At 68.6% G+C, this 56,494-nt stretch carries 56 protein-coding genes (1 of these 56 cut by a window edge); 36 read left to right on the top strand and 20 right to left on the bottom strand.

Features of this window, described 5'->3' with window-relative positions:
- A protein-coding gene (locus tag ACWESM_RS23040; protein WP_452493599.1) for a dynamin family protein crosses the window boundary here: on the top strand, positions 1-1,045 show its 3' portion. 761 nt of this gene lie to the left of the window's left edge; 1,045 of the gene's 1,806 nt are visible here — the last part of the coding sequence; its start codon lies off the left edge, out of view; the stop codon is at positions 1,043-1,045.
- 18 nt (positions 1,046-1,063) lie between these two features.
- On the opposite strand, the gene ACWESM_RS23035 is transcribed toward ACWESM_RS23040, so the two are convergent.
- Positions 1,064-3,046 (bottom strand): glycoside hydrolase family 15 protein, encoded by a 1,983-nt coding sequence (locus ACWESM_RS23035; protein WP_356966419.1) that lies wholly within the window; start codon positions 3,044-3,046, stop codon positions 1,064-1,066.
- 110 nt (positions 3,047-3,156) lie between these two features.
- Between ACWESM_RS23035 and ACWESM_RS23030 the strand changes: the two genes are divergently transcribed.
- Complete coding sequence (locus tag ACWESM_RS23030) at positions 3,157-3,435, top strand: hypothetical protein (RefSeq protein ID WP_356966417.1); 279 nt, start codon at positions 3,157-3,159, stop codon at positions 3,433-3,435.
- An 80-nt stretch (positions 3,436-3,515) separates the two neighbouring features.
- Here the strand turns inward: ACWESM_RS23030 and ACWESM_RS23025 are convergent, their stop codons facing one another.
- Positions 3,516-4,571, bottom strand: coding sequence for a M48 family metallopeptidase (locus ACWESM_RS23025; RefSeq protein WP_452493598.1), 1,056 nt, complete (start codon positions 4,569-4,571; stop codon positions 3,516-3,518).
- A gap of 3 nt (positions 4,572-4,574) precedes the next feature.
- Here ACWESM_RS23025 and ACWESM_RS23020 point away from each other — a divergent pair, with 3 nt between their 5' ends.
- The 8 genes from ACWESM_RS23020 to ACWESM_RS22985 all read left to right on the top strand — a co-directional run bounded on the left by ACWESM_RS23020 (position 4,575) and on the right by ACWESM_RS22985 (position 13,228).
- A complete protein-coding gene (locus tag ACWESM_RS23020; protein ID WP_452493596.1) occupies positions 4,575-4,730 on the top strand; it encodes an Ms4533A family Cys-rich leader peptide in 156 nt (51 codons plus the stop codon).
- 206 nt (positions 4,731-4,936) lie between these two features.
- Entirely contained in the window at positions 4,937-5,983 is a 1,047-nt protein-coding gene (locus tag ACWESM_RS23015; RefSeq protein ID WP_355072386.1) for a sulfate ABC transporter substrate-binding protein, read from the top strand.
- 96 nt (positions 5,984-6,079) lie between these two features.
- Complete coding sequence (gene cysT / locus ACWESM_RS23010; RefSeq protein WP_379254765.1) at positions 6,080-6,913, top strand: sulfate ABC transporter permease subunit CysT; 834 nt, start codon at positions 6,080-6,082, stop codon at positions 6,911-6,913.
- A 67-nt stretch (positions 6,914-6,980) separates the two neighbouring features.
- Entirely contained in the window at positions 6,981-7,787 is an 807-nt protein-coding gene (cysW, locus tag ACWESM_RS23005; RefSeq protein ID WP_355072388.1) for a sulfate ABC transporter permease subunit CysW, read from the top strand.
- On the top strand, positions 7,784-8,779 hold the full coding sequence (locus tag ACWESM_RS23000; RefSeq protein ID WP_355072390.1) for a sulfate/molybdate ABC transporter ATP-binding protein: 996 nt from the start codon (positions 7,784-7,786) through the stop codon (positions 8,777-8,779). Before cysW ends, ACWESM_RS23000 begins: the two co-directional genes overlap by 4 nt.
- A 580-nt stretch (positions 8,780-9,359) precedes the next feature.
- Positions 9,360-10,466 (top strand): Hsp70 family protein, encoded by a 1,107-nt coding sequence (locus ACWESM_RS22995; RefSeq protein WP_356966408.1) that lies wholly within the window; start codon positions 9,360-9,362, stop codon positions 10,464-10,466.
- 153 nt (positions 10,467-10,619) lie between these two features.
- Positions 10,620-11,636, top strand: a complete 1,017-nt coding sequence (locus ACWESM_RS22990; protein WP_452493593.1) for an AurF N-oxygenase family protein — start codon at positions 10,620-10,622, stop codon at positions 11,634-11,636.
- A 5-nt stretch (positions 11,637-11,641) separates the two neighbouring features.
- Positions 11,642-13,228 (top strand): FAD-dependent oxidoreductase, encoded by a 1,587-nt coding sequence (locus ACWESM_RS22985; RefSeq protein WP_364432076.1) that lies wholly within the window; start codon positions 11,642-11,644, stop codon positions 13,226-13,228.
- Positions 13,229-13,290: 62 nt separating this feature from the next.
- Here the strand turns inward: ACWESM_RS22985 and ACWESM_RS22980 are convergent, their stop codons facing one another.
- Positions 13,291-14,052, bottom strand: a complete 762-nt coding sequence (locus ACWESM_RS22980; protein WP_364432079.1) for an SDR family NAD(P)-dependent oxidoreductase — start codon at positions 14,050-14,052, stop codon at positions 13,291-13,293.
- A 537-nt stretch (positions 14,053-14,589) separates the two neighbouring features.
- Here ACWESM_RS22980 and ACWESM_RS22975 point away from each other — a divergent pair.
- The gene (locus ACWESM_RS22975) at positions 14,590-16,728 is read left to right on the top strand and encodes an Hsp70 family protein (protein WP_452493590.1); all 2,139 of its coding nucleotides are present in this window, start codon (positions 14,590-14,592) and stop codon (positions 16,726-16,728) included.
- Between the two features lie 97 nt (positions 16,729-16,825).
- Positions 16,826-17,620, top strand: coding sequence for an HAD family hydrolase (locus ACWESM_RS22970; protein ID WP_355072400.1), 795 nt, complete (start codon positions 16,826-16,828; stop codon positions 17,618-17,620).
- A 98-nt stretch (positions 17,621-17,718) separates the two neighbouring features.
- Here ACWESM_RS22970 and ACWESM_RS22965 read toward each other — a convergent pair whose 3' ends face one another.
- The gene (locus ACWESM_RS22965) at positions 17,719-18,129 is read right to left on the bottom strand and encodes a VOC family protein (RefSeq protein ID WP_355072402.1); all 411 of its coding nucleotides are present in this window, start codon (positions 18,127-18,129) and stop codon (positions 17,719-17,721) included.
- A gap of 98 nt (positions 18,130-18,227) precedes the next feature.
- Between ACWESM_RS22965 and ACWESM_RS22960 the strand changes: the two genes are divergently transcribed.
- The gene (locus ACWESM_RS22960) at positions 18,228-19,196 is read left to right on the top strand and encodes a helix-turn-helix transcriptional regulator (RefSeq protein WP_397277329.1); all 969 of its coding nucleotides are present in this window, start codon (positions 18,228-18,230) and stop codon (positions 19,194-19,196) included.
- Positions 19,197-19,446: 250 nt separating this feature from the next.
- Here ACWESM_RS22960 and ACWESM_RS22955 read toward each other — a convergent pair whose 3' ends face one another.
- Together ACWESM_RS22955 and ACWESM_RS22950 are read right to left on the bottom strand one after the other, a co-directional pair.
- Complete coding sequence (locus ACWESM_RS22955; protein WP_452493587.1) at positions 19,447-20,130, bottom strand: SGNH/GDSL hydrolase family protein; 684 nt, start codon at positions 20,128-20,130, stop codon at positions 19,447-19,449.
- A gap of 8 nt (positions 20,131-20,138) precedes the next feature.
- Positions 20,139-21,551, bottom strand: coding sequence for an MFS transporter (locus tag ACWESM_RS22950; protein ID WP_379254715.1), 1,413 nt, complete (start codon positions 21,549-21,551; stop codon positions 20,139-20,141).
- A 100-nt stretch (positions 21,552-21,651) separates the two neighbouring features.
- Between ACWESM_RS22950 and ACWESM_RS22945 the strand changes: the two genes are divergently transcribed.
- Complete coding sequence (locus ACWESM_RS22945; protein WP_364432096.1) at positions 21,652-22,284, top strand: TetR/AcrR family transcriptional regulator; 633 nt, start codon at positions 21,652-21,654, stop codon at positions 22,282-22,284.
- Here the strand turns inward: ACWESM_RS22945 and ACWESM_RS22940 are convergent.
- From ACWESM_RS22940 to ACWESM_RS22910, 7 genes are all read right to left on the bottom strand, one after another.
- Entirely contained in the window at positions 22,281-22,967 is a 687-nt protein-coding gene (locus tag ACWESM_RS22940; RefSeq protein ID WP_355072412.1) for a hypothetical protein, read from the bottom strand. The genes ACWESM_RS22945 and ACWESM_RS22940 overlap by 4 nt on opposite strands.
- A gap of 67 nt (positions 22,968-23,034) precedes the next feature.
- Positions 23,035-23,889 (bottom strand): sirohydrochlorin chelatase, encoded by an 855-nt coding sequence (locus ACWESM_RS22935; RefSeq protein WP_364438856.1) that lies wholly within the window; start codon positions 23,887-23,889, stop codon positions 23,035-23,037.
- 1 nt (position 23,890) lies between these two features.
- Positions 23,891-25,186, bottom strand: coding sequence for a sulfate adenylyltransferase subunit 1 (locus ACWESM_RS22930; protein WP_355072416.1), 1,296 nt, complete (start codon positions 25,184-25,186; stop codon positions 23,891-23,893).
- A gap of 1 nt (position 25,187) precedes the next feature.
- Positions 25,188-26,120, bottom strand: coding sequence for a sulfate adenylyltransferase subunit CysD (gene cysD, locus ACWESM_RS22925; RefSeq protein ID WP_364438852.1), 933 nt, complete (start codon positions 26,118-26,120; stop codon positions 25,188-25,190).
- Positions 26,117-26,833 (bottom strand): phosphoadenylyl-sulfate reductase, encoded by a 717-nt coding sequence (locus ACWESM_RS22920; protein WP_452493584.1) that lies wholly within the window; start codon positions 26,831-26,833, stop codon positions 26,117-26,119. The genes cysD and ACWESM_RS22920 overlap by 4 nt, the downstream gene beginning before the upstream one ends.
- A gap of 20 nt (positions 26,834-26,853) precedes the next feature.
- Positions 26,854-28,668: a nitrite/sulfite reductase gene (locus ACWESM_RS22915; protein ID WP_364438848.1), complete on the bottom strand. Its 1,815-nt coding sequence runs from the start codon at positions 28,666-28,668 to the stop codon at positions 26,854-26,856.
- Positions 28,669-28,793: 125 nt separating this feature from the next.
- Entirely contained in the window at positions 28,794-28,886 is a 93-nt protein-coding gene (locus tag ACWESM_RS22910) for an Ms4527A family Cys-rich leader peptide (RefSeq protein WP_350356343.1), read from the bottom strand.
- A 213-nt stretch (positions 28,887-29,099) separates the two neighbouring features.
- Between ACWESM_RS22910 and ACWESM_RS22905 the strand changes: the two genes are divergently transcribed.
- From ACWESM_RS22905 to ACWESM_RS22895, 3 genes are all read left to right on the top strand, one after another.
- Complete coding sequence (locus ACWESM_RS22905; RefSeq protein ID WP_355072423.1) at positions 29,100-29,507, top strand: SgcJ/EcaC family oxidoreductase; 408 nt, start codon at positions 29,100-29,102, stop codon at positions 29,505-29,507.
- Between the two features lie 60 nt (positions 29,508-29,567).
- Positions 29,568-30,776, top strand: coding sequence for a radical SAM family heme chaperone HemW (gene hemW / locus ACWESM_RS22900; protein WP_452493583.1), 1,209 nt, complete (start codon positions 29,568-29,570; stop codon positions 30,774-30,776).
- A 105-nt stretch (positions 30,777-30,881) separates the two neighbouring features.
- Complete coding sequence (locus ACWESM_RS22895) at positions 30,882-31,091, top strand: hypothetical protein (protein ID WP_355072425.1); 210 nt, start codon at positions 30,882-30,884, stop codon at positions 31,089-31,091.
- A gap of 3 nt (positions 31,092-31,094) precedes the next feature.
- Here the strand turns inward: ACWESM_RS22895 and ACWESM_RS22890 are convergent, their stop codons facing one another.
- Positions 31,095-32,054: a helix-turn-helix domain-containing protein gene (locus tag ACWESM_RS22890; protein WP_364438840.1), complete on the bottom strand. Its 960-nt coding sequence runs from the start codon at positions 32,052-32,054 to the stop codon at positions 31,095-31,097.
- A gap of 189 nt (positions 32,055-32,243) precedes the next feature.
- On the opposite strand from ACWESM_RS22890, the gene ACWESM_RS22885 reads away from it, so the two are divergent.
- The 5 genes from ACWESM_RS22885 (at position 32,244) to ACWESM_RS22865 (ending at position 37,110) form a co-directional block, all read left to right on the top strand.
- On the top strand, positions 32,244-33,065 hold the full coding sequence (locus tag ACWESM_RS22885) for an alpha/beta fold hydrolase (protein WP_355072429.1): 822 nt from the start codon (positions 32,244-32,246) through the stop codon (positions 33,063-33,065).
- 14 nt (positions 33,066-33,079) lie between these two features.
- Positions 33,080-33,883, top strand: coding sequence for an alpha/beta fold hydrolase (locus tag ACWESM_RS22880; RefSeq protein WP_364438835.1), 804 nt, complete (start codon positions 33,080-33,082; stop codon positions 33,881-33,883).
- A gap of 163 nt (positions 33,884-34,046) precedes the next feature.
- Positions 34,047-35,078: a heat-inducible transcriptional repressor HrcA gene (gene hrcA / locus ACWESM_RS22875; protein ID WP_355072433.1), complete on the top strand. Its 1,032-nt coding sequence runs from the start codon at positions 34,047-34,049 to the stop codon at positions 35,076-35,078.
- 139 nt (positions 35,079-35,217) lie between these two features.
- Positions 35,218-36,369 (top strand): molecular chaperone DnaJ, encoded by a 1,152-nt coding sequence (gene dnaJ, locus ACWESM_RS22870; RefSeq protein WP_355072435.1) that lies wholly within the window; start codon positions 35,218-35,220, stop codon positions 36,367-36,369.
- Entirely contained in the window at positions 36,370-37,110 is a 741-nt protein-coding gene (locus ACWESM_RS22865; RefSeq protein WP_364438830.1) for a 16S rRNA (uracil(1498)-N(3))-methyltransferase, read from the top strand.
- Here the strand turns inward: ACWESM_RS22865 and ACWESM_RS22860 are convergent.
- Positions 37,022-38,308 (bottom strand): MFS transporter, encoded by a 1,287-nt coding sequence (locus ACWESM_RS22860; protein ID WP_452493580.1) that lies wholly within the window; start codon positions 38,306-38,308, stop codon positions 37,022-37,024. The two genes, ACWESM_RS22865 and ACWESM_RS22860, sit on opposite strands and share 89 nt — an antisense overlap.
- Before the next feature lie 100 nt (positions 38,309-38,408).
- Here ACWESM_RS22860 and ACWESM_RS22855 point away from each other — a divergent pair, with 100 nt between their 5' ends.
- From ACWESM_RS22855 to ACWESM_RS22825, 7 genes are all read left to right on the top strand, one after another.
- Positions 38,409-39,311: a LysR family transcriptional regulator gene (locus ACWESM_RS22855; protein ID WP_355072441.1), complete on the top strand. Its 903-nt coding sequence runs from the start codon at positions 38,409-38,411 to the stop codon at positions 39,309-39,311.
- A gap of 154 nt (positions 39,312-39,465) precedes the next feature.
- Positions 39,466-40,527 carry a PhoH family protein gene (locus ACWESM_RS22850; protein WP_195077925.1) on the top strand — a complete coding sequence of 354 codons (1,062 nt, stop codon included), beginning with the start codon at positions 39,466-39,468 and terminating at the stop codon, positions 40,525-40,527.
- Between the two features lie 62 nt (positions 40,528-40,589).
- Positions 40,590-41,144, top strand: a complete 555-nt coding sequence (gene ybeY / locus ACWESM_RS22845; protein ID WP_195077616.1) for an rRNA maturation RNase YbeY — start codon at positions 40,590-40,592, stop codon at positions 41,142-41,144.
- On the top strand, positions 41,141-42,505 hold the full coding sequence (locus ACWESM_RS22840; RefSeq protein ID WP_355072443.1) for a hemolysin family protein: 1,365 nt from the start codon (positions 41,141-41,143) through the stop codon (positions 42,503-42,505). Before ybeY ends, ACWESM_RS22840 begins: the two co-directional genes overlap by 4 nt.
- A complete protein-coding gene (locus tag ACWESM_RS22835) occupies positions 42,502-42,888 on the top strand; it encodes a cytidine deaminase (RefSeq protein WP_355072445.1) in 387 nt (128 codons plus the stop codon). The genes ACWESM_RS22840 and ACWESM_RS22835 overlap by 4 nt, the downstream gene beginning before the upstream one ends.
- Positions 42,881-43,798, top strand: coding sequence for a GTPase Era (gene era / locus ACWESM_RS22830; RefSeq protein WP_355072447.1), 918 nt, complete (start codon positions 42,881-42,883; stop codon positions 43,796-43,798). The genes ACWESM_RS22835 and era overlap by 8 nt, the downstream gene beginning before the upstream one ends.
- A 191-nt stretch (positions 43,799-43,989) precedes the next feature.
- Positions 43,990-45,555: a serine hydrolase domain-containing protein gene (locus tag ACWESM_RS22825; protein WP_452493578.1), complete on the top strand. Its 1,566-nt coding sequence runs from the start codon at positions 43,990-43,992 to the stop codon at positions 45,553-45,555.
- A gap of 153 nt (positions 45,556-45,708) precedes the next feature.
- Here ACWESM_RS22825 and ACWESM_RS22820 read toward each other — a convergent pair whose 3' ends face one another.
- From ACWESM_RS22820 to ACWESM_RS22800, 5 genes are all read right to left on the bottom strand, one after another.
- Positions 45,709-47,136: an amidase gene (locus ACWESM_RS22820; protein WP_452493576.1), complete on the bottom strand. Its 1,428-nt coding sequence runs from the start codon at positions 47,134-47,136 to the stop codon at positions 45,709-45,711.
- Between the two features lie 350 nt (positions 47,137-47,486).
- Positions 47,487-47,945, bottom strand: a complete 459-nt coding sequence (locus ACWESM_RS22815; RefSeq protein ID WP_355072453.1) for a hypothetical protein — start codon at positions 47,943-47,945, stop codon at positions 47,487-47,489.
- On the bottom strand, positions 47,945-48,451 hold the full coding sequence (locus tag ACWESM_RS22810) for a nucleotide exchange factor GrpE (protein ID WP_364438809.1): 507 nt from the start codon (positions 48,449-48,451) through the stop codon (positions 47,945-47,947). Before ACWESM_RS22810 ends, ACWESM_RS22815 begins: the two co-directional genes overlap by 1 nt.
- Positions 48,448-49,542 (bottom strand): tetratricopeptide repeat protein, encoded by a 1,095-nt coding sequence (locus tag ACWESM_RS22805; protein ID WP_356966357.1) that lies wholly within the window; start codon positions 49,540-49,542, stop codon positions 48,448-48,450. Before ACWESM_RS22805 ends, ACWESM_RS22810 begins: the two co-directional genes overlap by 4 nt.
- 3 nt (positions 49,543-49,545) lie before the next feature.
- Positions 49,546-51,063, bottom strand: a complete 1,518-nt coding sequence (locus ACWESM_RS22800; RefSeq protein ID WP_397277361.1) for an Hsp70 family protein — start codon at positions 51,061-51,063, stop codon at positions 49,546-49,548.
- A 638-nt stretch (positions 51,064-51,701) separates the two neighbouring features.
- Here ACWESM_RS22800 and ACWESM_RS22795 point away from each other — a divergent pair.
- The 7 genes from ACWESM_RS22795 (at position 51,702) to ACWESM_RS22765 (ending at position 55,804) form a co-directional block, all read left to right on the top strand.
- On the top strand, positions 51,702-52,478 hold the full coding sequence (locus ACWESM_RS22795) for an MSMEG_1198 family transcriptional regulator (RefSeq protein ID WP_397073175.1): 777 nt from the start codon (positions 51,702-51,704) through the stop codon (positions 52,476-52,478).
- A 226-nt stretch (positions 52,479-52,704) separates the two neighbouring features.
- The gene (locus tag ACWESM_RS22790; RefSeq protein ID WP_355072462.1) at positions 52,705-53,109 is read left to right on the top strand and encodes a hypothetical protein; all 405 of its coding nucleotides are present in this window, start codon (positions 52,705-52,707) and stop codon (positions 53,107-53,109) included.
- A gap of 161 nt (positions 53,110-53,270) precedes the next feature.
- Entirely contained in the window at positions 53,271-53,534 is a 264-nt protein-coding gene (locus ACWESM_RS22785) for a hypothetical protein (RefSeq protein ID WP_356966349.1), read from the top strand.
- 80 nt (positions 53,535-53,614) lie between these two features.
- Positions 53,615-54,481, top strand: a complete 867-nt coding sequence (locus ACWESM_RS22780) for an alpha/beta fold hydrolase (protein ID WP_355072466.1) — start codon at positions 53,615-53,617, stop codon at positions 54,479-54,481.
- Entirely contained in the window at positions 54,468-55,073 is a 606-nt protein-coding gene (locus ACWESM_RS22775; protein WP_452493573.1) for a TetR/AcrR family transcriptional regulator, read from the top strand. The genes ACWESM_RS22780 and ACWESM_RS22775 overlap by 14 nt, the downstream gene beginning before the upstream one ends.
- A gap of 120 nt (positions 55,074-55,193) precedes the next feature.
- Positions 55,194-55,607 (top strand): hypothetical protein, encoded by a 414-nt coding sequence (locus ACWESM_RS22770; RefSeq protein WP_355072470.1) that lies wholly within the window; start codon positions 55,194-55,196, stop codon positions 55,605-55,607.
- Positions 55,604-55,804, top strand: a complete 201-nt coding sequence (locus tag ACWESM_RS22765) for a DUF6186 family protein (RefSeq protein ID WP_355072472.1) — start codon at positions 55,604-55,606, stop codon at positions 55,802-55,804. The genes ACWESM_RS22770 and ACWESM_RS22765 overlap by 4 nt, the downstream gene beginning before the upstream one ends.
- The last annotated feature ends 690 nt before the right edge of the window (positions 55,805-56,494 follow it).

Raw genomic sequence — 56,494 nt, 5'->3', positions numbered from 1 at the left:
CGAATCCGGCGTGCCGCAGCTGATCGATCATCTGCGCGACTACGTGGTCGCCCGCGCGGACGCGGTGGCGCTGGAAGCCGCGGTCGGGGACATCCGCCTGGTCTGCGATCACCTCGCGCTGACCCTGCGCACCGAAGCCGAGGCGCTGCGCGACCCGCGACGCCGCGCCGAGATCACCGACCAGCTCGCCCGCGCGCGCGACGAGGCCGATCAGCTGCGCCAGCGCACCGCGAACTGGCAGGTCACGCTCGTCGACGGCGCGACCGAGCTGATGGCCGACATCGAGCACGATCTGCGCCACCGGCTGCGCAGCCTGATCCGCGACGCCGAGGCCGAGATCGCCCAGACAGATCCGGCGCGCCGCTGGAAGGATTTCGCCGCCGATCTGGACGCGCGCATCTGCGAGGCGGTCGAGGAGAACTTCGCCGTGGCGCACTACCGCTCGATGGAGTTGTCCGAGCAGGTGGCCGCCAAGTTCCCGGCCGACAACCGGACCCCACCGCTGCCGGACCTGCGCTTGTCCAACCCCGGGGAGGTGCTCGAGGCGGTGCAGCCGCTGGAGCCCCTCGAGAGCGCGAAAGCCGGGGTCACCCAGCAATTCCTGACCGGTCTGCGCGGTTCCTACGGCGGCATCCTGATGGTCGGTCTGGCCACAAGCCTCCTGGGCATGTCGCTGGTGAACTGGTACTCGGCGGGTGCGGGCGTGCTGCTGGGCGTGAACGCGCTGTGGGACGACCGCAAGAGCCGCAAGGTGCGCCGCCGGGCCGAGGCCAAGGTAGCGGTGGCCCGCCTGATGGACGACGTGATCTTCCAGGTCGGCAAGGAGTCGCGTAACCGCTTGCGCGCCGTGCAGCGAGTGCTGCGCGACCACTTCACCGACATCGCGACCGAGGTTTCGCGCGCCGCGGACGACGCGCTGCGCTCGGCCGAGGAGAACTACGGGAAGTACGGCGACCGCAGGCCGGAGCGGATCGCCGACCTCGAGGCGCGGCTCGGCAAACTGCACGCGCTGCGCGAGGAGGCCGACGGACTGGTTCCCGCGTAGACCGTTTCCCGGCGTGGGTCAGACCGGATGGCCCTGCGGGGTGTTCGCGGGCTGGAAGCGGCCCGCGTGCCGGGAGCTCTCGGCACGGATGACGTGGGTCACGGCGTTGATCAGCGCGAGGTGGGTGAACGCCTGGGGGAAGTTACCGAGGTGGCGGCCACTGCGCGGATCGATCTCCTCGGCGTACAACCGCAGGGGACTGGCGAAGCCGAGCAGTCGTTCGCACAGGTGCCGCGCCCGCTGGATCTCCCCGATCTCGACCAGCGCGGAGACCAGCCAGAACGAGCAGATGGTGAACGCTCCTTCCGTGCCGCTCAGGCCGTCGTCGGTGGTTTCGGTCCGGTACCGCAGCACCAAGCCGTTCTCGGTGAGCCGGTCGGCGATGGCCAGCACGGTCGCGCGCACGCGATCGTCCTCGGGCGGCAGGAAGCGGGTGAGCACCACCAGCAGCAGCGAGGCGTCCAGCGTGTCGCCGCCGTAGACCTGGGTGAACACGCCTTCTGAGGTGACGCCGTTGGCCAGGACGTCGGCCTTGATCTCCTCCGCGATCGCGTACCACTCTTCGGCGTGCTCGTACTGGCCGTGCAACTCGGCGAGCTTCGCGCCGCGGTCCAGCGCCACCCAGCACATCACCTTGGACGAGGTGAAGTGCTGCGGCTCACCGCGCACCTCCCAGATGCCCCGATCGGGCTCCTTCCAGTGCTCGATGGCGGCGTGCACTTGGCGGACCAGTAGCGGCCACAGCGTCTCCGGCACCTGCTGGCGCGACTTCACGTGCAGGTACACCGCGTCGAGCATGGTGCCCCAGATGTCGTGCTGATCCTGGCTGTAGGCATTGTTGCCGATGCGCACCGGACGGGACTGGTCGTAGCCGCCCAAGTGATCGAGGATGATCTCGTCGAGCTGCCGTTCGCCGCCGATGCCGTAGAGCACCTGCAGCGGGACGGGCTCCCCGTCCTCGCCGGTCGTCGCGTCGTTGAGAAAGGCGAAGAAGTCGTCGGCCTCCCGGTCAAGGCCGAGCGTGTACAGGCCCCACAGCGCGAAGCTGGCATCCCGCACCCAGCTGTAGCGGTAATCCCAATTGCGTTCTCCGCCAGGGGTTTCCGGCAGCGAGGTGGTGGCGGCGGCCATCAGGGCGCCGGTCGGAGCGTAGGTGAGGCCTTTGAGGGTGAGCGCGCTGCGCTGCAAGTAGTTGCGCCACGGGTGATCGGGGAACTTGCCGAGCGTGATCCACTGGCGCCAGCATTCGGTGGTCTGCCACATCTTCTCGGCGGCCTCGTCGAAGGTGCGCGGCGCGGGCAGTTCCGACCAGGTGAGCGCGACGAAGACCTCGTCGCCCTCTTTCATCCTGGTGCGGGCGCGCGCCTCGCGCCCCTCGAGTCCGAGACGCAGATCGGTGGTGAGCACCAGGCTCGGCCCGGCGCTGGGCTCGTCGCCGCGCACCGCGGTCGCCTCCTCGTACACCTTGCCGGTGTACTCCCACCGTGCGCTCGCCCGGTGGTAGTCGAACGCGGGCTCGCAGCTCACCTCCAGCTCCACGGTGCCGTTCACGCATTTCACCGTGCGCAGCAGCAGATGCTCGGCATCCCAGTCCATCGGGGTGCGCCGGTGGGTCTTGCTGCGCTGATCGTTGTTGTGCCAGGGGCCGAGCACCAGTGCGTCGCGCACGATCAGCCAGCCGGTGCCGGTCTGCCAGGTGGTCTCCAGGATCATCCCGCCGGGCAGGTAGCGGCGGGCGGCGGGCACGTTGACCCCGTACGGCCCGACCCGGAAGTGCCCCGCGCTGCGGTCGAGGAGCGCCCCGAAGATGCTCGGCGAATCCGGCCGCGGAACACACATCCATTCCACCGCGCCGTTGCTGGCGACCAGGCAACTCGTCTCGCAGTCGGACAGGAAGGCGTAGTCATCGATCGGCGGGTAGGCGCCGTGGCGGTGGGTTTCGGCCAAGTTCGTCGGCAGGCCGTCGGAGTCGTTGAGGGTGAGGTCATCGGAGGACGCCATACCCCATCTTCGGGCCGATGTACGCCCGTCGTCCACTGCGCGATTTCTCTGTCCGCCGATGTGGCCGACGGCCTCGTGGAACCGGCCGGCGTACCGACTAGGCTGGAGCCGTGCATCGCATCGCAGGTTGGTGGGACGGCTTCGAGCTGTGGGTGGCGGGACTGCCGTTCATCCCGCAGTTCCTCGTGGTGCTCGTGGGCATGGTCCCGATCAGCTTCGCCATCGCCTACGGGCTTGATCGCGTGCTGCGCGCTGTGCTGCGCGTCCTGGACCGCCGCTACGGCGCCCATTCCGCACCGGCCCGCCCCGCCCCGGCCGCTGCGGCGGCGGTGCTCGAACCCGGGCAGGCCGCCGCCGATCGCACTCCCGTGCAGAGCGGGGCGCGCTGATGCCTCGTTCGCGGGTTCAGCTCGCCCTCATCGCGCTGCTCGTGCTGATCGTCGTCGCCTGGTTGATCACCCGCTGACGGTCAGTTCCCGCCGCCGCGCCAGTCGCCGAACCGCTTGCCGAGCTTCGCGACGGTGTCGCCGACCTCGTGGGCGACCGTGCTCGCCGCCGCGCCGACATCCCGGCCCAGCGTGCGCACCGTACGGATGAGCGGATCGTCGGACTGGTCGAAGTTCGTGCGGTAGGTGCGGGCGGCGGCTTTCATCTCGTCGGTGATCCGGGTGGCGCGATCCTGGTCACGGCGCGGATAGTCGCCCGAGAGCACGCGGTCGTAGTCGCCGCTCTGGATCCAGCGGCGCAGTTCGGCCGCGCGCAGCACGGAGAACGGGTGGCTCTGTAACTCCAGGTTGAGCAGCTTCAGCACGCCGTCGCGCAGATCGCCGGACCGCTCGTAGTCGTCGGCCTGGGACAGGAACGCCCCGTGGTTCATCTCCTTCACCAAGGCGCCCCCGGCCGTCTTCATGTGCACGCGTACCGAAGCGTCGACATCCTGGCCGCACAGCAGCCCGGCCCGGTCGCCGGACAGCTCGGACTTGCGGCTCCACTCCATCAGGGCCGCGACGATGCCGCGCAGAGCCCACCCACCGACCGGCAACCAGCCGACGCTCGCCGAGACCCGCAGCAGGTGCATGAGCATCGTGCGGTACACCGCGTGGCCGGACAGCGCGTGCCCGAGTTCGTGGCCCACTACGAAACGCAGCTCCTGGGTGTCCATCAGTTCGAGCAACCCGGTGGTCAGCACGATGAACGGCCGGTCCATGCCGATGGTGAAGGCATTCACCTGTGGGCTCTGCAACACGAACAGCTCAGGCGTCGTGGGGGCGTCCAGGATTCGCACACAGTCCTCGCGCAGGTGGTGCAGGGTGCGGAATTGCCGCTCGTCCACCCGTACCGCGGTGGCCAGATACAGCAGTCGGTGCTGGCGTTCCTGCAGCAAACCCGACAATGTGCGCAGCACCACGTCGAACCCCGGCAGTGACCGCAGGGTAACCAGGGCGGTGCGGTCGGCCGGGTGCTCCCACGTGCGGGTGCTGATGTCGGGGAATGTCGTGCGGACGCGATCCGGACTGGTGGTCATAAGATGAAACCCCCCTCTTCCTGGGCTCTTCGATTCGAACTCCGCCTTGCGCTCTGCTACAGTCTGCCCGTGTCTTCGAGCGCAGTCCCGCAGGTCCGCCATGAATTGGCGTTGATTGCTGTCGGTGACCTCGCGGTCGCGGACGTCTACTGTCGCTGATCGCGACCGGGCACATCCGCGTCTCGTTTGTCAGCAGACCGGCGCGCTTCTTGCAGATGTGCTTTCGCTTCCCGACGGCCCGTTGTGGGCCGGTAGTCGCGCCGCTGCCGTATCGCTCGATCGGCGGGTCTGCTGAATCGATAAGTTTGTCGCCGCCACCGATGTGTTACCGGAGAACTGGCGGTCCGCACGAAAGGTCCACCCCGATGGCTCGCAAATCCTGGCTTTCGCCGCGCCGACGCTACAGCGCCGTTGCCCTAGCCGCCCTAGCGGCGGTCGCGCTGACCGCGTGCGGCGGCGGAGCCAGCGACACGGTCGGGGCGGGCGCTTCCGACGGCAGCGGCGGCACCCTGAACCTCTACGCCTACGCCGTGCCGAAGCCCGGTTTCGACAAGGTGATCCCCGAGTTCAACAAGACCGAGCAGGGCAAGAACGTCCAGATCCAGCAGTCCTACGGCGCCTCCGGCGACCAGTCCCGCAAGGTGAAGGACGGCGCCGAGGCCGACGTCGTGAACTTCTCGGTCGAGCCGGACATCACTCGCCTCGTCGACGCGGGCCTGGTGGACGCGAGCTGGAACGCCGACGCCACCAAGGGCATCCCGTTCGGCTCGGTGGTCGCGATCGTCGTGCGCAAGGGCAACCCGAAGGGCATCAAGGACTGGGACGACCTGCTGAAGCCGGGCGTCGAGGTGGTCACCCCGAACCCGTTCAGCTCCGGTTCGGCCAAGTGGAACCTGCTCGCGCCGTACGCGGCCAAGAGCGACGGCGGCAAGAACCCGCAGGCGGGCCTGGACTACCTGAGCAAGCTGGTCTCCAAGGAGCACGTGAAGGTGCAGCCGAAGTCCGGCCGCGAGGCGACCGAGACGTTCCTGCAGGGCACCGGTGACGTTCTGCTGAGTTACGAGAACGAGGCGATCTTCTCCGAGCGCAACGGCGATCAGATCGAGCACTTCGTCCCGCCGGTCACGTTCAAGATCGAGAACCCGGTCGCGGTGCTGAAGAACAGCAAGAACCAGCAGAAGGCCGTCGCCTTCCGCGACTTCCTGTTCACCACCGCGGGCCAGAAGGCCTGGGCCGCCGCCGGTTTCCGCCCGGTCGACCCGAAGGTCGCCGCCGACTACGCCAAGGACTTCCCGACCCCGCAGAAGCTGTGGACGATCGCCGACCTCGGCGGCTGGAAGACCGTGGACAAGGAACTGTTCACCCCGAACACGGGTTCGGTAGCGGTGATCTATGACAACGCCACCAAGTGACCGGGTGACCCCCGTTACACGGGATACTGGACGATCGTGACTACGAGCAGTAACGCCGGGACCGCGCAGGCAGCTGGTCCCGGCGTCTCCGAACCCGTGCGTCCCGATCGCCGCTGGAACTGGTCGTGGCTGCGCGTGACCGGCTCGGTGGGTCCGCTCGGCATCGCCACCGCGGTGCTGTGGCTGAGCATCATCGTGCTGCTGCCACTGGCGGCGCTCACCGTGACCAGCTTCGAGGACGGGTGGTCCGGTTTCTGGGACGCCGTCACCGCGCCCGCCGCGCTGGACTCGCTGCGCATCACCGTGCTGGTCTCGGTGGTGGTGGCGGTGGTCAACGTGGTCATGGGCACGCTGATCGCCTGGGTGCTGGTCCGCGACCGGTTTCCCGGCAAGGGTGTGGTCAACGCGCTGATCGACCTGCCGTTCGCGCTGCCGACCATCGTCGCCAGTATCGTGCTGCTCTCGCTGTACGGTCCGCAGAGTCCGATCGACATCCACCTGAACGCCACCCAGCCGGGCCTGGTGGTCGCCCTGGCGTTCGTCACGCTGCCGTTCGTGGTGCGTTCGGTGCAGCCGGTGCTGATCGAGGCCGACCGCGAGGTGGAACAGGCGGCGCTCTCGCTGGGCGCGAACAACTGGACCACCTTCCGCAGGATCGTGCTGCCCGCGCTGGCTCCCGCCATCATCAGCGGCGGCGGACTGGCCTTCGCCCGCGCGATCGGCGAGTACGGTTCGGTGGTGCTGATCGGCGGCGCGATCCCGCGCAAGACCGAGATGGCCTCCCAGTACATCCAGAAGCAGATCGAGATCGATCGGCCGGTGAACGCGGCGGCCGTGTCGGTCGCGCTGCTGGCCATCTCGTTCGCGACGCTGCTGGTTCTGCGGCTGCTCGCCGAACGCAGCGCGCGCAAGGAGCAGGCGAGCCGATGACAAACAATCGCGCAGCGCTCCCCGTGTCGCCGGGGCGCGGGCATTCCCCTGGGACGGAGCAGGGTCGATGAAACTGCATCCGCTGACCCGCATCTCGTTGCGGACGGTGGCGCTCGGCTACTTGTTCGTACTGCTGGTGCTGCCGCTGATCATCATCCTGTGGCGCACGTTCGAGCGGGGGATCGGCGCGTTCGTCGACTCGATCACCACGCCCGCGGCGATCTCGGCGTTCCAGCTCTCCCTCCTGATCGTCGCGATCACCGTCCCGGTGAACGTGGTCTTCGGCATCGTGACGGCGCTCGCGCTGGTGCGTGGAAAGTTCCCGGGCCGCAACCTGGTTCAGGGCATCGTGGACTTGCCGTTCGCGGTCTCGCCCGTGGTGGTCGGCGTCTCGCTGATCCTGCTCTGGGGCGCGGGCGGCTGGTTCGGCGGTCTGGAAGACCTGGGCTTCAAGGTCATCTTCAACCTACCGGGCATGGTGATCGCCACCATCTTCGTGACGCTGCCGTTCGTGGTGCGCGAGGTCGAGCCGGTGCTGCACGAGATCGGCGACGACCAGGAGCAGGCCGCGGCCACCCTGGGCGCGTCCAAGTGGCAGACCTTCTGGCGGATCACGCTTCCCGCGATCCGGTGGGGCCTGACCTACGGCGTGGTGCTCACCGTGGCCCGCGCGCTCGGCGAGTTCGGCGCCGTGATCATGGTGTCCTCCGCGCTGCCTGGCAAGTCGCAGACGCTGACGTTGCTCGTGCACGGCCGGTACATCAACGACCACAACACCTTCGGCGCGTACTCCGCCGCCACCTTGCTGATGGGCATCGCCCTCGTCACCCTTCTGCTGATGACCCTCCTCGAACGTAAGCGGGGCACAAAGTGATCACCGTGACCAACGCGAACAAGAACTACGGCACGTTCGCCGCCCTCGACGATGTCAGTCTGGACATCCCCTCGGGCGAACTCACCGCGCTGCTCGGCCCGTCGGGTTCGGGCAAGTCGACGCTGCTGCGCTCGATCGCCGGGCTGGAGTCGCTGGACACCGGCGTGGTCAGCATCGCGGGGCGCGACGTCACCCGGGTGCCGCCGCAGAAGCGCGACATCGGCTTCGTGTTCCAGCACTACGCGGCGTTCAAACACATGACCGTGCGCGACAACGTGGCGTTCGGCCTGAAGATCCGCAAGCGCCCGAAGCACGAGATCAGCAAGCGCGTCGACGAATTGCTCGGCATCGTGGGACTGGACGGCTTCCAGCACCGCTACCCGGCCCAGCTGTCGGGTGGCCAGCGCCAGCGTATGGCGCTGGCCCGCGCGCTCGCCGTCGATCCGCAGGTGCTGCTGCTGGACGAGCCGTTCGGCGCGCTGGACGCCAAGGTCCGCGCCGACCTGCGGACCTGGCTGCGCAGGCTGCACGAGGAGGTCCACGTGACCACCGTGCTGGTCACCCACGACCAGGAGGAGGCGCTCGACGTCGCCGACCGGATCGCGGTGATGAACAAGGGCCGCATCGAGCAGATCGGCACTCCGGAGGACGTGTACGACCGGCCGGCCAACGAGTTCGTCATGTCGTTCCTCGGCGCGGTGGCCCGGCTCAACGGACATCTGGTGCGGCCACACGACATTCGCGTCGGCCGGGATCCCGGCATGGCGCTCGCCGAGCACGAGGGCACCGCCGATTCCGCGGGCGTCACCAGGGCGACGGTCGAGCGCGTGGTGCACCTCGGCTTCGAGGTGCGCGTGGAACTGCGCAACGCAGCGACCGGCGACCTGTTCGCCGCGCAGGTCACCCGCGGTGACGCCGAGGCGCTGCGACTGTCGGACGGCGAGACGGTGTACGTTCGCGCCACTCGGATCCCGGAACTGCCCGCGCACTAAGGGTTTTCGCGAACCGGTCGCATATTCGTCGACATAGGGAGTCTGGCGCTGAGAAGTTGCCACACTCTCTCCCGTTGCCGTGTCTACTGGCTATCCGGCTGCGCTGCGGAACGGTTGCCGACGGGGAAGCGAGGTGTGCGCTAGGCGGCGGTCGTAGCGGCGTCGGGCCGGACCCGGCATGCGATGCGAATATCGACGACTGTCGCCGGGTCCGGCGCCCCGTCCATTCGGCGAATTGTCGGCACGGATCCGTCAAGGGGAGTCTCCCCATGTGGAGCGCTGTCGCTCGGCGCCGTGCGCGTAAGAACCCGGATTCCGGCAAACATCCACCGGGCATTATCTATCCCCGCGTGTCGCAAGGAAATCCGACTGGACGGCATGTGTAATGCTGGTTGGCCTGGTGAGGGCGTCGTAGCCCGTGGATTCGGATGCGGCGAGGCACAGGCGGCTTGCGGACAATCGGTTGTCCGGACTTGGCACGAAGATCGCGGAGTGGTTGCCTAAACGGCGTTCGAAGCAAATCGGCACGGCGATCGGGTGGATTGCGATGGCGGTTGGTCTCGGGTTGAGCATCGGTACGGTGAACACGGTTTCCGTTCTCGCGGAGGAAGGTTCGGCCAAGGCTCCGCCGGGGCGACGCAAAACGCAGCGGGCGCAGACCATCACGCGCCGCACCACGCTGACCTTCGACAGCACCGGCGTGGCCAGGGTGGGCATGATTCCCCGGCACGGCCGCGCGGTCACCGAATTCGCCGATCTCACGCAGCGTTCCAGCACGTGGGCGCGGGTGGGCAACCGCGCGCTCGCCCCGGCGGACCTCGTCGCGACGGTGGCGAAGTGCCTGACCGACGAGGTGCGGCAGGACCATCCCGGCTGCGGAAGCGGGCTCGGCATCGCGGTGGCCTATCCGGCCCGCTATGCCGACGAGCAGGTGGACGCGTTGCGCGCGGCGCTGGACGGCGTGGAACTGACGCAGGCGGCGCTGGTGGCCGAACCCGTCGCGGCGGCGGCCTGGCTGGAGGCCGACCGTGGTCCGCTCATGCCGGGTCTCGCCCTCGTCTACGACCTCGGCGGTGCCGGGCTCGACGTCACGCTGGTCCGGGTGGGTGCGGGATGTCCGCGCAATCCGATCGTCGGGGTCTCGCTGCGTTCCACCGAGTTCGGCGGACGCGCGTTCGGGGCGTTGATCGCCGAGCAAGCCGGGCCGGGCCCGCACTCGTCTTCGGTCGCCGAGTCGGTCGCCGACACGATCGCGGGCGAACTGCGCGTCAAGCATGTCCGGGAGTCGCTGGAACTCGTCTACCGCTGCTTGCGGGTCGCGGACGTCACCATGGCCGACGTCGACCGCGTGCTGGTGGTCGGCGGGGCGGCGCGACCGGCGGAGGTGGCCGAGGTCTTGGCGGCGGAATTGGCCAGGCCGGTGATCGTCGCCGCCGATCCCGGGCGGACCACCGCCGACGGCGCCGCGATCCTCGGACGGAGGGCGGCGGCCGCGGCCGAGGCGGCGGCCGAGCTGCGCCGGGTCAGGCGCAGGCGCGTCCGTCGTCGTGCCGCCACGCGGGCCCTGATGCTGTCGCGCCGGACCAGGCGCAGGCTGGGCCGGGTGGTCGTCGTCACGAGTATGTCGGCGGTATTCGGTTTCGGGACTTCGATCCTGGCGGTCGGTGACGGGGTGCTGGTGAGTTAGGCCCCGGCACGGACCGCGATGAACAGGGGCCGTCCGGCGGTGCGCGTGATGAGGGCGCGCATCGCCGGACGGCCCTAGCAACTGCTGGGTTGACGTAACTCTCCGTTGGTGTAACTATGGGATACAGTTAAACGGTTCCATCGAGGAGAGGCAGTGACGACGATGTCCGCAGCCGTGACACCAGCCGTCGATCCCGATCTTGAAAAGGCGCAGGAGTACGCCGCGAAGCTGCTGCTGCTCTCCGAGGGATCGGTCAACAAGCACTTCGATCCCTTCGAGGACATCGACTGGGACAACCCCGACTTCGCCGCCGACGCCGGCGAGGAGCGCTGGATTCTGCCCGTGTCCGCCGACACGGTGGCGCGCCACCCCTGGTATCAGGCGTTGTCGACCGAACAGAAGATCGCGGTCGGCAAGTACCGGCAGGCGAACATCGCCAAGGTCGGCCTGCAGTTCGAGTCGATCCTGATCAGCGGCATGGTCATCCACAACTTCGGCCTGCCCAACGGCTCGCCGGAGTTCCGGTACTGCTCCCACGAGATGATCGAGGAGCACAACCACACCCTGATGTTCCAGGAGATGGTCAACCGGATCGGCTTGGACGTGCCCGGCATGGGCCCGCTGGTCAGCAAGTTCAAGTACCTGGGCGCGCCCGTGGCGGCCTGGTTCCCGAATCTGTTCTTCATGGCCGTGCTGGCCGGTGAGGAGCCGATCGACCACATCCAGAAGCAGATCTTGCGCTCGGACGAAGAGGTGCACCCGATCATGCGCGGCGTGATGGCCATTCACGTCGCCGAAGAGGCGCGGCACATCTCCTTCGCGCACGAGTTCCTGAAGAACCATGTGCCGGAAGCGAAGCCGGCGCAGAAGTTCATCCTCTCGCTGGCCATGCCGATCGTCATGCGGATTCTCGGCCGCTCGATCGTCACGCCGCCGCGGTCGTTCTTCGCCGAGTTCGACATCCCGGAGAAGGTCCGCAAGGAGCTGTTCTACGGCTCGCCGGAGGCCAAGCGGGTCTTCAGCGATTACTTCTGTGACGTGCGCGCCCTGGCCAAGGACATCGGATTGATGAACCCGGTCGCCAAGGCGGTCTGGAAGGCGCTCGGCATCGACGGTCCCAGCACTCGGTACCGATCCGAACCGCTGCGCGCCGCGAACAAGGTCGCCTGAGTCGCATGCCGTACGTCGTCACCCAATCCTGTTGCAGCGACGCGTCCTGCGTGTACGCCTGCCCGGTCAACTGCATCCATCCCACGCCCGACGAACCGGACTTCCGGACGGCGGAGATGCTGTACGTCGACCCGCAGGCGTGCGTGGACTGCGGCGCCTGCGCCACCGCGTGCCCGGTCGACGCCATCGTGTCATCGAAGAAGCTGACCGCTGAGCAGAAGCCGTTCATCGAGATCAACGCCGATTTCTACCGGCAGGCGCGACCGCGCCCCCTGCTGGCGCGACCGGTGCCCGCGGCACGGATCCACACCGAGCGCACGCCGCTGCGGGTGGCGATCGTGGGGTCGGGTCCTTCGGCGATGTACGCCGCCGACGAACTGCTGACCCAGCCCGAGGTGTCGGTGACGGTGTTCGACCGGTTGCCGGTGCCCTACGGGCTGGCCAGGCACGGCGTCGCACCGGACCACGAGAAGACCCGCAAGGTCGGCGAGCTGTTCGACGTCATCGCGGCCCAGCCGGGGTTCCGTTCGTACTTGAACGTGGACGTGGGCGCGCACGTTTCGCATGCCGAGCTGCTCGAGCACTTCCACGCCGTGATCTACGCCGTCGGCGCGTCGTCGGATCGCAAGCTCGGCATCCCGGGTGAGGGCTTGGCGGGCAATGTCTCGGCCACCGACTTCGTCGCCTGGTACAACGGTCATCCCGACTACGCCGACCGTGCCTTCGACCTGTCCGGGCGGCGTGCCGTGATCGTCGGCAACGGCAATGTCGCGCTCGACGTCGCGCGCGTCCTCACCAGCGACCCGGCGACGCTGACCGGCACCGACATCGCGCCCTACGCATTGCGGGCGTTGCGCGAGAGCAAGGTCGAGGAGGTGGTCGTGCTCGGGCGGCGCGGTCCGCTCGAATCCGCTTTCACAGTGCCGGAGTTCGTCGGCTTGCTCGGATGTGACGTGGACATCGTGATCGAGGGTGAGCTGCCCGAGCTCGGCGCGGAACTGCCGTTCCATGTCGAACAGAAGCTGCGGCTGCTGCACAGCGTGCGCACCCGGCCGGTGGGGCAGCGCAAGCGCATCGTGTTCCGCTATCTGGCCGGGCCCACCGAGATCCTCGGCACCGATCGGGTGACCGGTCTCGCAATCGGCCGCACCGAGCTGGTCACCGATCCGGACGGCCGCATCAGCGCCGTCGGGACCGGGCAGACCGATCGGCTCGACGCGGGCCTGGTGCTCACCTCGGTCGGCTACCGCGGCGTGGCGGTGCCGGGCCTGCCGTTCGACGAGCGGGCCGCGGTGATCCCGAACCAGGACGGCCGGGTGCTGGAGCGCCCGGGCGGCGCCGTGGTCACCGGCACCTACGTGACCGGCTGGATCAAGCGCGGGCCCACCGGCTTCATCGGGACCAACAAGTCCTGCGCGCAGGAGACGGTGCGGCAGTTGGCCGCCGACTTCAACGCGGGCCGCCTGACCGAACCCGCCGGCAGCGCAGCGGAACTCGATCGGCTGGTGCGGCTGCGGCAGCCCGCGGTGCGGGCCGGGGGAGCGGTGGAAGCTCGCCCAGGCCGGGTCCGCCGCTTGCTGGCGCGCGCCTGACGAACCCCGCCTCGGGATACCCCGGCCGCGCCGGTATCCCGAGGCGGTCCCACGTCCAGAGGTCACCGTGCGGTGAAGCCGCCGTCGATGGCGAGTGCCGCACCCGTGACGAAACTGGCTTCACCGCTGAGCAAATAGGCGCAGAACGAGGCGATCTCCTCCGGCGTCGCGATGCGGCCGAGCGGGTGCAGCGCCGCGATGGCAGCCACTCCTTCGGGCGTCGCGCCCATCGAATTACGGAACGCCGGGGTGTCGACCGCCCCGGAGACCAGTGCGTTCACCCGCACTCCCTGATCGGCGGCTTCGAGTGCCGCCGCACGCGTCAAGCCGACCACTCCGTGTTTGGCGGCGACGTACGGCGCCACCGAGCCCATGCCCACCACACCCAGATTCGACGCGTTGTTCAGGATCGCGCCGCCGCCGGAGGCCGCCAGCGCGGGAACCTGATGCCGCAGGCCGTAGAACACGCTGGTGAGATTGAGCTCGAGATCGGCGCGCCAATCCGCCTCGTCGATCTCCGCGACCGGGCCGAACGCGTGCACCGCGCCCGCGTTGTTGAACGCGGCGTCCAGACGACCGAATTCGGATACCGCGGCGTCGGTCAACCGGGCCACGTCCTGTTCCACCGTGACGTCGGTCGGCACGAACAGCGCGCGCCCGCCGGCCGCGCGGATGTCGGCGGCCACCTGCTCACCCGCGTCCTTGCCGCGTGCGCCGAGCACGACCGCGGCGCCTTCGCCCGCGACCCGCAGCGCGACGGCCTTGCCCACGCCCGAGGTCGCGCCGGTGACCAAGACGACCTGCTCCGCGAACCGTGTTGCCATCGTTCGATTTCCTCTCCACTCTCGCGATCGCACCTCCGTGGTGTGACCCGATGTCGAGTCAAGCCGGACGCGAACGAGGGTGCTGGCGGTAATTGGACATCTAGTTGATGTGTCAATTGAATGCCGTCCCGTGGCGGCGTGCCGAGATGCACGGATTTGGCAAGGATTTGGTTACCTACCGGTGAGTGTCCGTCGAGCGGTGTGCTTTCGGTGGGGCAAACCGGCGATCGGTCGGATTTTCTCCTCATATCGAGATCGCTGTATGGTAGCGGAAATGCTGTGGGCTCAGTCTGATTCGTGACGTCGAGTCGGCTGGACGCGGGCGTCCACTCGTATCTACCTGGCAATTCGGACGATTATTGCTATCGGTCGAACATTCCGTATCAATTGCGCATCCACGTCGACGTGAAACAGCTAACCTGTGGTGGCTGTTTGGAAGACGACCGCGGCCACAGGGGAACGCCATGTGATGGACGTGGTCACGGTGCGTTGACGGGATAGCGAATGACTACAGGTCTGGGTTTCAGCATCGGTGCAGTGAATTCCGTGACGGCTTCGGTCAGCGCGGATCGGCCACGACCGGCGGTGCGGTCTCGCCGCACCGCGGTGACCTTCGACAGCGCGGGTGGACTGCGCCTCGGCGGGATTCCGCAATTCAGCATGGCGGTCACGGATTTCGCCGATCTGAGCCGTGATCCGGAGGCCGTGATCGTCGGCGGCCGCATCTGGTCGCCGGCCAATCTCGTGGCCGCGGTGGTCAACGAGCTCAGGGCGGTCGAGCCGGACGCGTCCGAGGCGGGCGTCGTGACCACCTACCCGGCGGTGTATTCCGACAAGCAGGTCGCGTTGTTGCGCCAGGCGCTGGACCTATCCGGGGCGAGCGACGTGCTGCTGGTGCCCGAGCCCGTCGCGGCGGCGGAATGGCTGGAACACGAGCACGGCCCGCTGGATACCGATTTCGTCTTGATCTACGACCTCGGCGGCACCAGCCTCGATGTGAGCATCGTGCGCGTCGGGCCCGACTGGGACAACCATCCGATGATCGGGAAGCCGACGCGCTCCCACGATTTCGGCGGCAGGCCGCTGGGGTCGATGATCGCGCGGTACGCCCCGGACGTCGCGCGCGCCGGACTGTCGATGACATCGATCGTCGATATCGACGGACTGCGTACCGCGCATGTGCAGGACTCGCTCCAATTGGTCCGCGACTGTGTGCGGGAAGCGGGCATCACGCTTTCCGATATCGGGCGTGTGCTGCTGGTGGGAGGGTCGTCGCGGCCTGCGGAGGTAGCGCGCACGCTCGCCGAACTCGGTCGGCCCGTGCTGATCTCGGCCGATCCGGGGCAGACGATCGCCGCGGGCGCCGCGCTGATGGCGGCGCGCACCATGGCGCTCGGTGCGTCGGACCGCCGCGCCGCCGCGCCTCGCGTGGCGGTGTTCTCCAGTGCTGCGGTGGTCTCCGCGGTGGCCATGTCGGCCGTGACCGTCTTCGGCGGATCCATGGTTCCCGAGCTGGCGCCGATGCTCGAGCATCTTCCGCAAATCAGTTTCCCGGCCGATAGTCTGCTGGTCGACGTCGGAAGCGAGCACCTCGCCGACGCCTGGTCCCGGATGGCCGTGCCCGCCGCATGGAACTCGGGCCGGGCGCTGCCCTCGCTGCTATCGCAGCCGACTTCCGCGTATACCCGATTCATCACACCGGTTCCGCGCAGCACCGGTTACGGTCCGTCGGTGGCCGAGTCCAGGATCGGCTCGCACCGGGATCCGCGAAACTGCTGCGCCCCTGGGAGCCTGCGGTACCGGGGATATGGCGATCCCGCCTATTTCGTGAATCCATTGCCGTTCGCTCCGGTGGTTCGTCCCGTGCCCGGAGACATCGTGCAGCCGCCCGTTCCCGGACCGGCTCCTGGTCTGCCGCTGCCGGGGCAGGCACCCGGGTCTGATCTGCCCGGACAGCCGCCCGCGCCGGGGCAGGTATCCGCTCCCTGGTCGGGCACGCCGGGCTCCACCGGTCCGGTATCGCAGAACGGCTCGAAGCCTGCGGAGCCCAGTGGGACGGCACCAGGGAGTTCTGCGGGCGGTCCGTCGACCGGAAGGTCGGACTCACCGGGCGGCGGTACGGCAACGGGCGAGCACGGCGAACCCTCCGCATCGAATTCGTCCTCTTCCGGGACAGCGAGCCCCGGGAGTTCCTCGTCCGTGGGGACCGACGGAACATCCACCTCGTCCGGCGGGAGCGCGTCGAGCGGTGGCTCGACGAACGATTCCACCGCGCACGAATCCTCCGACGACTCGCCGGGCGGGTCGACCGGTGGATCGTCGTGGGGAGGGTCGCCCGGGCACTCCACGACGCACGGATCGTCTTCGGCTGGGCCTGCCGGTAACTCGTCGTCGGACGGGTCGGCCGGTAATCCGTCGAACCATGGCTCGTTCTCCGGCGGCTCGGCTGAAACTTCGTCGGCCCACGGCTCGGGGGCGTCGGCCGGTAATTCATCGAGCGGGCGGCCGGGCGGCGCGCCGTCGGCGGGCGGCCACTCGGGTGGGAACCCCTCGGGCGCTTCGTCGTTCGGCGGCTCGCCGGGCCGATCCGGCTCGATCGGTGGGTCGGCAGGCGGGTCGTCCAGAGGAGGCGCCGGAGGTGCGGGCGGTGTCGGCGGCGGAGGGCGCGGTCGATAGCGGCCCAGCCCGGGACGGCGAATTGCCCGGTGGCGGTGCGGGTCTGGTCGCGCCGGATTCGACGGCGGGTGCGGCGGCCGCGAGGCACAATGGGTTGATGGCATCCGGGGGTCCCCAGCTGATCGCGCTGGACGTAGACGGGACGCTGCTGGATACGGGAACACCGATCAGTGCGCGGGTGGTCGCGGCGGTGCGCGCGGCCGTGGCGGCGGGTGCGCATGTCGTGATCACCACGGGACGCACGCTGCTGACCACACGTCCGGTGCTCACCGAACTCGGTCTGCGCGACGGACATGCCCTCTGCTCGAACGGCGCCGTGCAGATCGACGTCGCCAGGGGCGAACCGGTGGCGATCCAGGCGTTCGACCCGGCGCCCGCGATCACCGCGCTGCGCGCGCTGTTTCCCGCGATGATCTTCGCCGTGGAGAAGGTCGGCATCGGCACCTGGGCCACCGGAGCGAGTCCCGGCGAATTCTCGCTCGGCGAGTATCTGCTCGTCGACCATCACGCGTTGAGCAGCGAACCGACCCCGCGACTGAACGGCTGGCTGCCGGACGGTTCGCTGGAGGAGATGTTGCTGGCGCTGCGGTCCTTGCGCGTGCCCGGCGCGAGCTGGGTGCACGGCGAGTTCGGGCCGTGGCTCACCGTCTGCCGTCAGGGCGTGTCGAAGGGTTGGGCGCTGGAACAGCTCCGCATCGCACTCGGTGTCCCGGACGAAGCGACGCTGGCCATCGGCGACGGCTACAACGATCGGGAAATGCTGCGCTGGGCGGCGCACTCGGTCGCGATGGCGAACGCGCCCACGGACGTTCGCGATCTCGCGGACGAAGTGACCGGCCATGTCCTCGAGGACGGCGTCGCCACCGTCCTGGAGCGCTGGTTCCGTCCCTGATCTTCCGATCGGGTCCGTTTCGAGCGAGAATCGCCCGGAGTGCGTGCGGCGTGGTGTCCGTCGAGAGGATACGGGCAGCACGCCGCCGTACTGCTGCATTACGCGGGACCGGTCTCGGCGAGTATCTCGAGGTAGTGCGGGTTGGACATGAGGCCGAGGACGTTGCCGAACGGGTCCACAACGGCGGCGGTGACGAAGCCCTCGCCGTTGCCGCGCGGGGTGATGGGATCGTAGACGGTCGCGCCGAGTTCCAGCAGCCGGTCGAACGTTGCCCGCACGTCGTCGACGTGCCAGTTCACGATCGCGCCGCCGGGGGCGTTGCGCGCTCCGGCGGGCGCGTAGGCGCGGTTCACGATGCCGAATTCGTGCTGGTAGTCGCCGATGCGGAACTCGTAGTAGCCGTTGGGCACCTGGTAGTAGGGCTCGGCGCCGAAGAACCGCGCGTACCAGTCCTTGGCGGCCTCGAGGTCGTCGGCGTAGAAAGTGCTCGTCGCCATTCCGCGCAGCATGGTGGTCTCCTTCGAATCGTTCTCATCCGTACTCGTAGATCCATCATCCGAGTAAAAGTGCGCACCGAATGAGCACTTTTGACGGCAGAATTGTGCGTATGCGAGCGGACCGATTGGTGGCGATCCTGCTGATGATGCAGACCCGAGGACGGGTGACGGCCGCGCAGGTCGCGGCGGAGCTCGAGACCTCGGTCGCCACCGCGCGCCGGGATCTCGAGGCGCTGTCGGCCGCAGGGGTGCCGGTGTATCCGCAGCCGGGGCGTGGCGGCGGCTGGTCGCTGGTGGGCGGTGCGCGCACGGATCTGACGGGGCTGACGGCGGGCGAGGCGCGGGCGCTGTTCCTCTTGGCGGGTCCCTCCGCGGGCGCGGTGCCGGAAGCCAAGTCGGCGCTGCGCAAGCTGGTGCGCGCGCTGCCGCAGACCTTTCGCGGCGAAGCGGAGGCGGCGGCCGATGCGGTGGTGATCGATCCCGCGCGCTGGGGTGCGACGGATCGCGAGCTGCCCCCGCTGGTGTCGCTGCTGCAACGCGCTGTCGTGCAGCGGGAAAAGGTCCGGCTGCGCTATGCGAACCGGACCGGGAAGCGGTCCGAGCGTCTCGTCGATCCCTGGGGTCTGGCTGACAAGGACGGTGTCTGGTACCTGATAGCCGGAACCGAGCGGGGCCGGCGGACTTTTCGCGTCGATCGGATCTCCGAGGCGTCTTGCACCGGTGAACCGGCGCATCGCCCAGCGGATTTCGATCTCGCCGGCGCTTGGGAACAGGTGGTCGAGGAGATGGAGCAGCGGCGCGCGACCCTCGCCGCCACCGTGTTGATCTCCGAGCGTCTGTTGCCGATCCTGCACGACCAGCAGGGGCGGAACTGCGTTGTGGACGGTCCGGTTGCCGACGGCCGCATCCAGGTTCGCGTCACCGCTCCCACCGCCTGGATGCTGGCCCAGCAGCTGGCGGGCTGGGGCGCCTCGATCGAGGTCCTCGACCCGCCCGAGGTCCGCGCCGAATTGGCCAGCCTCGGCGCCGAACTGGTCGAACGGTACGGATCGGACGGCCGGTCCGGCGCGGCACCATGACACTGTCCTGGGTAGATCGCAGGCATCGAACGCGGGTTGCTCCGCCGTCGCGGCGGACCCGGGTTCGGTCGCTGCCCGCAAGGGCCTGGCCGGAGACGGGGCGTGTCGTCCTCGAATACCGCCGTGATCCTGGAACGGAGCGGTCGCGTCGTTCGCCTCGATCGGCGCCCGCAGCGCATTGCGCTCGGTTGTCCGCCTTTCGAGATGTGGTGGAGGCACCCGACCGTCGGCGCCTCCGCCACGTGTCGGATCAGCGCGACACGAGAACATGTCCGGCCAGCGTGCGCACCATGTCCGAGGCGAGCACGGCGTGACCGCTCATGCTGAAGTGGATGAGGTCGGCGCTCATAAGGTCGGGCCGCAGGCGCAGCGGGTGGTCCCATAGTTCAAGCAGGAGCGCGTCGTAGCGGGCGGCCAGTTCGCGGACCAGGTCGTTGAGCGCGGCCATCCGGTCGCGCATCGGACGCATCGGCGCCATGCGCTCGATTTCCCAGACGTCGGCGAGGGTGAAGGTCACCATCCGCGCTCCGGTGCGGGCCAGCGTTCCGAACAGCGTGTCCAGGTTGGAACGCAATTCGGCGAGGTCGCCGCCCGGCAGGAACAGGTCGTTGCCGCCGCAGCTGAGATGCACGAGATCGGGCCGGAATTCGAGTACGGAGGGCAACTGCTCGGCGATGACCTGGGCGGAGGTGGCGGCGATCCGGCCGGTGTTCAGGTAAGCCAGATCCGGGCGAACCGAAGTGAGCACGGCCGCGACGCGGTCGGCCCAGCCCGCGAATTCGTAACCCGGGCTCGGATCGCCGACGCCCTGCGCGATGGAGTCGCCGAGCACCGCGTAGCGCTGCCACGGGGCTTCGGCGAGCAGACGCCGCTGTTCCGCGGGCGGCAGCAGCAGCGGATCGTTCTCTTCGGTACGAATATTGTTGTCGCTCATGCTGATTCCTAGTTGTCGACGGAGAAGGACGGAGTGCGGGCCGGTAGCGCGGCCAGGCAAGCGGCCACGGCGGCGATGCCCGCGCACACGGCGAAGACGATGTGGAACGCGCCGAGTGGATCGTCGGGACGCGCCGCGAACACGGCGGCGAGCACGGCCACGCCGAGCGCCCCGCCCACTTGCCGCGCGGTCAGATTCATGCCGGTGCCTGCGGCGAACTGCTGCGGCGGAAGGGCACCGGCCGCCGCGGTGCCCAGCACCGTGACGACGAAACCGATGCCGCCGCCGCCGAGCACACCGGCCGGAATCCACGCCGACCACAGGGCTGGAGTGGCGCCGAAGGCATCCGTGCTCATCCACGCGGTGCACGCCACGAACATCAACGCACCGAGCACGCCGAGCCACCGCCTGGCCGTCGCCGAGCCGATCCGGCCCGCGACGGTCGCCGTCACCATCGACGCGACCGCTCCGATGGTCATGGCTCCTGCGGAGCCGAGCACCGAGTAGTCCCAGATCGCGTCCAGGAACAGCGGTCCCGACAGCAGCCAGGCGAACATGGCCGCGCCGAAGACGAACGAGGTGGCGTTGGCCAGAGCGTAGGACTTGCTGCGCCACAGGTCGACGGCGATCGCGGGTTCATGATGGCGCGCCGAACGGATGAGGGCGGCCACGACCAGCAGTCCGCCGCCGATCAGCGCGGTCAGTGTCCCCGCCGAGGTCCACCCCCAGCGCTGCCCTTCGGTGACGCCCGCGACCAGCCCGCCCAGCCCGAGCGCCACCGCGAGGGTGCCGAGCGGATCCGGCAGCGCACCGCCGGATCGACGGTCGTCGGGGGCCGGAACGCGCGCCGCCGCCATGATGAGCAGCAGTGCCACCGGCACGTTGATGACGAAAACCGCCCGCCAGTCGAATCCTTCGACCAGCGCGCCACCGAGTGCGGGACCGACGACAGCGGCGAACCCGCCCGCGGCCGACCAGGCTCCGATGGCCGCGCCGATCTTCTCCCGCGGCGTGGCGGCGAGCACCAAGCCGAGAGCGGACGGCACCATCAGCGCCGCGGCGCCGCCTTGCAGCACCCGGCCCGCGATGAGCCAGCCCGCTGTCGGGGCGAGCCCGCACAGCAGGGAGGTGAGGGCGAAACCAGCCAGCGCGCCGAGGAACAGCCTGCGGCGGCCGAGCGCGTCGGCGAGACGTCCGGCCGGGGTGAGCAACGCGGCGAAAGCGACCGCGTAGCCGCTGACGACCCAGGTCAGCGTGGCGGTCGCCGTGCCGGGGTAGTCCCGGGCGATCGACGGGAAGGCGATATTGACGACGGAGAGATCGAGAAAGGCGATGAAGGCGGCGCCGCAGGCGATCAGCAAGGTGCGCGTGGCCGCGGTCGCGGTCGGTGGGCTGTCGAGCCGCACGGACGCGTCGGTCATGGGAAGTCCTTAGTCGGGGATGCAAAACGCACGATCGTTCGTTCAAGTAAAATACGACCATACGTTCGTATGTGCAATAGTGAAGTGGAAGAATGGCCTCATGACCGAGTCCGTCACCACACGCCACCAGCCGCGCGGCACCGATCAGCGCCTGGCCAAGGGCGCGCGGGCGCGTGCGTCGATCGCCCGCCACGCCGCCGACGTGGCGTCTGTCGAGGGCCTCACCGGCCTCAGCATCGGCCGCTTGGCCACCGACCTTGGGCTCAGCAAGAGCGGCATCGCCACCCTTTTCGGCAGCAAGGAGAGCCTGCAGATCGCGGCGGTGAAATCCGCGCGGCAGGTCTTCATCGACGAAGTCATCACGCCGAGCCTGAGCGAGCCGGCCGGACTACCGCGCCTGCGCGCCCTGGTCGAGCGCTGGCTGGGTCAGGTGGCCGACCCGGCATTCCCCGGCGGGTGCTTCCGCGTCGCGACACTCGCCGAGTTCGACAGCAGGCCGGGACCCGTGCGTGACGCCATCGCCGAAGACCGCAGGGACTGGCTCGCGTTCCTGACCAAGGAGATTCGCCGGGCGCAGGACCAGGGCCATTTCGGTGCGCGCAGCGCCGACGCCGTCGCGTTCGAACTGGACGCGGTGATCGCCGCGGCGCACACGGCGCGGCAGATGGGTGACGAGTGGGGCGTCACTACCGCGCGCCACCTCGTGGCGGATCTGCTCGGCCCGGGCGACTAGTCGGCCGGTGAACCGTTGACCAGGTAGTCCAGGTAGGAACCCGGGATCGGGGACAGTTCCACGCCTTCGGCGTCCACGATGTGCGGCCGGATGGTGCCGGTGGGCGTGATCTCGGGGCTTTCGATCAGCACCGTGGTCGCTACCGGAAGGGCGAAGAACTGCACCGCGAACGGCATGGCGGTGGCCAGTTCCAGCAGGGTGGTGTAGTACGACGACCGGTGCGCGTGGTCTTCGAAGCATTCCACCGACCAACCGGAGGACTCGGGGTCGTCCGGCTCCGTGCGCGCCAGCACCAGGACCGGTGATTCGAGTCCGCACGACGAGATGGTGGCCCGCTGGTCCTCGCCGGGAAAGTCGAGGCGATCGGTGAGGCCGACCCCGGCCGCCACTTCGCGCTGGTACCACACATCCCGCAGGGTGCGGTCGATCTGCTCGGCCCAGGTCTGCGCATCGGTACGTTCGGCGAGGCCCAGTGTGCCGTCGTCGCGGCCGCGCACCCGGACCAGATTCCAGCCGATCTGAATCGTTTCGCCGGGGTGGTAGCGCGTGCCCGCCGCGACGGTGGACTCCAGATACGACAGCAGCCAGTTCTCCATGCCGGGCAGCCGCGGCTCGGTGAAGAGAATGGTGAACTCGGGATGTCCGTGGCTGGCGCAGGAGGTGGTGCGGAACGACTCGGCCATGCCACGTTCCTAGCACGCGACAGCGTCACGCGGGCACGCCCGCCCGGGAACCGCCGCGAACGCCCGGTCAGGCCGAGAGCGCGCGAGTGTCCGCGATCACCGCGTGATAGCGATCCAGGATGACCTCGGTGAGGGCCGGATGCGCGCCGAGCACATCGGCGTGGATCGCCTCCGGCGCCGCGTCGACGAGGCGATCGGTCAGTAATCCGGGTGCGAGGAACCAGGGAGCGACCAGCACGTGCTCGGCGCCGCGAGCGTGCAGTCGCGAAATCGCCTCGGTGACCGGCGGTTCGGTGGTCGCGAAGCAGATCTCGGTGCGCCAGCCGGTGCGGGCGGCCAGGCGGGTGGCCACCTCGGCGGTCCGGGCGTTGGCCGCCGCCGACGACGATCCGACCGCCGCGACCGCGACGCCGAGGCACCGATCCGCGAAGCGGTGCCCGGCGCCGGCGGCGAGGACACGGTCGCGCAGCGCACCGACCAGTCCGGCGTCCACGCCGAGCACGTCGGCTTGGGTCAGGCGCAGCCCGAGATGGCGGGCGCGGGCCGCGGCGAGCAGGCCGGGCAGATCGACCCTGGCGTGGAAGGCGCTGCCGAGCAGCAGCGGCGTCACCACCGCGTGCGTGTGCCCGTCGGCGGCGACGGCATCCACCACCTGTTCGACCGACGGGGCGGTGAGATCGAGGAACGCCGTCCTGACGTCGAGGTCCGGACGAGCGGCGGCGACGGCGCCGACCACCTCCGCGACGGTTGCCGCCGACCGCGGATCGCGGCTGCCGTGGGCCACCGCGATCAGCGCGGGCGGTCGCGCCGGGCTGCCGTCGAGCCCGGGGGCGATCCGGGAAGTCGCGCAGCCCGGACCGCCCGCCGGGGCGACAGCGCCCAGGACCGGCGGGGCGCCGAACAGGGCTCGCGACACCGCCATGTCAGGCCCCGGTGCCGACCTCGACGGCGGTCAGCACGTCACCGACCAGACCGGCCGCCAGCGTGTTGCCGCCCGCCGGATCGATCAGCAGGAAGCTGCCGGTGTGCCGGTTGGCTCGGTAGTCGTCGGCCGCGATCGGCTCGGCGACTCGCACCGAGATGCGCCCGATGTCGTTGAGCTCCAGCGACTCCGGGTTCGGGTCGGCCGCGAGGCGCTGCTCGTCGAAGCGCTCCAGCAGCGCGCCGACGATCGCCTGGGTGGTCCGGGTGCCGTGCTTGAGCAGCAGCCGCGCACCGGGGCGCAGCGGCTTGTCACCCAGCCAGCACACCGTGGCGTCGAAGGTGTCGATCGGCTCGGGCGCGTCGGCGGCCGCGGCGATGATGTCGCCCCGCGAGATGTCGACCTCGTCGGCCAGGATCAGCGTGACGCTGCGTCCGGCCTGCGCCACCGCGAGCTCGCCGTCGGGGGTGTCGATCCGCTCCACAGTCGTGCGGATGCCCGACGGCAGCACCACGACCTCGTCGCCGGGAGCGACCGCGCCCGCCGCGATCTGTCCCGCGTAGCCGCGGTAGTCCGGGTGCTCGGCGGTGCGCGGCCGGATCACGTACTGCACCGGGAACCGCAGGCCCAGCTCGTGATCGCCGGTGCTGTCGGCGTCGACCGGCACCGATTCCAGGTGCTCGATCAGCGACGGCCCGTCGTAATACGGGGTGTTGTCCGACCGGGTGGCGATGTTGTCGCCGTGCAGTGCCGAGACCGGGATCTCCAGCACGTCCTCGCTCGACCAGCCCAGCGTGCTGGTGAGTTCGTTGAACTCCGCGGAGATGGCGGCGAACACCGCGGCGGCGTCGTCCACCAGATCGATCTTGTTCACCGCGAGCACCAGCTTCGGCACACCGAGCAGCGCGAGCACGGCGGCGTGCCTGCGGGTCTGCTCGATGACGCCCTTGCGCGCGTCGACGAGCAGGATCACCAGCTGCGCGGTGGACGCGCCGGACACGGTGTTGCGGGTGTACTGCACGTGCCCGGGGGTGTCCGCGAGCACGAATGAGCGGCGCGGAGTGGCGAAGTAGCGGTAGGCGACATCGATGGTGATGCCCTGTTCGCGTTCCGCGCGCAACCCGTCCACGAGCAGCGAGAGATCCGGGGTGGCGAGACCTTTGTCCACCGACGCGCGGGTGACGGCGTCGATCTGGTCGGCCAGAACGGATTTCGTGTCGTAGAGCAGGCGTCCGACCAGAGTGGACTTGCCGTCGTCGACAGAACCGGCGGTGGCCAGCCTCAATAGGTCGGACATGTCAGAAATAACCCTCTCGTTTGCGGTCTTCCATCGCGGCTTCGGAGACGCGGTCGTCGCCGCGGGTCGCACCACGTTCGGTCAGTCGGGACGCGGCGACCTCGGCGAGGATCGCCTCGTTGTCGGCCGCGTCGGAAAGCACGGCGCCGGTGGAGGATCCGTCGCCCACGGTGCGGTACCGCACCGACCTGGTCTCCAGCACCTCGTTTTCACGCGGGCCGCCCCACACGCCCGGCGTCATCCACATGCCGTCGCGCAGGTACACCGGACGCTCGTGCGCGTAGTAGATGCTCGCCAGATCGATGTCCTCGCGGGCGATATAGCGCCAGATGTCCAGCTCGGTCCAGTTGCTCAGGGGGAACACGCGCACGTGCTCGCCCGGCGCGTGGCGCCCGTTGTACAGGTTCCACAGCTCGGGACGCTGCCGCTTCGGGTCCCACTGGCCGAAGGCGTTGCGCAGCGAGAAGATCCGCTCCTTGGCGCGCGAGCGCTCCTCGTCGCGACGGCCGCCGCCGAACACGGCGTCGAACCGATGCTCGCTGATCGCGTCCAGCAGCGGGACGGTCTGCAGCGGGTTGCGGATGCCGTCGGGGCGCTCGGTGAGCCTGCCGTCGGCCAGGTAGTCCTCCACCTTCGCCACGTGCAGGCGCAAGCCGTAGCGCTCGACCACCTTGTCCCGGAACTCCAGCACCTCGGGCAGGTTGTGCCCGGTGTCCACGTGCAGCAGCGCGAACGGCAGCGGCGCGGGCCAGAACGCCTTGAGCGCAAGATGCAGCAGCACGGTGGAGTCCTTGCCGCCGGAGAACAGGATCACCGGCCGTTCGAACTCGCCCGCCACCTCGCGGAAGATGTGGATCGCCTCGGATTCCAGCGCGGCGAGAGTATCGAAATCGGTGATACCGAGCGAACGTTCGCTACGAATCGTTTCAGTCATGATTGGTGCAACCCGCATTCGGTCTTGGCGAGGCCGGCCCAACGGCCGCTTCTCGGATCGGCTCCCGGCTCCGGCTTCCGTGTGCACGGAGCGCAGCCGATGGACGGATACCCCTCCTCCACCAGGGGATTGACGAGGATGCCGTGCTTTTCGATGTAGTCCTGCATCTCGTCGTCGGACCACAGCGCGATCGGGTTGATCTTCACCAGGCCGAACGCCTCGTCGAAGGAGATCAGCGGTGCGTTCGCCCGGGTCGGCGCCTCCACCCGGCGGATGCCGGTGACCCAGGCGTTGTAGCCCGCGAGCGACTTCTGCAACGGGACGACCTTGCGCAACCGGCAGCACTCGTTGGGCTCGCGGGCGAACAGATCCTTGCCCAGCAGCCGATCCTGTTCGGCAACGGAGTGTTCCGGCCGGACGTTGACCACGTTCACCCCGTACACGGCCTCCACCGCGTCCCGGGTGCCGATGGTCTCGGCGAAGTGGTAGCCGGTGTCCAGGAAGAGCACGTCGACGCCGGCGCGCACGCCCGCGGCCAGGTGCACCAGCACGCCGTCCTGCATGTTGGAGGCCACGATGTAGTTCGTGCCGAAGGTGTCCTCGGTCCACCGCAGGAGTTCGGTCGCCGAGGCGCCGTCGAGTTCGGCGGCGCCGCGCGCGGCGATGGCGCGGAGCTGGTCCTCGGACAGCTTTTCCGCGAGTTCGGTTGTCACAATTGATCTCCCGTCGACACTTATCTCAGGTCGGCCTCGTCGGCGCGGACCGCCCACTGGGCGAACCGTTCGCCGTCCGAACGTTGCTTGACGAAGTTGCGCACCACCCGGTCGATGTAGTCGCCGAGTTCCCCGGTGGTCACTTTGTGCTGGCGCAGCTTGCGCCCGAACGCGCTGTCGAAGCCGAGGCTGCCGCCGAGGTGAACCTGGAATCCCTCCACCTGATTCCCGGTGCCGTCGTCGACCAGCTGGCCCTTGAACCCGATGTCGGCGATCTGCGAGCGGGCGCAGGAGTTCGGGCAACCGTTGATGTTGATCGTGATCGGGACGTCCAGCTGCGCGTTCAGATCCGCCAGCCGTTCCTCCAGCTCCGGCACCAGCGCCTGGGAGCGCTTGCGCGTCTCGGCGAAGGAGAGTTTGCAGAATTCGATACCGGTGCAGGCCATCAGATTCCGCCGCCAGAGCGAGGGCCGCGCCTGCAGGCCGAGGGGTTCCAGCTCGTCGATCAGCGCGTCGACCTTGTCGTCGGGAACGTCGAGCACGATCAGCTTCTGGTACGGGGTGAACCGGACACGATCGGAGCCGATCCGCTCGACCGCGTCGGCGACCTTGGTCAGGACGGTGCCCGACACCCGGCCCGCGATGGGGGAGAAGCCGACCGCGTTGAGTCCGTTGCGCAGCCGCTGCACGCCGACGTGGTCGATCGGCTTGGTCGGCTGCTCGGGCGCGGGGCCGTCGATCAGCTTGCGCTTCAGGTACTCGTCCTCCAGCACCTGGCGGAACTTCTCGACGCCCCAGTCCTTGATCAGGAACTTCAGGCGCGCCTTGGTGCGCAGGCGGCGGTAGCCGTAGTCGCGGAACACCGATACGACGGCTTCCCATACGTCCGGCACCTCGTCCAGCGGCACCCACACGCCCACCCGCTTGGCGAGCATCGGGTTGGTGGACAGCCCGCCGCCGACCCACAGGTCCAGACCGGGGCCGTGCTCGGGATGCACGACACCGACGAACGCGACGTCGTTGATCTCGTGCACCACGTCCTGCTGGCCGGAGATCGCGGTCTTGAACTTGCGCGGCAGGTTGGAGTACTCCTTCTTGCCGATGTAGCGGCGCACGATCTCCTCGATCGCGGGCGTCGGGTCGATGACCTCGTCCAGCGACTCGCCGGCCAGCGGAGACCCGAGCACCACGCGCGGGCAGTCGCCGCACGCCTCGGTGGTCTTCAGGCCGACCGCCTCGATCCGCTTCCAGATCTCCGGGACGTTCTCCACCTCGATCCAGTGGTACTGCACGTTCTCCCGGTCGGACAGATCCGCGGTGTCGCGGGCGAACTCGGTGGAGATCCCGCCCAGCGTGCGCAGTTGCGCGAGGTTCAGCGCGCCGCCGTCGCAGCGGATGCGCATCATGAAGTACTTGGCTTCGAGCAGATCGATGTTCTCGTCACCGGTCCAGGTGCCGTCGTAGCCCTGCTCGCGCTGGGTGTACAGACCCCACCAGCGGAACCGGCCGCGCAGGTCGCCTTTGTCGATGCCGTCGAAGCCGGTCTTGGCGTAGATGTTCTCGATGCGGGCGCGGACGTTGAGGGGGTTGTCGTCCTTCTTGGACTGCTCGTTCGGGTTCAGCGGCTCGCGGTAACCCAGCGCCCACTGACCCTCGGCCTTGCGGCGCACGGGCTTGCCGGTGCGCACGCGCGGTCCGGTCGTGGTCGCCTCGGGACGCGGCCGATCCGGGCGGACCCGGCGTTCGGAGGCCGGGCGTTCGGGGCGCGCGCGGCGCTCCGGCTGGGATTCGGGCGTGGGCTGATCGGTCGGACCGGCGTCGGTGCTCGACGTCATGGGGTCGCTCCTGCGGGGTGGGTGGTACATCCTGCTGAGGGGCGCGAGGGGCTGACTCACGCCTGCGGTGTCAGCGGGCCGATGAAGTCGGGATCGCCGGGGACCCGGGGATCGGGCGCGCTGAACTACCGGAGGGAACCGGGCAGACAGCAGGCGCTACAGACGCGCTTGTAATCGACGTGGCGACGGGCCACCAGTCGAATCTCCAAAGCGCGCATGCGGCCTATTGTGCCACGTCAGCGATGGCCTTCCGACCCTGCGTCTGGTATTTCCCGTGAATCTGCGGGAAATCCCCTGGACGTTCGACCCAGTTTGTGACGGCAGTCATAGTCGCGAGCCCCAACCAGGCGCGTGATACGGCGACCGCGCCGTCTGTGACACTGCGCACCTCGCTTGACCTCGAGCGAAGTGGAGGTTGGACGCTCGGCGTCATGAGTACCACAACTGTCGACGCCACCGGCGAGCTCGAAGCCATCCGCGCGGTGGTCGCGAGCGTCCAGCACGCCCAGCGCAACGAGCTCGTCGACGAATTCGTCGCGCTGTTCCGGGAGGACGCGATCTGGACCACCGGACACGGCAAACGTCTCTTCGGACGGGCGGCCATCGCGGAGTTCACCGCGCAGGTGCTGCCCGGGGCCACCGCACACGGCACGGCGACCTACGAGGTCGAGCACGTGCTGTTCATCCGCCCGGACGTGGCGGCGGTGAAGGTCCGCCAGCGCTATTTCACCGACGCGGGCGTTCTGGAGAGCGAAGGCAGCCCGATGTACGTGATGTCCAAGGAGGACGGCCGCTGGTTGCTCACCGCGAACCAGAACACTCCGGTCGTGGCGGACTGAAGGGCCCGGTAGCGGAGTCCCGGCCGTCGGCGCGGTCGCGGCGACGTTCACACTGGACAGGTGAGTTCTTCCGCCGCTACCGCGAGTACCGACACTTCCGCGCCGGTGCTACGCGACTTCGGCGACGGTCCGTTCGGGATCTACGTGCACGTGCCGTTCTGCGCCACGCGGTGCGGCTACTGCGACTTCAACACCTACACCGCGGGGGAGCTCGGCAGTTCGGCCTCGCCGCAGTCGTGGCTGGCGGCGTTGCGCGGCGAGCTGGCGACCGCCGCGCAACAGTTCGCGGCGTTGCCCACCGCGACGCCGGAAGTCTCCACCGTCTTCGTCGGCGGAGGGACGCCCTCCCTGCTGGGCGGCGACGGGCTCGCCGCGGTGCTGGACGCCGTGCGTGCCGAATTCACCTTCGCTGCCGGGGCCGAGGTCACCACGGAGTCCAATCCGGAATCCACCTCGCCGGAATTCTTCGAGCGCATCCGGGCGGCCGGGTTCACCAGGGTGTCGCTGGGCATGCAGTCCGCCGCGGCGCACGTGTTGAAAGTGCTCGATCGCACGCACACCCCCGGCCGCGCGGTGGCCGCCGCGCTGGAGGCGCGCGCCGCTGGATTCGAGCACGTCAACCTCGATCTGATCTACGGAACACCGGGTGAGCGCGATGTCGATCTGGACGCCAGCCTGGACGCGGTGCTCGGCGCGGGCGTCGACCACGTATCGGCGTATTCGCTGATCGTGGAGGACGGCACCGCGCTGGCCAGGCGGGTGCGCCGCGGCGAGTTGCCCGCGCCGGACGACGACGTGCTCGCCGCACGTTACGAGCGCATCGACGCCCGACTGCGCTCGGCCGGATTCGGGTGGTACGAGGTGTCGAACTGGGCCGTGGGCGACGCCGCGGTCTGCAGGCACAACCTCGGTTACTGGGACGGCGGCGACTGGCTCGGCGCAGGACCGGGCGCGCACAGTCATGTCGGCGGCGTGCGGTGGTGGAACGTGAAGCACCCCGCTCGATACGCCGATCGAGTCGGCGCGGGCGGGCTGCCCGCCGCGGGCTGGGAGGCGCTGAGCGCGGACGAGCGCTACACCGAGCGGGTCATGCTCGCCGTCCGGCTGCGCACCGGCCTGCCGCTGGCCGAGCTGGCGTCCTCCGCGCGCACCGCCGTCGATCGCGTGGTCGCCGACGGCCTCGCCGTGCGCACCGCGGACGACCGGCTCGTCCTCACCGACCGCGGCCGTCTGCTCGCGGACGGCGTCGTCCGTGAACTGCTCGACTGATCCCGTGCCGGATCACGGTCGGGTCAACGCGATGCACTTTATGTCTCGTTCCGGTAACTCGGTGCGCACCGGCCGCGTAGTCTGCGATCAACCCCAAGGAGACTCATGGCTTCGGCACCACGTATGACCCTTATCCATGAACCAGGCGAGTTCGCGGAGGCGCGAGCAGCGGAGAAAGCGGAAAACGCGCGCCAGTGCGCAGTCGCCGCCCGCACTGTCGCCAGCTACGCGGAGAACGCCGCCGACTGCGAGTCGCTGCTGGCGATGCTCGGTCTCGATGCGCTCGCGGGCAAACAGGCGAAAACCTGCGGCTGACCATTACGCCTCGTCCGGGGCGAGGGCGGTGCTGCGCCATTCCCGTGGCGTGAGCCCGTAGGCGGCGCGGAAGCGCCGGGCGAAATGTGACGGATCGCGGAAGCCCCAGCGGCGCGCGATCATCGCGATCGTCCGATGTTTCTGGTCCGGACGAGTCAGATCGCCGTGTACCCGCTCGAGACGCTGGCTGATGATTCCCTGCTCGAGGCTGCACTCCGTGTTCGCGTAGATCTTGTAGAGCTGCCGGACCGACATGTTGTGCGCCTTGGCGATCTGTTCCGCGCCGAGACCAGGATCCGCCAGATTGCGCCGGATATAGGCGCGAATCCGGGACAGCAGGATGTCGGAGGGGACGACGGAGCCGTCGTCGGCGCACGCCGACAACAACAGTGCCCGGATCAGCTCGATGCTGGCGCAACCCGACAGGGCGGCCGCGGGGTCGGCGCTGAGCGCGTCCGCGTCGGCGGTCAGTTGGACGATGTGGTTGGCCACCAGCCGGTAGTGCGGGCTGTCCTGCACTCTGGCGGCGGCCTGACCGATCAGATCGGCGGGCAGGCCGAGCTGATCGAGCGGCACGTGCAGGCAGGTCGACGCCCCGTCGCCGCGCCGGCTGAAGTCGTAGGGCGCGTTCAGATCCATGACGTGCAGATCGCCCGGTCGCACGACGCGACGGACGTCGCCCTGCTCGTACCGTCCGTCGCCCGCCTGCTGCACCGCGACCGCCAGTACCGGCGCGGGGGAGGTCCTGACCTGCTTCGGCGTCCGGATCAGCTGGATGCCCGAGGTGCTGGCACGCACGATGCGCGCCTCGCCGAACCACCACACGTCGAACGTGGCGTGCACACGCTCGTCCGGCCCGTCCAGCACGACATGGGACGGGACCGATGCCTCTTGTACTGCCGCGGCCACCGCGTCCGCCCGCTCGCGCGGCGCGATGGTGTCCGAATTGAACACGACCGTCATCACAGCCTCCGTCGCAAATGAGACAGATTCGGCAATCCTCGCATGGAACCCGCCGACCGGGCCGTGCATTCTGAGCCGACGATCGTGCACGCAGAGTCGTTTCTCCGGCGGCCGCCCGTCATACGCTGTCGGTCGACCAAGATCGATCCCCGGTTCACCCGACATCCGTCCAGATCGAAGGGAACTGTCATGCCGACGATCACCACCACCGATGGCGTCGAGATCTACTACAAGGACTGGGGTGCCGGACGTCCGGTGGTGTTCAGCCACGGCTGGCCGCTGAACGGGGACGCCTGGGACAACCAGATGAAACTGGTGGCGAGCAACGGCTATCGCGCCATCGCCCACGATCGGCGCGCGCACGGACGCTCGAGCGACGTGTGGGACGGGCACGACATGGACCACTACGCCGACGACCTCGCCGCGGTGCTGAACGAGCTGGACATCAAGGACGCGATTCTGGTCGGGCACTCGACCGGCGGCGGCGAGGTGACCAGGTATCTGTCCCGGCACGGCACCTCGCGGGTGGTCAAGGCGGTGCTGCTCGGCGCGGTCCCGCCGTTGATGCTGAAGACCGCGAGCAATCCGGAAGGGACGCCGATCGAGGCGTTCGACGACATCCGCGCGGGCGTGGCCGCCGACCGCTCGCAGTTCTGGAAGGATCTGGCGATCCCGTTCTACGGCGCCAACCGCACCGGATCGAAGGTCTCACAAGGACTGCGCGACCACTTCTGGCTGATGGGCATGCAGGTGGGGCTCGAGGGCGCGTTCGACTGCGTCAAGGCGTTCTCCGAGACCGATTTCACCGCCGAGCTGCCGAGCATCGAGATCCCGGTGCTGGTGGCGCACGGCGACGACGACCAGATCGTGCCGCTCGCCGCCGCGGGCGCCAAGACGGCGAAATTGCTTCCGAGGGCCGAGTTGAAGGTGTACCCCGGCGCTCCGCACGGCCTGTGCGGCGACTACGAGAAGGCGTTCGACGCCGATCTGCTGAACTTCCTGAAGAGCTGAGGAGCCGAGACCCGATGCCGAACAAACGCTACCTGCGCCGTGCTGTGGCCGCGCTGGCCCTCCTGCTCGCCGCCACCACAGCGGCCGGGCCGGCGCGAGCGCAATCGCTGCCCACCGTCGTGCTCGTGCACGGCGCCTTCGCCGACACCACCAGCTGGGACGGTGTCGCTGCCGTGCTGCGCGAGCGCGGCTACCGCGTGGTGACGCCGGAGAATCCGCTGCGCGGGCCTGCCTACGACGCGGCCGCCGTGCAGCGCACGCTGGACACGATCAGCGGTCCCGTCGTGCTGGCGGGGCACTCCTACGGCGGCTTCGTGATCAGCAACGTGCACGATCCGAAGGTCGAATCGCTGGTGTACATCGCGGCTTTCGCGCCGGTGGAAGGCGAGGTGGCGCAGGCCGAGCTCGACCCGATCCGCTTCCCGGGCAGCCAGCTGCTGCCGCCCGCGCTGCAGGTGAAGCTCGTCGACGACGTCACGGGTGTCGCCGGGAAGAACCTGGACGCGTATGTCGCACCCGCCAGCTTCCATGACGTCTTCGCCCAGGACGTCGGCCCGGAGACCACGGCCGACATGATCGTCCATCAGCGCTCCATCGCCGTGAAGGCCAATCTGGAACCGTCCGGGCCGCCCGCGTGGTCCGGCACTCCGAGTTGGTATCTGGTCTCCGCCGACGACCGGGTCATCCCGCCGTCCTCCCAGCGCTTCATGGCCCAGCGCATGGCGGCTCGAACCGGTGAGATCGAGGCCTCGCACGCCTCGCTGGTCTCCCGGCCCGACGCCGTGGCCGCGGTGATCGACGCCGCCGTTCCGCGCTGAGCGTCGCGCCGCTCGTCACGTCCCGTTGCAGGCGAGAGATCCGGTTACCGACAATTAGACTGGATCGACGGACGAACCGTGGTCGGCCCGCGATGTGCGGCGGTCACGGGACGTCGGCGCCGGGTACGGCGTGACGGGAGACGAGAGCGAGGAGGTGCGGCCGATGTCGAGCACCGAGGATCGGCGCTTCGAGGTCTTGCGCGCCATCGTCGCGGACTATGTCGCGACCAAGGAGCCGATCGGGTCGAAGACGCTGGTCGAGCGGCACAACCTGGGTGTTTCCAGCGCGACGGTGCGCAACGACATGGCGGTGCTCGAGGCCGAGGGCTACATCACCCAGCCGCACACGAGTTCCGGCCGCATCCCCACCGACAAGGGCTACCGGCAGTTCGTGGACCGGATCTCCGAGGTGAAGCCGCTGTCCTCGGCGGAGCGCAGGGCGATCCTCGAGTTCCTGGAGTCCGGCGTCGACCTCGACGACGTGCTGCGCCGGGGCGTCCGCTTGCTCGCTCAGCTGACCAGGCAGGTCGCCGTCGTGCAGTACCCGACGGTGTCGGCGTCCACGGTGCGGCACATCGAGGTGGTGGCGCTCAATCCCGCCCGCCTGCTGCTGGTGGTGATCACCGACACCGGCCGGGTCGACCAGCGCCTGGTGGAGCTCGGCGCGCTGGTCGACGACGAGGATCTGGCCGCGCTGCGCGGCATGCTCGGCGGCGCGATGGACGGCAAACGCCTGGCCGCGGCCTCCGCGGCGGTGGCCGAGCTGCCCGAGCACGCTCCGTTGCGGCTGCGCGACGTGCTGGTGCGGGTGTCCACGGTGCTGGTGGAGACCCTGGTGGAGCACCCGGAGGAGCGATTGGTGCTCGGCGGCACCGCCAACCTCACCCGCAACGCCGCCGACTTCGGTTTCCCCGGCTCGCTGCGTTCGGTTTTGGAGGCGCTCGAGGAGCAGGTGATCGTGCTCAAGCTGCTCGCCGCGGCCCAGCAACCGGGGACGGTGACGGTGCGGATCGGAGAAGAGACGCAGGTCGAGCAGATGCGCGGCACGTCGGTGGTGTCGACCGGCTACGGCGCGGCGGGCGCCGTGCTCGGCGGTATGGGGGTGCTCGGGCCCACCCGGATGGACTACCCGGGCACGATCGCATCGGTGGCGGCCGTCGCCCGATACATCGGCGAGGTCCTCGCCGAGCGCTGACGCGACGACGCCACTGCTACGCTCGATCTTTCGGCCGGATAAAGTTGAGTGCACAAGACTAATGCTGTTGTCGGCGCGCTTCACAGCGGCGCGGGCACCGGCGGCACTGTCGAGAACGACCAAGGACTAGAGAACTCAAGTGGCACGGGACTACTACGGACTGCTCGGCGTCGCGAAGAACGCGACCGACCAGGAGATCAAGCGGGCATACCGCAAGCTGGCGCGTGAGCTCCACCCCGACGTCAACCCCGACGAGGCGGCGCAGGCCAAGTTCAAGGAAGTGTCGGCCGCCTACGAGGTGCTGTCGGATCCGGAGAAGCGGCGCATCGTCGACATGGGCGGCGACCCGCTGGAATCCGGCGGTGGTGGGGCCGGATTCAACGGCGCGGGCTTCGGCGGGCTCGGCGACGTGTTCGAGGCGTTCTTCGGCGGCATGAGCGGATCGGCCGGTGCGCGCAAGCCGCGCGGTCGAGTCCAGCCCGGCGCCGACTCGCTGATCCGCACCCGGCTCAGCTTGGCCGAGTGCGCGGTCGGCGTGACCAAGCACCTGACCGTGGACACCGCGATCCTGTGCGATATCTGCCAGGGCTCCGGTACCAACGGCAAGTCCAAGCCGGTGCGCTGCGAAACCTGCGGCGGCGCGGGTGAGGTCCAGTCCGTGCAGCGGTCCTTCCTCGGCCAGGTGCTGACCTCGCGCCCGTGCCCCACCTGCCGCGGCGCGGGCGAAACCATCCCGGACCCGTGCCACAAATGCGGTGGTGACGGCCGGGTGCGGGCGCGCCGCGAGATCGCGGCCCCGATCCCCGCGGGCGTCGCGAACGGCATGCGGGTGCGGCTGGCCGCGCAGGGCGAGGTCGGCCCCGGCGGCGGTCACGCGGGCGACCTCTACGTCGAGATCGTGGAGCAGCCGCACGACGTGTTCGTCCGGGACGGGGACGATCTGCACTGCACCATCCGGGTGCCGATGGTGGACGCGGCGCTCGGCACCACCGTCGTGATCGACACCATCCTGGACGGCCCGACCGAGTTGAGTATTCCGGCGGGCACCCAGCCCGGCGAGATCTCGGTGCTGCGCGGGCACGGCATGCCGCGGCTGCGCTCGAGCGCGCGCGGCGACCTGCTGGCGCATCTGGACATCGTGATCCCGGCCAAGCTGGACAGCAAGCAGACCGAACTGCTGCGCAAATACAAGGGACTGCGCGAGCGGGAACGCGCCGAAGTGATGTCGGCGCAATCCGAGCACAACAGTGGCCTGTTCGCGCGACTGCGCGCGTCTTTCAGCGGGCGCTAGGTGGCCGCGACGGTCTTCTACCTCGACGAGGTGCCCGAGCCGGGCGCGGTCGCGGTGCTCGACGGCCCGGAGGGCAGGCACGCCGCCACGGTGCGCCGCATCCGGGTCGGCGAGCCGATCACCCTCTCCGACGGGCGCGGGGTACTGGCCGCATCGGAAGTCGTTGCCGCGCAACGCGACCGGCTCGAGCTCGCGGTGCGCGAGCGGGTGCTCGCGGCACCTCAGACGCCGCCGGTGACCGTCGTGCAGGCGCTGCCGAAATCCGATCGCTCGGAACTGGCGGTCGAGCTGATGACGGAGGCGGGCGCGGACGTCGTCGTTCCCTGGCAGGCCGCGCGCTGCGTCGCGAACTGGGAGGGCAAGGCGGCCAAGGGAGTCGAGAAGTGGCGGGCCGCGGCCCGCTCGGCCGCCAGGCAGTCCCGCCGGGCCTACATTCCGCAAGTCGCCGACCTGCACCGCACCCAGGACTTGCTGGATCTGGTCCGCACGGCGAAGGCCCGCGGTGCGATCGTCGCGGCGCTGCACGAATCCGGCGCCGCCCGTTTCACCGAATTGCCCTTCGCCGAGGCCGCCGAAATCGTCCTCGTCGTGGGTCCGGAAGGCGGGCTGGACGACGCCGAGCTCACGGCGTTGGCCGAAGCGGGCGCGGACATCACCTTGCTCGGCCCGACCGTGCTGCGTACATCCACCGCGGCAGCGGTCGCTCTCGGGGCGCTCGGCGCACTGACGCCGCGTTGGTGAGGTCTCGCGTCGACGCCCGATGCGATACCCACAGCAGCAGTGCCGCGATGACCATCAGCGATCCGATGCCGCAGACCAGCCCGAGCCACCCGGAGCGGGCGTAGGCGATGCCCGCCGTTCCGCCGACGAGCGCGCTGCCGAGGTAGTAGGCGAACAGATACAGCGACGACGCCGCGCCCCGGTTGCCTTCGGCCATCGCCCCCACCCACGCGCTCGCCGCGGTGTGCGCCCCGAAGAAACCCGCGGTGAAGAGCAATACGCCGAGCAAAACGGTGCCGATGTGGTCGGGAATCGTCACCAGGAGCCCGATCGCCATGACGGCCAGCGACATCGCGAGCACCCAGGATCGGCCGATCCGATCGGTCAGCAGGCCGGATGCCGCCGAGGCCGCCGTTCCGGCCAGATAGAGCACGAACACCAGCCCCACCAGTGCTTCCGGGAGCCCGAAGGGCGCGCTGGTCAGCCGGTAGCCGAGATAGTTGTACATCGAGACGAACCCGCCCATCAGCACGAACGCCAGTCCGAACAGAGCGAGCAGTCCGCGGTGACGCAAGGGGCTGCCGAGGTCGCCGAGGACCGTCCGGATTCCGGCGGGGCGAGGCACGAAGCCGCGCGAGGGCGGCAGCAGGCGGACGAACCACACGGTGCAGGCCGCGGCGGCGATCGAGGCCACCGCCTGCGCCCACCGCCAGGACGCCACGTCCAACGTGAACGCCGGGATCAACCGCCCGGCCAGCCCGCCGATAGTGGTACCCGCGACGTAGATGCCCATCGCGGCGCCCAGCCCGTCCCCGCCGATCTCCTCTGCCAGATAGGCCATCGCCACCGCGGGCACACCGGCCAGCGCGATGCCTTGCAGCGCGCGTCCGGCCAGCAGCAGATCCAGCGAAGGGCTCAGCGGCAGCAGCAGTCCGAGCACCGCCGCCGCGACGGCGGAACCGATCATCACCTTGGTCCGGCCGATCCGCGACGAGAGCGCGCTCACCGGGATGATGGCCAGCGCGAGGAACCCGGTGGTGAGCGACACCGCCAGTGCCGCCAGCGCGGGCGTCGCGCCGAACGCGGCCGAGAGACTCGGCAGCAGTGCCTGGGCGCTGTACATCGAGGCGAATGTCGTCAGACCGGCCGCGAACAGCGCGATGGTGATCCTGCGTTCGTGGGCGACGTCCCTCGCCGCTTCGATCCGTGTCGTGGTCATCGGGTCCTCCTTTCGTCCAGCATCGCCAGGCGGTTTTCCGGAAGGAAATGAATAATGAGAAGTGAGTTCATTCCCCGAGCGCATATAGAGAGGTCGGGCAGTGCTTGGTGAGGATCTGGAGTGGTTCACGACACTCGCCGAACTCGAACGGGTCGGCGCCGCCGCGGAGCGGTTGCACCTGGCGCAGCCGACGTTGTCGCGCATGCTGGCTCGCTTGGAGCGCAGGGTGGGAGTCGAACTGTTCGACCGGCACGGGAAGCGGATCGTCCTGAACGAATACGGTCGCATCTACTACGAGCACGCCCGCCGCGCGCAATCCGAGCTGGACGCGGCGGAACAGGTCCTCGCCGATCGGGCCAACCCGGCCGGGGGCGTCGTGCGGCTGTCGTTCCAGCACTCTTTCGGCGGCTCGCTGGTGCCGCAGCTGATCAGCGGCTTCCGGCGCATCTCCGGCCGGATCACGATCACGCTGTGGCAGGGAGCGGCAGCCGCGGTGACCGAGCGAGTGCTCGCGGGTGAAAGCGATCTGGGCATCGTCTCGCCGCGCCCGGCCGTCGCAGGCGTTGGCTGGCGCGCCGTGCTGCGACAGCCGCTGGTACTCGCGGTGCCGCCGGAACACCGGTTGGCCGGACGGCGGCAGGTCCGCCTCGCGGAGGTGGCCGACGCGGAGTTCGTCACCATGCACCACGGATTCGGGATGCGGCGCATCTTCGACGAACTGTGCGCCGCCGCGGACATCCGGCCGCGGATCGCGTTCGAGTCGAGCGATCTCGTCACGGTGGCCGGGCTGGTCTCGGCGGGGTTGGGGGTGGCGATCCTGCCGCGCGAAGATCCGCTGTCCGCGGGCCCGCTGTCCGGCCCGGTGACGGTCCCGCTCGCGGACGCGGGCGCCGCGCGCGCGGTCGGGCTGATCTGGCCCGCCGCTACCACACCACCCGACGCGGTGCGACGCTTTCGTGATTTCGCCGAGGATTGGGCGCGGCGACGTGGGGGAATCCCGTGAGGGGCCGGTTTTGCCCACGGCTTATTCACTGGGCGGTGTCGGTGGGGCGGGTTAAACTTTCTCCATACAGCAGCAGTCGAGACCGGAAAGCAGGCTATAGCCACTTTTGAGAACACAAGGCGAGATCGGCGACCCCACCACCCCAGCGGCAGGCATCGGCGCCGGCGACAACGGTTCGGGTCCCGCAGCGCGCACCGTGCGCTCGAGCATCGAACTCGCTCCTGAATCCGTGTTCCCCTTCCTCGGTTCGGCCGACCAGAATCTTCGCGAACTGGAGACGCTGCTCGACGCGGACATCCACGTCCGCGGGAATTCCGTGACCCTCACCGGCAAGGCGGCCGACGTCGCGCTCGCCGAGCGGGTCATCGAGCAGCTGGTCGCGCTGACCGGGCGCAACCGCGTGGTGACGCCCGAGGCGGTGCGGCACACCGTTTCGATGCTCACCGAGGGCTCCAGCGAGTCCCCCGCGGAGGTGCTCAGCCTGGACATCCTGTCTCGGCGGGGCAAGACCATCCGGCCCAAGACGCTGAACCAGAAGCGCTACGTCGACGCGATCGACGCGAACACCATCGTGTTCGGCATCGGTCCCGCCGGTACCGGCAAGACCTATCTGGCGATGGCCAAGGCGGTCCAGGCGCTGCAGACCAAGCAGGTCAACCGGATCATCCTCACCCGCCCCGCGGTCGAGGCGGGCGAGCGGCTCGGCTTCCTGCCCGGCACGCTGAACGAGAAGATCGACCCGTACCTGCGCCCGCTCTACGACGCACTGCACGACATGATGGACCCGGAGGCCATTCCCAAGTTGATGGCGGCCGGTGTCATCGAGGTCGCGCCGCTGGCCTACATGCGCGGACGCACGCTGAACGACTCCTTCATCATCCTCGACGAGGCGCAGAACACCACCGCCGAGCAGATGAAGATGTTCCTCACCCGCCTCGGGTTCGGCTCGAAGATCGTGGTGACCGGTGACGTGACGCAGGTCGATCTGCCGACCGGCGCCCGGTCCGGTCTGCGCGCCGCCAGCGAGATCCTCACCGAGATCGAGGACATCCACTTCGCGGAGCTGACCAGTAGCGACGTGGTTCGCCACCGGCTGGTCTCGGACATCGTCGACGCCTACGACCGCTTCGAGGCCCAGTCGCGTCCGCAGGTCGCCCCGCATTACGGCGGCAACCGAGCGCAGCGCCGCGCGGCGAGCCGGGCGGACCGGCGGTAACTCGTCTCGCCGGGCGGGGCTCCGCTCCGCCGACACGATCGACGGGATCGTAGGCTGTTCGGGTGAGTATCGAGATCGCCAACGAGTCGGGTATCGACGTGCCCGAAGAAGAGCTGGTCAGCGTCGCGCGGTTCGTGATCGCCCGGATGGACGTGCACCCCGCCGCGGAGCTGTCGATGGTGCTCGTCGATCTCGACACCATGGCCGACCTGCACATGCGCTGGATGGACCTACCCGGCCCGACCGACGTCATGTCCTTCCCCATGGACGAACTCGAGCCGGGCGGGCGGCCCGACAGCCCCGAACCAGGCCCATCCATGCTCGGCGACATCGTGCTGTGCCCGGAGTTCGCCGCCGGTCAGGCCCGTAAGGCGGGGCACTCCCTGGATCACGAACTCGCTCTGCTCACCGTGCACGGCGTGCTGCACCTGCTCGGCTACGACCACGCCGAGCCGGACGAGGAGAAGGAGATGTTCGCGTTGCAGGCCAGGCTGCTCGAGGAGTGGTACGAGAGCCTGCGGGAGGCGCAGCGGCGCGCCGAACTGGCCGAACGCGACGCGCGGTTGCTGGGTAAGGCGGGTTTCACCACACCGGGTGAGTCCCTGGGTCCCGCGTGAATGCCCTGACCCTCGTCCTGCTCGCGGTCCTGCTCATCTCCGTGGGTGGGGTCTTCGCCGGGGTCGATTCCGCCCTGAACACGATCTCGCCCGCCCGCGTCGAGGACTTGGTGCGAGCCGACCGGCCCGGCGCCGTGCGGCTGAGCCGGGTCGTCGACGACCGGGCCCGCTACGTGAATCTCATGGTGCTGCTTCGCATCCTGTGCGAGATCGGCGCGACGGTGCTGCTGGCAGCGGGACTGATGACGGTCTGGGGCAGGAACTGGGCGCTGCTGATCACCGCGCTTGTGATGGTGCTGGTGTCCTACGTGGTGATCGGTGTCGGCCCGCGCACGCTGGGCAGGCAGCACGCGTATTCCATCGCCCTGGCCGCGGCCCTGCCCCTGCAGTTCATCGGCGCGCTGCTCGGCCCGATCAGCAGGCTGCTGATCCTCATCGGTAACGCGATCACCCCCGGTAAGGGTTTTCGCAACGGGCCCTTCGCTTCCGAGATCGAGTTGCGCGAAGTGGTCGAGATGGCCGGTGAGCGCGGAGTGGTGGCCGACGACGAACGGCGGATGATCCAGTCGGTTTTCGAACTCGGCGACACAGCGGCGCGTGCGGTGATGGTGCCGCGCACGGAGATGGTCTGGATCGAAGCGGACAAGACCGCGGCGCAGGCCATGTCGCTGGCGGTGCGTTCCGGGCATTCGCGGATCCCGGTGGTCGGCGAGAACGTCGACGACATTCGCGGCGTGGTGTATCTGAAAGACCTCGTGCCGTTCGCCGAACGCAGCCGCAAGGTACGGGTGCGTGAGGTGATGCGTCCCGCGGTGTTCATGCCCGACTCCAAACCGCTGGACAGCCTGCTCGACGAGATGCAACGCAGGCGCAACCACATGGCGTTGCTGGTGGACGAGTACGGCGGCATCGCGGGTCTGGTGACCATCGAGGACGTGCTGGAGGAGATCGTCGGAGAGATCGCCGACGAGTACGACGTCGACGAGACCCCGCCCGTCGAGGATCTCGGCGACGGGCGCTACCGCGTGTCGGCCCGGCTGCCGGTGGAGGATCTCGGCGAGCTGTTCGGATTGGAGATCGAGGAGGAGGACGTCGACACCGTCGGCGGCCTGCTCGCGCACGAGCTGGGCCGGGTGCCGCTGCCCGGTTCGAAGATCGAGGCGCACGGGTTGGTGCTGCGCGGTGAAGGCGGACCGGACGCGCGCGGCCGGATGCGGGTGAACACCGTGGTGGTACGCAAAGCGCGCGAGAAGGTCCCCGCGGGGAAGACCAACGGGGACAATCCCAATGGCAAGCGCAAGGCGAACGGATCGGAGCGGGATATCGCGGCCGATCGCGACGAGGACGGAGACACCGAATGACCGAACTGGACGCCGAGGACAACAAGCTGGTCACGCTGGCCCGTGGTGCGCTCGGTCGCACCGGAGGGGCGAGTGGAGCCGCGATCCGCGATACCGATGGTCGCACCTACGCCGCGGGCGAGGTCACGCTGACCGCGCTGCGGTTGACGGCGCTGCAAGCCGCCGTGGCCGCGGCGTTGTCCAGCGGCGCGGAGGGCTTCGAGGCGGCCGTGGTGGTCGGCGGGCGGTTGTCCGACTTCGGTGTGACGGCGGTGCGGGAGGTTTCGGCGGAGGCGCGGATCATCTTCACCGATCGTGACGGCGCGGTGTTCGAGATCGTCGACGACTCCGCCGACGCGGCCGACGCGGTGAGCGCCGACTCCGGCGAGGTCCGCGGTGGCTGACGCGCGGGAGAAGGGCGAATTCCGTTCCGGGTTCGTCTGTTTCGTCGGTCGGCCGAACACCGGCAAGTCGACCTTGACCAACGCCCTGGTCGGCGCGAAGATCGCGATCACCTCGTCGCGCCCGCAGACCACCAGGCACACGATTCGCGGCATCGTGCACCGCGAGCACGCCCAGCTGATCCTGGTCGACACACCGGGCTTGCACCGCCCGCGCACCTTGCTCGGCCAGCGCCTCAACGACCTTGTGCGCGATACGTATTCGGAAGTCGACGTGATCGCGCTGTGCATCCCGGCCGACGAGAAGATCGGTCCGGGTGACCGCTGGATCGTGCAGCAGATCAAGCAGATGGCGCCGAAGACGACGCTGCTCGGCGTGGTCACCAAGATCGACAAGGTGAGCCGCGAGCAGATCGCGGAGCAATTGCTCGCCGTGGCCCAGTTGCTCGGCCCCGAGGCCGACGTGGTGCCGGTGTCGGCGGTCAAGGGTGAGCAGGTGGAAGTCCTCGTCGACGTCATCGCCTCGAAGATGCCGGAGGGCCCGGCTTTCTACCCCGACGGCGAGCTCACCGACGAGCCCGAGGAAACGTTGATGGCCGAGCTCATTCGCGAGGCCGCGCTCGAGGGTGTGCGCGACGAGTTGCCGCACTCGCTGGCCGTCGTCATCGAGGAGGTCCTGCCCTACGAGGAGCGCGAGGACATGCTCGACGTGCACGCCTTGCTCTACGTCGAGCGGCCCAGCCAGAAGGCCATTGTCATCGGCAAGGGCGGTTCCCGGCTGAAAGAGGTCGGCACCAACGCCCGCAAGCAGATCGAACACATCCTCGGCACCCGGATCTACTTGAATTTGCACGTGAAGGTGGCCAAGGACTGGCAGCGCGACCCGAAACAGCTGGGCAAACTGGGTTTCTGACCGGTTCGGGCGTCGCTGGGGCGTGCGTGGAAGTCTTGGAGGCGTCTTCGTTGGCGTGGGGCGTCCGGTCGGCTGCCGATGATTCCGTGTGATCCACCGATGTGTCGGCTGTACTCGAGGCGAGTGCCGTGTCAGTGGTCGTGTCAGAACGGCGTCAGCTCGGTATCAGCCGGGCTCGCGACAGTAGTCACATGAACAGCACAGCGATCGCGACTTCCACCACCCTCTCCGACCAGGACAAGAGCACGCTGCGGACCGCCGCGTACGGCGCGTTGTCGCTGATGGCCGCCACCGGCACGCCGCACGTGGCCGCGACGAACGGCTCCATCGCCCTGACGTCGGCGACCGGCCTGGTCGGGCACGTGCTCGCCGCGAAGTCCAAGGACATCCAGTTGAAGGGCAAGACCGTCGCCGAACTCGCCGACCAGGTACTGCCTGCCCTGACCTCGGCCGTGCACCTGCTCGAGCGGCACGATCCGGCCGAGGCCGACAACTTCCGCGGCACCGTCCGCATCGCCGTCGACGCAGCAGCCCAGCCGCACCACGGCGAGCCCGGCCCGGCCACGGCCGAGATGGCCCGCAAGATCATCGCGGCGCTCGATGCCGCCGGGGTGGCCGGTGCCGACAACGGAACGGTTGCCGCCGGGCCGGATCGCCCGCAACTCCAGAAGGCCCTCGATGAGATCGTCGCTTCTGGTTTCGCCGGAATCACGCTGCGCGTGCACGACGAGCGGGGCGAGTGGGTCGGCAGCGCCGGGGTGAGCAGGCTGGGCGAGACCGCGAAGCCGCCGACCGACGGGCACGTCCGGATCGGCAGCAATACAAAGACTTTCACCGCGACTCTGGTCCTGCAACTGGTGGCCGAGGGCAAGATCGGATTGGACGACCCGGCGGCCCACTACCTGCCCGAGTTCGAACTCGATTCGCGGATCACGGTGCGGATGCTGTTGCAGCACACCAGCGGGGTGTTCAACTTCACCGGCGAGTACTACGAAGACGGGACCGTCGTGCCGGGAATCCCCGCCACCACCGCGGGCAAAGAGTGGGTGGACAACCGATTCGAGACCTACCAGCCCGAAGAGCTGGTGCGGCTGGCGCTGTCCAAGCCCGCGCGGTTCGAACCAGGCACGGGCTGGAGTTATTCCAACACCAACTACGTGCTGGCCAGGTTGCTGATCGAGAAGGTCACCGGCCGCCCGGTCGCTCAGGAGATGCAGCGGCTGATCTTCGGGCCGCTCGGGCTGTCGGGCACCGTGGCCCCGACCACCCAGACCGAGCTCCCGGAGCCGCACGCCCACGCCTACTACCGATACGAGGACGCAGGGCAGGAGAAGACGGTCGACGTCACCAGCCACAACCCCTCCTGGATCTCCAGCGGCGGTGACATGATCTCGACCACCCAGGACCTGCGAACTTTCATTTCCGCGCTGATGAGCGGCAAGCTGCTGCCTGCCGAGTTGCTGGCCGAGATGTGCGCACCGCACCCGACAGGCATCCCGAACATGGGCTACGGCCTCGGTGTATTCGTGCAGGACACCGGCCTGGGCGGCACGGTCGTCACCCACAACGGCGGCGCAGCGGGTCACGCGGCGCTGATGTACAGCACACCCGACGGCAAGAAGACCCTGACCGGCACCCTGAACTACGCGGACGACGCCGCCATGTCCCTGGCCGTGCCGTTCCAGCAGGCGACCCAGAGGCTCGTCGACGAGGTGTTCTGCGGCGGCCAGGCCGATCCGGCGCAGCCGACGGACTGAACTTCTTTTGTGTACGCCTGGCGGGTGGACACCCTCGGTGTGTGCATCAGGTGGAATGCGAATCGGGCACACGTCGAACTCGACGAGTTCGACGTGGCCCGCTGCGCATGCCGAAACGCCCGGACACGGACGCCGAGTTGTCGATGGTTCGGGTCACCACCACGGGGCGGGGCGGTGGCGGTGCCACTGGAGTTCGGATTCGAGTTGGGCGGCCAAGGAGATCAGGAGGGGTTCGGAGTTTGCTGTGCCCATCAGTTGGGCGCCTACGGGGAGGCCGGTGTCGGTGAAGCCTGCGGGGACGTTGATGCTGGGCCAGCCGAGGACGTTCCATGGCCAGGTGTAGGGGCAGGCCGCGGTGATGAGGTTGTTGGTGGCGTTGACGCCGATGCCGTCGATTTCCTCGGCGCGGGGCGGTGGGGTGGCGGTGGTCGGGGCGAGGACCACGTCGTAGTCGCGGAAGAAGTGGCCGATTCGCTTGTGCAGCAGCGGTTCCAGCTGCCGTGCCGCGTAGAGGGCGGGGCCGTCGAGCGCGCGTCCGATTCGGGCGTTGGCGGTGGTGCGCGGATCGACTTCCAGACCGGGCATGCGGTCGTACACCCGCCGGACCCCGGCGAGCGAACGCGGGAGGAAGGAAGCGCCGATCAGGATGCCGTAGTGCAGGTCCGCCACGGTCACGGTGTGTCCGAGCGCGCCCAGTGTGTCGGCGGTGCGGCGCACCGATCGCTCGACCTCGGGATCCAGCGCGGTCCTGGTCGCGGTGAAGGGGATACGCAGCGACAGGGCGATTCGCAGCTTTCCCGGATCCCGGCCGACGGCGTCCGACGCGGTGATCGGCTCCGGGGTGTGCAGATCTTTTTGGTGCGGACCGGCCGCCGCATCCAGCAGTAGCGCCGCGTCGGCGACGGTACGCGCCAGCGGACCGTTCACGGTGAGCCCGTAGAACGCTTCGGCTTCCGGCCAGGTGGAGATTCGTCCGCGCTGCGGTTTGATGCCGACCAGGTTCGTCCAGGCCGCAGGGATGCGGATCGAGCCCGCGCCGTCGGAACCCAGAGCGGCGGGGACCAATCCGGCGGCGACGGCAGCCGAAGCTCCGCCGGAGGACCCACCCGGCGTCCTGCCGCGGTCCCACGGATTGCGGGTGTGCCCGAACCATGCGGCACTCGTGAAGGGCCACTGTCCGAGTTCACAGGTGTTCGTCTTGCCGACGATCACCGCGCCCGCGGCACGCAGGCGCCGGACCGATTCCGCGTCCTCGGTCTTCGGTGCGAAGTCGCCGCCGCAGCCGAACGCGGTCGGCTCGCCCGCGACATCAGTGTCGTCCTTCACCGCGACGGGCACGCCCAGCAGCGGCAGTCGTTCTCCCGCGGCCAGCCGCCGGTCGGCGTCGGCGGCCTCCGCCAGGGCCCGCTCGCGGCGCACGATCCGGAAGGCATTGAGCGTGCCCTGCGCCGCGTCGATCCGGTCCAGTGCGCCGCCGACCGCCGCGGTCGAGGTGATCGCGCCGCTCGCGATCGCGGCCGCCAGTTCGGCCAGGCCCAGTTCCCGCGTGCCGGATACGTGGGCAGGATCGGACACCGTCATGTGAGCTCCGTCTCGTCGTGATCTACAGACGGTAGCGCCATATTGGTCAATCGTCCAGATTGTCGCAGGGGACGAGCTCGGCGGGCAGCAGTCGCCAGGCGTACCCGGTCGGGAACCGATCGAACAGCTGGCATATCCAGTCGTGTCGGTTGCCGCCGTCCTTATCGACCCCGCCCGGTTTCGATCGCGCACCGAACGGCGACCTGTGCGATCGAACCTACTCGCTCGGCTGGGTCTTCCAGATGACCCACCACAGAGGACGCGGAATCGGTCCGGCGCCTGCGTGCCGCCGCGGAGAAGATCGGCGGCAGCGGGCCTGTGCTCTGGCCGAGAAGGTCCGAGTACTCATGTCACGGAATGTGCTTGCACTCACCGTAGGGCACGCCCTGGGTGAGGTCCGGCCGGCCGAACATCCGGCCGACCAGAGCGTTGAACGCCGCCACCGACAGCCGGTCCATGTCGTTGCAAAGGAAGTCGTTCTTGGTGCCCGAGACATTCTTGGACTTCAGGGATTTCGCCCACTTCTGCGGCGTTCCCCCGCACCCGACATGCACCTGGTAGTCGCCGCCCTTGTCGAGCTCGAAGGAGTAGTCGACCTTGGAGTGGCCGCCGAGCCGGACCGGAAGCTTGGTCCGCGCCCATCCCGATTTCGATGTCTTGGCCTGAACCCAGACTCCTACCGGCGACGCGCTGTTGATGCAGCCGATCGTGCCGCTCACGGTGGTGGACGCCGATGCGCTCGGCAGTCCGAGGGCGAGGAACGCCGTGGAAGCGGAGACGAGAACGGCTACGCGGAGGGTCTTGCGCATTATTCGAACCTTTCGATGGGGGGAACGGCGGACTCCGATCGCGCGGAGCGCGCCGCGACGACGACTTGTTCCGGCCGCAGCAGGCGTTCACCCATGAGGTATCCGTGCCGGACTACCTGCAGCACCGTGCCCGGTGATCTGCCGGAAGCCTCGGCGACGGCGACGGCTTCGTGAACCTCGGGATCGAAGTCGGCCGTGGCGGGCACGCGCCGGACGCCACGACGTTCGAGCAGTTCGTGCAGTTCGCCGACGATGCTGCCGAGCACGGCGTCGTCGTCGTTCAGTGCCGTCACGCGATCGACGAGTCTGAGCAGCTCGCGAAACAGCGGGGCCAGGAGTTGTTCGGCGAGCCCGCCGCGCGCGAGTGCGAGCTGCTCGTGCAGGTCGTCCAACGCCCGATTCTTCGCCTTGTCCTCCAGCAGCCTGCGCTGGAAGAGATCACGCAATTGCGCGATCTCCCCGGCCAGCGCGGTCAGCGGATCACCCACGTCCGGAGCCGCATTCATATGCCGCGCTTGGCGATGTCGTATCGCTTCGAGTTGTGCTTCCAGACCGGCATCCGGTGGGTCAGCGTGTAGCCGGCGATGACGCCCGCGACGATCAGCAGGCCGATGCCCTTCGCCGGAATCAGCGCCAGGCCGATCACCAGGGCCACCGCCCACGCGCCCGCACCGCTGTGGAACCACTTGGCCACGGCGGCCCGCTCGGCGAGTTCGATGTTCTCCTGCAGCGAGGCGCGCAGCGGCGCGTCGTCGAACCGGAGTTTCAACGCGCGGCCGGACATTTCGTGCGTGACGGCGATCTGGGCTTCGGAGGTGATGCAGTACGCCCCGCTGCGGAGCTCCGACCACATCCCCAGGTTGACCTGCTCCAGCGCGAGCGCGAGGTAGTACTGGAAGATCTGCTCGTTCGGATGGTGCCGGACCACGTCCTCCATCAGTTCCAGCGCCTTGTCGTTCTTGTGCTGCTGAAGGTAGACGTTGGCGATGGCGGTGCGGTACAGCGGCTCGCCGGGCGCGAGACGCAGCGCCGTCTCGTATTCGCCGAGCGCTTCGTTCAGCGCCCCGGTGGCGAGAAACGCTTCGGCGTAGTCGAAGTGGTATTCCGGGCTGTCGGGCTTGAGGCTGATGGCCTCCCGGAATTCGAAGCCGGCGTCCTTGTAGTTGCCCATGACGAACGACGAGTTCGCCCGCACCGCCCACGCTTCGTGGTTCGCACCGTTGACCGAGATCGCCTCGCGGGCGCAGTAGTACGCGGACGGAGCGTTGCCGCGCTCGAAATACTCGCGTGCGAGACTCAGCCAGTCCCGGCCGCCCTGCACCACGGGCGCGGGCTGATTACTCGCCGGACGATACTGCCTGGCCTGCTGGTCGAATTGCCGCCGCTGGTTCGGGTCGAGCAGCACGCGCTCGGCCTGACCGAGGTGCCGTACCCGGGCTTCGGCCTGCGCGCGTTTGACGGGATCCGACTGGCCCGCGCGCTTGTTCCACATTCTGCGCTGCTCGCGGATGGCCGTCTTGATGGCATCCGGGTCGGCGGTCTCGGCGAGGCCGAGGATTTCGTAGTAGTTGACGAATTCTTCGGTTGTCGTGGTCATGCTTCAATTCACCTCGAGGTCTTCGTTCTTCGTGCGTGCGACGCGGATTTCGCCCTCGCTGAGGTTGGCGACGTTGTCGACCTCGAACGTGCCGAGCGATTTGTCCGCGGTGAGGTCCGTGATCTCGACCTGAATGGTCTGGTCTATGTCGTAGTGGAATGTGATCTGGACCGGAGCATTCGCCGGATAGGGCGGAATGGCGAAGAGCTGCCCGCCGTCGGGCCACTTTCCTTCGGTGACGAACCGGACGTAGTCGAGATCCTCGTCGTCGCCCTGCGTGACGCAGATCCGCAGTTCGGTCTGGCCGTCGGCGACGGTGCCGAACACTTTGCTCGCCTTGGCTGGGATCTTGGTGTTGCGGGGGATCACGATGTTGTTCTTCGGTTCCCGGTTGTCGTTCAGGGCGACCGTGCCCAGCGCCTGCGAGGTGACGTCGAGGATGACCGGCTTCGGCGCCGTGCTCGAGGACGTCTCCGCTTCGGCGCGGATCGCAGCGCCGAGCGCCACGAGTTCGTCGGGGTTGCCCGCCCGCAACGGCGGCTTGCCGGTCAGTTCCTCCAGCATCGCCGCCACCATGGGCATGCGCGTGGAGCCGCCGACGAGCAAGACGTGATCGAGGTCGGCGAAGCTCAGGCCCAATTCCTCCACGAGGGAATGGGTCAGGTCGCGCGACTGGTTCAGCAGGTCGCTGGTGAGGTCCTCGAACGTTTCCCGCGTGACGGTGAGCGTGTGTGTGACGCCGTTGTGGCTGAGCACGACTCGCGTGGATCCGGCGGAGCTCAGGGTGCGTTTGGCGAGTTCTGCTTTCTCGCGCAGATCGGCTTGGGTCTCGAACGCGTCGTCGAGATCGCCGCCGCCTCGAGCCATGTACTCCTCGTTGAGGTGTCGCATGAGCCGGTTGTCCCATTCGAAGCCGCCCAGTTCGTGCAGCCCATCGGTGCCGAGCACGTCGAACACGCCGTCGCGGATCCGCATCACGGTGACGTCGAACGTGCCGCCGCCCAGGTCGTACACCATGACGGTGCCGCTGCGGCCGAGGTCGAGCCCGAAGGCCAACCCGGCCGCGGTCGGCTCGTTCACCACGCGCAGCACGTTGAGTCCGGCGATCGTTCCCGCGTCCCTGGTCGCCCGGCGGCGCGCGTCGTCGAAGAACGCCGGGACCGTGATCACCGCGTCGGTGACCTGCCCCTGCCCCAGGATCAATTCGGCGTCGTCTTTCAGCCGTTTGAGAATCAGCGCCGAGACTTCCTCGGCCGAATAGGCGCGATCATCGGTGGTGACGAATCGCCAGTCCGGATTGCCCATCTGCCGCTTGACGAACTGCACGACATCCAGCGGCGCGGTCGCCGCGGACCGTTTGGCCATCGAGCCGACGAGCACGCTGTCGGAGTCGAAGAAGACCACCGAAGGCGTGATCCGCTCGCCGTCTCGGTTGACCAGGATCTCCGGTTTCCCGCCCGCGCCGACGACGGCGACCGCTGAATACGTGGTACCGAGATCGATACCGACGGTGTGTGCCACTGATTGCCCTCCCGATGCATCTGGTGACGATGCACGCGAATTGATACTGCGAAAATTCGAGATCGGAACAATTTTCCCCGCGGTCTCATCGGATAAGCCGCACGACGGGCGCCGGACGGTCGGCGAGAACGATCAGGGATTCGGTGCCTTCCATTCGTATTTGCACATCTGGCACTGGTATTTCTGCCACCCCTGACGATCCTTCTCGCCGATATCCATTCCGGTCTTCTTGCTGCACTGTGGACACACTTCGGCCATTGCTGGTCCTTCCGGTAGGGGGAACGGTGCGACAGGCTCGGGTGGCGCACCGGATTGAAAGCATATAAGTCGCCGTGGGTGATTGATCAGCGAACTTCGCGGTGATTTCCGACCCGTATTCCGGCCGGTGGGCCGATTTTTGCCGCTTCCGAGGGGTGTCGCTGGAATATTGCTCGAACACTCGTTTTTCAGCAAGATCTTGCAGTACCCGAGTCGTCCGCCGAGGAATCGAAAAGCGATGAGGTCATCGACACGTCGGCGATCGGTAGTCTTCGAGCGCCGGATCGCCGGCTGCGGCACTCGTCAACCGGCCGGGCGAGCAAGATCTTGCTGTGCGATACGCATTACGAAACCTACCGGTTCGATAGACATTTGGAGTCTTGCCGACGAGTGTCGGCAGCGATGAAGATCGCGCTATGGAACCGAACTTACGAGTGCTTGTCGCCTCGCCGTTGGGCGGAATCATCGCCCCTGTGCTGTCGCAGTACTTTCCGGCGTCGACCGTCGCGGTCGCCTCCGACGTCGACGAGGTGCGCGGTCGAATCGTGGGACGTTTCCGGTTCGATGTGGTCATCTCGGATCTGATCTGGAACAAACCCGAAATGGAGTACCGGTTCGACGGTTTGGATGTTCTGGACTTGCTCCGGGAAACCAAACGGCAGAGCGAGGTCCTGCTCGCGGCTCAAGGGCACAGCATGGAGAGCGATCATCTCGACGAGGCGCGGCTGCGCGCGGACGAAATCGCCGAGTTCTACGACAAGTCCTCCGGCGTGCCCGCGCTGCTGGATGCCATTCAGCGCGCCGCGACCGGCCGCAGCGACCAGGTCGCGCCGCCGCCGCAAGGGCCGCCCGCGTTGTGCGCGCTGTTCACCGAACAGCGTGGCGAGACGGCGGGCCGGCTGGCGGGTGCGATCGCGGCCAAGTCGGCGTGGGACTACAACTCTCTCGCCCAGGTCGCTCGTGTCGGTCTCAACACCGCAAACAAGGCGACCAATACTTATATCGGCCCGATCATCCTCGCTCGGAAGGAGTTGCCGGAGGGCACGCCGTTGACCCAGGGCGCGGTATTTCGCTGGTGCGGTGAGCACGCGCACTACCTCATCAGCTGGTGCCGCCGAAATGGGCACGCCGATGTCCTCGGTCCGCGATTCACCTGACGGCACAGCCCGCTTTCGGCACTCCCGGTCCGGCATCAGCGCCCTGCCCGTTCCGCTCGGTGGCGCGACGGCGGCATCCGCCGCAGGGAACGACGTCGACGGCGTCGGCTCGATGACGTCTCCGAGCGGTGCGACGACGAGAAGTCGCATGAATCGGTTCCCCTCTCATGGTCCCCCGGGTGGAGAGTTCTCTGTCGCGTCGGCGGTGCTGGAACAGGAATCAAGTATGGACCTCGGAGAGACGGTCGCGGGGGGATCATCGATGTGGGATCTGGCACTCCGAAAAGCTCATCTGGTGCGTAATAGCTTGGTCGACAGTCTTTTTCACCGATGCTTGCCTCGGTACCGTCCTAGCTCGCAATATCTTGCTCGCAGGATCCGTGCAACCGAGCGCCTTCTGCTGCGCAACGCACTCCACAGGGACCGCGACGGACTGGCCGCCGCGGTCACGCTCGCGGAAGCCTTGGCCGGTCTGGCCGGGCGGTTGATCGCCTGCGGCAGCGGATTGTCGTCGGGCCGGTACCGAGTAGATCTCGAGACGCTGTTGCCGGGTGCCGTCTTGACGCCTCCCATCGGCAAGGTCTTGCTGGCACGTATCCATATCGAGCCGAATGGAACCCGGGTGCCGTGACAGCCGGTCAGACCTGGTACGGCACCCGGATTGTGATCGGCTCGGCGGCGGGCGAATGCTTGGCTGGCGAGGTGCGATGCGCCGAGTGCCAGCATTCCAACCGGGACGACTACGCGTTCTGCCGCAGATGTGGCGTGCGTTCACGCCGAAGGTACGACGCGGTGGCAGCGGAGGCGGTGGAGGAATTGCGGTCTTCCCTGAGCGATCTGCTCGACCGGATCAGCCGGTGTGACATCGATCTGGCGGAACGGCAGTTGGTCGAGGAGACGACTCGGCGGGCGGCGGCCGAGGCGGCGAAGGAGCGACCGAATCGGATCGTGCTCACGGGGGTGCTCTACGCGGTCGGGGAGTCGGTGGCGGGCGTCGCCTCTCTGGCGACCGCGGTGACGGCGTCGAAGGACGCGGTCAAGGCGGTGTTCAGCTGATCCGCCGCGCACTGCGGGTCTAGACATACATACGGTATGTATGTAACAGTGGTCGGGAACCGAGACCACTGGGAGGACTCATGGCAACCAGCACAGCACTAGGCCGCACCCACGATGTGGACCTGCCCGGCGGCCGTATCCGCTACCACGAGACGGGTGCGGGCGCCCCTGTCGTCTTCGTGCACGGCTTGCTCGTCAACGCGGACCTCTGGCGCAAGGTGGTGCCCGCTGTCGCGGCGGCCGGGTACCGCTGCCTGACGCCGGACTGGCCGCTCGGCTCGCACGAGATCCCGGTGCCGGACGCGGAACTGACTCCGGCCGGTGTCGCCGATCTCATCGCCGCGTTCCTCGAACGCCTCGACCTCACCGACGTCACCTTGGTCGCCAACGACACCGGCGGAGCGATCACGCAGGTGTTGCTGACCCGCGACCGCTCCCGCGTCGGCCGGGTGGTGCTCGCCTCGGTGGACAGCTACGAGGGCTTCCTGCCGCAGCCGTTCACCACGCTGCCGCTGCTGGCCAGGATTCCTGGCTCGCTGCGCCCGCTGACCGAGTTGCTGCGCATCCGCGCGCTACACCGGCTGCCGGTGGCCTTCGGCTGGGTCACCAAACGGCCGGTCCCGCCGGAGATCGTCGACTCCTACCTGCTGCCGAGCCGCGACTCCGCCGCGATCCGGAAAGATCTGCGGCGCTTCCTGAAATCGGCGCATCGCCGATACACCCTGGAAGCCGCCCGTCACTTCGCCGAAGTCGACATTCCGGTGCTGCTGGCCTGGGCGCGGGAGGATCGGTTGTTCCCCGTGTCGTTCGCCGAACGCCTGGCTCGCGACCTGCCGGACGCGACGCTGAAGCTCATCGACGACTCCTACACCTTCCTGCCGGAAGATCAGCCCGAGTTGCTCGCCGAATCGATTCTGGAGTTCACTCGGCTGCATGCCACGCCGTAGCCAGGAAGACCGCTCCCGAGCGACCAGAGCCGCGCTCGAACAGGCGGGACGCCGCCTGTTCACCGAGCGCGGCTTCGCGGGCGCCTCCGCCGAGGAGTTGGTCACCGAGGCCGGCGTCACCCGGGGCGCGCTGCACCACCACTACGGCGACAAGCGCGGACTGTTCCTCGCGGTGCTGAAGCAGATCGAGGCGGAGATCACCGAGGAGATCGAAAACGCCATCGCCGCAGTAGATTCCGACGATGTGATGGCCGGGATGGCGGCGGGTCTCGCGCTGTTCCTCGAGATCTGCCAGCGTCCGGCGATGCTGCGCATCGCCCTCACCGACGCCCCCGCCGTGCTCGGCTGGCAGGCCTGGCGCGAATTCGAATCCGCCCACGGTCTAGGCCTGATCACCGCGCAACTCGAGCGTGCCCGCGCCGCCGGGTTGATCGCCGACGCCCCCGTTCCCGTGCTGGCCCAGCTCGTCGTGAGCGTGGTCAGCGAGGCGTCCCTGATCGTCGCGCACGCCGAAGACCCCGACCTCGCCCGCGCCCAGACCCAGCAATCGGTGCTGCTGCTGATCTCGGGGCTGCTGCGCGCCGACGGGTGAACGCGGCCGATAGCGAGGCACCGCGGGTCCGCGGGGAAGCGATGTCGCCTCGCCGGAAATCCGCGCGCAGGTCGTAACCGCCTGCCCCGTTCTGGGCAACCGGGGTCTTATCCTGCGCATGTGACAGAGCAACCAGCGCGCTCGGCGCATCGGTTCCGACGGCGTGCGACGCCGCTGGCGGTGTGGGTAGTGCTGGCGGCGTGCGGTGCCGCGACCAGGCCGTTCAGCTGGCAGGCAACCGCGATGGTGGCGGTGGCGGCACTCGCGGGGATGGTGCTGGCCTTCCGCGTACGAATCGAGCGACCCCCGTCCACTGCCCGGCTCAGGCGCGGCACAGCCGTGTGGTCGGCACTGCTGGTCGCGGCGTCGGCATGGGAGGTCTACGCCCTTCTGCGGCAGCCCGCCCTGAACCGGCCGAGCCACGAACACCCGACACTGTCCACACTGCTGGACCCGGCGCTCGAACAATGGCCGCTGCGATTCGCCGGATGGCTGTTGTGGCTCGCAGCCGGATGGTGGCTGGTCTCCGGATGAGCGATCGAACCACCGTCCTCCTCGGATTCGCCCTGCTCCTGACGGCCGCGCTCGCCGCAGTAGTGATCACGCGCCTGCGCCGGGACCTGATCGCAACGCTGGGAGAGACGATCGCCTATCTGACCGGCACCCGGGCGACGAGAATCGCCGCAGTACTCGTGTGGGCATGGCTCGGCTGGCACTTCCTGGCCCGGTGACGGCCGGTCCATGCGCCGAATCGTTCACGCGTGACCACAGCGGGCCCAGTCGCGATGCCGGGTGAAGTCAGCGCCTATTGCGCCGCCGCGACTCGGCGCGCCCAAGAGTGACCGCCTCGAAGCGACGGAGGAGCAAGCGGCCGCCGCACGAGCGATGCAGGCGGCGAACACACCGGGTTGATGCGTTGTCAAACCGACACCGGCGCCCGCTTCTCCGCGCCGCCGTTTCGCGGCCCGGCTCGCGTGTGCGCGGCCGCCGCGTACGCGACGAACGGCCAAGCGGGCGCATTCGGGCCGAGCCGACAGCCAGCCGTTACAACCCGCGTGCACGCGGTAGCGAGCTTCGATACGACGCGTCCAGCGCACCCCGACCACGTCTTTCGAGCGAAGCGAGTCCGAGCCTGTTTCGTTCGCGGCTCGGCTCGCGTGTGCGCGGCCGCCGCGTACGCGACGAACGGCCAAGCGGGCGCATTCGGGCCGAGCCGACAGCCAGCCGTTACAACCCGGGTGCACGCGGTAGTGAGCTTCGATACGACGCGTCCAGCGCACCCCGACCACCTCTTTCGAGCGAAGCGAGACCGAGCATGCGCCGTTCGCGGCTCGGCTCGCGTGTGCGCGGCCGCCGCGTACGCGACGAAGGAGCAAGCGGCGGTCGCGCACACGCGAGCCATAAGAGGGCCGCGAACACGC

The sequence above is a fragment of the Nocardia sp. NPDC003999 genome, assembly GCF_053604885.1.
Note: the sequence above shows the minus strand (reverse complement) of the source record. Positions and strands in the feature narration are given on the sequence as shown.

Bases quoted from the DNA above. Each gene is read 5' to 3' on its own strand.
- ACWESM_RS23035 (WP_356966419.1), bottom strand. From the start codon at position 3,046: ATGGCGTCCTCCGATGACCTCACCCTCAACGACTCCGACGGCCTGCCG.
- ACWESM_RS23025 (WP_452493598.1), bottom strand. From the start codon at position 4,571: ATGACCACCAGTCCGGATCGCGTCCGCACGACATTCCCCGACATCAGC.
- ACWESM_RS23020 (WP_452493596.1), top strand. From the start codon at position 4,575: ATGAAACCCCCCTCTTCCTGGGCTCTTCGATTCGAACTCCGCCTTGCG.
- ACWESM_RS23015 (WP_355072386.1), top strand. From the start codon at position 4,937: ATGGCTCGCAAATCCTGGCTTTCGCCGCGCCGACGCTACAGCGCCGTT.
- cysW (WP_355072388.1), top strand. From the start codon at position 6,981: ATGAAACTGCATCCGCTGACCCGCATCTCGTTGCGGACGGTGGCGCTC.
- ACWESM_RS22985 (WP_364432076.1), top strand. From the start codon at position 11,642: ATGCCGTACGTCGTCACCCAATCCTGTTGCAGCGACGCGTCCTGCGTG.
- ACWESM_RS22980 (WP_364432079.1), bottom strand. From the start codon at position 14,052: ATGGCAACACGGTTCGCGGAGCAGGTCGTCTTGGTCACCGGCGCGACC.
- ACWESM_RS22970 (WP_355072400.1), top strand. From the start codon at position 16,826: ATGGCATCCGGGGGTCCCCAGCTGATCGCGCTGGACGTAGACGGGACG.
- ACWESM_RS22965 (WP_355072402.1), bottom strand. From the start codon at position 18,129: ATGCTGCGCGGAATGGCGACGAGCACTTTCTACGCCGACGACCTCGAG.
- ACWESM_RS22960 (WP_397277329.1), top strand. From the start codon at position 18,228: ATGCGAGCGGACCGATTGGTGGCGATCCTGCTGATGATGCAGACCCGA.
- ACWESM_RS22955 (WP_452493587.1), bottom strand. From the start codon at position 20,130: ATGAGCGACAACAATATTCGTACCGAAGAGAACGATCCGCTGCTGCTG.
- ACWESM_RS22950 (WP_379254715.1), bottom strand. From the start codon at position 21,551: ATGACCGACGCGTCCGTGCGGCTCGACAGCCCACCGACCGCGACCGCG.
- ACWESM_RS22945 (WP_364432096.1), top strand. From the start codon at position 21,652: ATGACCGAGTCCGTCACCACACGCCACCAGCCGCGCGGCACCGATCAG.
- ACWESM_RS22940 (WP_355072412.1), bottom strand. From the start codon at position 22,967: ATGGCCGAGTCGTTCCGCACCACCTCCTGCGCCAGCCACGGACATCCC.
- ACWESM_RS22935 (WP_364438856.1), bottom strand. From the start codon at position 23,889: ATGGCGGTGTCGCGAGCCCTGTTCGGCGCCCCGCCGGTCCTGGGCGCT.
- ACWESM_RS22930 (WP_355072416.1), bottom strand. From the start codon at position 25,186: ATGTCCGACCTATTGAGGCTGGCCACCGCCGGTTCTGTCGACGACGGC.
- cysD (WP_364438852.1), bottom strand. From the start codon at position 26,120: ATGACTGAAACGATTCGTAGCGAACGTTCGCTCGGTATCACCGATTTC.
- ACWESM_RS22915 (WP_364438848.1), bottom strand. From the start codon at position 28,668: ATGACGTCGAGCACCGACGCCGGTCCGACCGATCAGCCCACGCCCGAA.
- ACWESM_RS22910 (WP_350356343.1), bottom strand. From the start codon at position 28,886: ATGCGCGCTTTGGAGATTCGACTGGTGGCCCGTCGCCACGTCGATTAC.
- ACWESM_RS22905 (WP_355072423.1), top strand. From the start codon at position 29,100: ATGAGTACCACAACTGTCGACGCCACCGGCGAGCTCGAAGCCATCCGC.
- ACWESM_RS22895 (WP_355072425.1), top strand. From the start codon at position 30,882: ATGGCTTCGGCACCACGTATGACCCTTATCCATGAACCAGGCGAGTTC.
- ACWESM_RS22890 (WP_364438840.1), bottom strand. From the start codon at position 32,054: ATGACGGTCGTGTTCAATTCGGACACCATCGCGCCGCGCGAGCGGGCG.
- ACWESM_RS22885 (WP_355072429.1), top strand. From the start codon at position 32,244: ATGCCGACGATCACCACCACCGATGGCGTCGAGATCTACTACAAGGAC.
- ACWESM_RS22880 (WP_364438835.1), top strand. From the start codon at position 33,080: ATGCCGAACAAACGCTACCTGCGCCGTGCTGTGGCCGCGCTGGCCCTC.
- hrcA (WP_355072433.1), top strand. From the start codon at position 34,047: ATGTCGAGCACCGAGGATCGGCGCTTCGAGGTCTTGCGCGCCATCGTC.
- ACWESM_RS22860 (WP_452493580.1), bottom strand. From the start codon at position 38,308: ATGACCACGACACGGATCGAAGCGGCGAGGGACGTCGCCCACGAACGC.
- ACWESM_RS22835 (WP_355072445.1), top strand. From the start codon at position 42,502: ATGACCGAACTGGACGCCGAGGACAACAAGCTGGTCACGCTGGCCCGT.
- ACWESM_RS22825 (WP_452493578.1), top strand. From the start codon at position 43,990: ATGAACAGCACAGCGATCGCGACTTCCACCACCCTCTCCGACCAGGAC.
- ACWESM_RS22820 (WP_452493576.1), bottom strand. From the start codon at position 47,136: ATGACGGTGTCCGATCCTGCCCACGTATCCGGCACGCGGGAACTGGGC.
- ACWESM_RS22815 (WP_355072453.1), bottom strand. From the start codon at position 47,945: ATGCGCAAGACCCTCCGCGTAGCCGTTCTCGTCTCCGCTTCCACGGCG.
- ACWESM_RS22810 (WP_364438809.1), bottom strand. From the start codon at position 48,451: ATGAATGCGGCTCCGGACGTGGGTGATCCGCTGACCGCGCTGGCCGGG.
- ACWESM_RS22805 (WP_356966357.1), bottom strand. From the start codon at position 49,542: ATGACCACGACAACCGAAGAATTCGTCAACTACTACGAAATCCTCGGC.
- ACWESM_RS22790 (WP_355072462.1), top strand. From the start codon at position 52,705: ATGGACCTCGGAGAGACGGTCGCGGGGGGATCATCGATGTGGGATCTG.
- ACWESM_RS22780 (WP_355072466.1), top strand. From the start codon at position 53,615: ATGGCAACCAGCACAGCACTAGGCCGCACCCACGATGTGGACCTGCCC.
- ACWESM_RS22775 (WP_452493573.1), top strand. From the start codon at position 54,468: ATGCCACGCCGTAGCCAGGAAGACCGCTCCCGAGCGACCAGAGCCGCG.
- ACWESM_RS22765 (WP_355072472.1), top strand. From the start codon at position 55,604: ATGAGCGATCGAACCACCGTCCTCCTCGGATTCGCCCTGCTCCTGACG.